At 49.7% G+C, this 57,671-nt stretch carries 55 protein-coding genes and 1 pseudogene (2 of these 56 running past the window's edge); 19 read left to right on the top strand and 37 right to left on the bottom strand.

Annotation, left to right across the window (positions count from 1 at the left end; genetic code table 11):
• The 5 genes from BLQ82_RS04020 to BLQ82_RS04000 all read right to left on the bottom strand — a co-directional run.
• On the bottom strand, positions 1 to 925 hold the 5' portion of the coding sequence (locus tag BLQ82_RS04020; RefSeq protein ID WP_167529893.1) for a beta-ketoacyl-ACP synthase III. The gene continues 68 nt to the left of window position 1, outside the view; 925 of the gene's 993 nt are visible here — the first part of the coding sequence; the start codon lies at positions 923 to 925; its stop codon lies beyond the left edge, outside the window.
• An 8-nt stretch (positions 926 to 933) separates the two neighbouring features.
• On the bottom strand, positions 934 to 1,923 hold the full coding sequence (gene plsX, locus BLQ82_RS04015) for a phosphate acyltransferase PlsX (RefSeq protein ID WP_074647731.1): 990 nt from the start codon (positions 1,921 to 1,923) through the stop codon (positions 934 to 936).
• The gene (gene fapR, locus BLQ82_RS04010) at positions 1,907 to 2,503 is read right to left on the bottom strand and encodes a transcription factor FapR (protein WP_062527906.1); all 597 of its coding nucleotides are present in this window, start codon (positions 2,501 to 2,503) and stop codon (positions 1,907 to 1,909) included. The genes plsX and fapR overlap by 17 nt, the downstream gene beginning before the upstream one ends.
• A gap of 337 nt (positions 2,504 to 2,840) precedes the next feature.
• Positions 2,841 to 3,014, bottom strand: coding sequence for a 50S ribosomal protein L32 (gene rpmF / locus BLQ82_RS04005; RefSeq protein ID WP_019911234.1), 174 nt, complete (start codon positions 3,012 to 3,014; stop codon positions 2,841 to 2,843).
• Between the two features lie 53 nt (positions 3,015 to 3,067).
• Positions 3,068 to 3,595 (bottom strand): YceD family protein, encoded by a 528-nt coding sequence (locus BLQ82_RS04000; RefSeq protein ID WP_341874774.1) that lies wholly within the window; start codon positions 3,593 to 3,595, stop codon positions 3,068 to 3,070.
• Between the two features lie 143 nt (positions 3,596 to 3,738).
• Here BLQ82_RS04000 and BLQ82_RS03995 point away from each other — a divergent pair, with 143 nt between their 5' ends.
• Complete coding sequence (locus tag BLQ82_RS03995; RefSeq protein WP_062527902.1) at positions 3,739 to 4,977, top strand: tRNA(Met) cytidine acetate ligase; 1,239 nt, start codon at positions 3,739 to 3,741, stop codon at positions 4,975 to 4,977.
• Here BLQ82_RS03995 and BLQ82_RS03990 read toward each other — a convergent pair.
• Positions 4,967 to 6,004: a SepM family pheromone-processing serine protease gene (locus BLQ82_RS03990; RefSeq protein ID WP_062527901.1), complete on the bottom strand. Its 1,038-nt coding sequence runs from the start codon at positions 6,002 to 6,004 to the stop codon at positions 4,967 to 4,969. The genes BLQ82_RS03995 and BLQ82_RS03990 overlap by 11 nt on opposite strands.
• A 156-nt stretch (positions 6,005 to 6,160) precedes the next feature.
• Between BLQ82_RS03990 and BLQ82_RS03985 the strand changes: the two genes are divergently transcribed.
• Complete coding sequence (locus tag BLQ82_RS03985) at positions 6,161 to 7,393, top strand: nucleoside recognition domain-containing protein (RefSeq protein ID WP_062527899.1); 1,233 nt, start codon at positions 6,161 to 6,163, stop codon at positions 7,391 to 7,393.
• Here the strand turns inward: BLQ82_RS03985 and coaD are convergent.
• The 9 genes from coaD to BLQ82_RS31230 form a co-directional block, all read right to left on the bottom strand.
• On the bottom strand, positions 7,362 to 7,883 hold the full coding sequence (gene coaD, locus BLQ82_RS03980; RefSeq protein ID WP_143013334.1) for a pantetheine-phosphate adenylyltransferase: 522 nt from the start codon (positions 7,881 to 7,883) through the stop codon (positions 7,362 to 7,364). The genes BLQ82_RS03985 and coaD overlap by 32 nt on opposite strands.
• Positions 7,867 to 8,475: a 16S rRNA (guanine(966)-N(2))-methyltransferase RsmD gene (gene rsmD, locus BLQ82_RS03975; RefSeq protein WP_062527894.1), complete on the bottom strand. Its 609-nt coding sequence runs from the start codon at positions 8,473 to 8,475 to the stop codon at positions 7,867 to 7,869. Before rsmD ends, coaD begins: the two co-directional genes overlap by 17 nt.
• 396 nt (positions 8,476 to 8,871) lie before the next feature.
• Positions 8,872 to 9,189, bottom strand: coding sequence for a hypothetical protein (locus BLQ82_RS03965; protein ID WP_062527890.1), 318 nt, complete (start codon positions 9,187 to 9,189; stop codon positions 8,872 to 8,874).
• A gap of 84 nt (positions 9,190 to 9,273) precedes the next feature.
• Positions 9,274 to 10,212 (bottom strand): cysteine synthase A, encoded by a 939-nt coding sequence (gene cysK / locus BLQ82_RS03960; protein WP_062527888.1) that lies wholly within the window; start codon positions 10,210 to 10,212, stop codon positions 9,274 to 9,276.
• Positions 10,213 to 10,285: 73 nt separating this feature from the next.
• Positions 10,286 to 11,998, bottom strand: a complete 1,713-nt coding sequence (locus tag BLQ82_RS03955) for an alpha/beta fold hydrolase (protein ID WP_062527886.1) — start codon at positions 11,996 to 11,998, stop codon at positions 10,286 to 10,288.
• 410 nt (positions 11,999 to 12,408) lie between these two features.
• A complete protein-coding gene (locus tag BLQ82_RS31775; RefSeq protein WP_157243863.1) occupies positions 12,409 to 12,546 on the bottom strand; it encodes a hypothetical protein in 138 nt (45 codons plus the stop codon).
• Between the two features lie 160 nt (positions 12,547 to 12,706).
• Positions 12,707 to 13,129, bottom strand: a complete 423-nt coding sequence (locus BLQ82_RS03945) for a hypothetical protein (RefSeq protein WP_062527882.1) — start codon at positions 13,127 to 13,129, stop codon at positions 12,707 to 12,709.
• Positions 13,130 to 13,255: 126 nt separating this feature from the next.
• Positions 13,256 to 13,534, bottom strand: a complete 279-nt coding sequence (locus BLQ82_RS03940) for a holin (protein ID WP_062527879.1) — start codon at positions 13,532 to 13,534, stop codon at positions 13,256 to 13,258.
• A gap of 69 nt (positions 13,535 to 13,603) precedes the next feature.
• Positions 13,604 to 13,762, bottom strand: coding sequence for a glucosaminidase domain-containing protein (locus tag BLQ82_RS31230; RefSeq protein ID WP_143013333.1), 159 nt, complete (start codon positions 13,760 to 13,762; stop codon positions 13,604 to 13,606).
• Positions 13,763 to 14,056: 294 nt separating this feature from the next.
• Here BLQ82_RS31230 and BLQ82_RS03935 point away from each other — a divergent pair, with 294 nt between their 5' ends.
• Positions 14,057 to 14,437: a PilZ domain-containing protein gene (locus BLQ82_RS03935; RefSeq protein ID WP_062527877.1), complete on the top strand. Its 381-nt coding sequence runs from the start codon at positions 14,057 to 14,059 to the stop codon at positions 14,435 to 14,437.
• A gap of 76 nt (positions 14,438 to 14,513) precedes the next feature.
• Here the strand turns inward: BLQ82_RS03935 and BLQ82_RS03930 are convergent, their stop codons facing one another.
• The 5 genes from BLQ82_RS03930 to BLQ82_RS03910 are packed head-to-tail and all read right to left on the bottom strand — an operon-like array spanning position 14,514 to position 18,041.
• Positions 14,514 to 15,248, bottom strand: coding sequence for a hypothetical protein (locus tag BLQ82_RS03930; protein WP_062527875.1), 735 nt, complete (start codon positions 15,246 to 15,248; stop codon positions 14,514 to 14,516).
• Complete coding sequence (locus BLQ82_RS03925) at positions 15,242 to 15,943, bottom strand: ABC transporter ATP-binding protein (RefSeq protein ID WP_062527874.1); 702 nt, start codon at positions 15,941 to 15,943, stop codon at positions 15,242 to 15,244. The genes BLQ82_RS03930 and BLQ82_RS03925 overlap by 7 nt, the downstream gene beginning before the upstream one ends.
• A gap of 13 nt (positions 15,944 to 15,956) precedes the next feature.
• Positions 15,957 to 16,331, bottom strand: coding sequence for a GntR family transcriptional regulator (locus tag BLQ82_RS03920; protein ID WP_062527871.1), 375 nt, complete (start codon positions 16,329 to 16,331; stop codon positions 15,957 to 15,959).
• On the bottom strand, positions 16,331 to 17,077 hold the full coding sequence (locus tag BLQ82_RS03915) for an ABC transporter permease (protein ID WP_062527870.1): 747 nt from the start codon (positions 17,075 to 17,077) through the stop codon (positions 16,331 to 16,333). Before BLQ82_RS03915 ends, BLQ82_RS03920 begins: the two co-directional genes overlap by 1 nt.
• Positions 17,070 to 18,041, bottom strand: coding sequence for an ABC transporter ATP-binding protein (locus BLQ82_RS03910; protein ID WP_062527868.1), 972 nt, complete (start codon positions 18,039 to 18,041; stop codon positions 17,070 to 17,072). The genes BLQ82_RS03915 and BLQ82_RS03910 overlap by 8 nt, the downstream gene beginning before the upstream one ends.
• A 267-nt stretch (positions 18,042 to 18,308) precedes the next feature.
• Here BLQ82_RS03910 and BLQ82_RS03905 point away from each other — a divergent pair, with 267 nt between their 5' ends.
• A complete protein-coding gene (locus BLQ82_RS03905) occupies positions 18,309 to 18,698 on the top strand; it encodes a hypothetical protein (protein ID WP_062527866.1) in 390 nt (129 codons plus the stop codon).
• A 204-nt stretch (positions 18,699 to 18,902) separates the two neighbouring features.
• Here BLQ82_RS03905 and BLQ82_RS03900 read toward each other — a convergent pair whose 3' ends face one another.
• Positions 18,903 to 19,865: a phosphotransferase gene (locus BLQ82_RS03900; protein ID WP_425287523.1), complete on the bottom strand. Its 963-nt coding sequence runs from the start codon at positions 19,863 to 19,865 to the stop codon at positions 18,903 to 18,905.
• Positions 19,866 to 19,988: 123 nt separating this feature from the next.
• On the opposite strand from BLQ82_RS03900, the gene BLQ82_RS03895 reads away from it, so the two are divergent.
• From BLQ82_RS03895 to BLQ82_RS03865, 7 genes and pseudogenes are all read left to right on the top strand, one after another.
• Positions 19,989 to 20,480, top strand: coding sequence for an RNA polymerase sigma factor (locus tag BLQ82_RS03895; protein ID WP_062527862.1), 492 nt, complete (start codon positions 19,989 to 19,991; stop codon positions 20,478 to 20,480).
• On the top strand, positions 20,477 to 21,178 hold the full coding sequence (locus tag BLQ82_RS03890) for a zf-HC2 domain-containing protein (RefSeq protein ID WP_062527860.1): 702 nt from the start codon (positions 20,477 to 20,479) through the stop codon (positions 21,176 to 21,178). The genes BLQ82_RS03895 and BLQ82_RS03890 overlap by 4 nt, the downstream gene beginning before the upstream one ends.
• An 84-nt stretch (positions 21,179 to 21,262) precedes the next feature.
• On the top strand, positions 21,263 to 22,129 hold the full coding sequence (locus tag BLQ82_RS03885; RefSeq protein ID WP_062527858.1) for a sulfurtransferase: 867 nt from the start codon (positions 21,263 to 21,265) through the stop codon (positions 22,127 to 22,129).
• 89 nt (positions 22,130 to 22,218) lie between these two features.
• Positions 22,219 to 22,501: pseudogene (locus tag BLQ82_RS03880) on the top strand (preprotein translocase subunit SecA); the annotation flags it as partial.
• Between the two features lie 746 nt (positions 22,502 to 23,247).
• Complete coding sequence (locus BLQ82_RS03875; RefSeq protein WP_062527857.1) at positions 23,248 to 24,894, top strand: AraC family transcriptional regulator; 1,647 nt, start codon at positions 23,248 to 23,250, stop codon at positions 24,892 to 24,894.
• Positions 24,895 to 25,014: 120 nt separating this feature from the next.
• Complete coding sequence (locus BLQ82_RS03870) at positions 25,015 to 25,974, top strand: ABC transporter substrate-binding protein (RefSeq protein ID WP_143013332.1); 960 nt, start codon at positions 25,015 to 25,017, stop codon at positions 25,972 to 25,974.
• 13 nt (positions 25,975 to 25,987) lie between these two features.
• A complete protein-coding gene (locus BLQ82_RS03865; RefSeq protein WP_062527855.1) occupies positions 25,988 to 26,743 on the top strand; it encodes a (2Fe-2S)-binding protein in 756 nt (251 codons plus the stop codon).
• Positions 26,744 to 27,082: 339 nt separating this feature from the next.
• Here BLQ82_RS03865 and BLQ82_RS03860 read toward each other — a convergent pair whose 3' ends face one another.
• From BLQ82_RS03860 to BLQ82_RS03850, 3 genes are all read right to left on the bottom strand, one after another.
• Entirely contained in the window at positions 27,083 to 27,805 is a 723-nt protein-coding gene (locus BLQ82_RS03860) for a sensor domain-containing protein (protein ID WP_062527853.1), read from the bottom strand.
• Positions 27,806 to 27,947: 142 nt separating this feature from the next.
• On the bottom strand, positions 27,948 to 29,021 hold the full coding sequence (locus tag BLQ82_RS03855; RefSeq protein ID WP_163704405.1) for an alpha/beta hydrolase: 1,074 nt from the start codon (positions 29,019 to 29,021) through the stop codon (positions 27,948 to 27,950).
• 728 nt (positions 29,022 to 29,749) lie between these two features.
• The gene (locus BLQ82_RS03850; RefSeq protein ID WP_062527850.1) at positions 29,750 to 30,664 is read right to left on the bottom strand and encodes a class I SAM-dependent methyltransferase; all 915 of its coding nucleotides are present in this window, start codon (positions 30,662 to 30,664) and stop codon (positions 29,750 to 29,752) included.
• 378 nt (positions 30,665 to 31,042) lie between these two features.
• Between BLQ82_RS03850 and BLQ82_RS03845 the strand changes: the two genes are divergently transcribed.
• Positions 31,043 to 32,026, top strand: coding sequence for a diaminopimelate dehydrogenase (locus BLQ82_RS03845; protein WP_062527848.1), 984 nt, complete (start codon positions 31,043 to 31,045; stop codon positions 32,024 to 32,026).
• Positions 32,027 to 32,182: 156 nt separating this feature from the next.
• On the opposite strand, the gene gdhA is transcribed toward BLQ82_RS03845, so the two are convergent.
• From gdhA to BLQ82_RS03830, 3 genes are all read right to left on the bottom strand, one after another.
• The gene (gene gdhA / locus BLQ82_RS03840) at positions 32,183 to 33,556 is read right to left on the bottom strand and encodes an NADP-specific glutamate dehydrogenase (RefSeq protein ID WP_062527846.1); all 1,374 of its coding nucleotides are present in this window, start codon (positions 33,554 to 33,556) and stop codon (positions 32,183 to 32,185) included.
• Positions 33,557 to 33,858: 302 nt separating this feature from the next.
• Complete coding sequence (locus BLQ82_RS03835; RefSeq protein WP_341874772.1) at positions 33,859 to 35,448, bottom strand: ABC transporter substrate-binding protein; 1,590 nt, start codon at positions 35,446 to 35,448, stop codon at positions 33,859 to 33,861.
• 264 nt (positions 35,449 to 35,712) lie between these two features.
• A complete protein-coding gene (locus tag BLQ82_RS03830) occupies positions 35,713 to 37,704 on the bottom strand; it encodes an AraC family transcriptional regulator (RefSeq protein ID WP_062521699.1) in 1,992 nt (663 codons plus the stop codon).
• Positions 37,705 to 37,963: 259 nt separating this feature from the next.
• On the opposite strand from BLQ82_RS03830, the gene BLQ82_RS03825 reads away from it, so the two are divergent.
• Together BLQ82_RS03825 and BLQ82_RS03820 are read left to right on the top strand one after the other, a co-directional pair.
• Positions 37,964 to 38,482 carry a DinB family protein gene (locus tag BLQ82_RS03825; RefSeq protein ID WP_062521697.1) on the top strand — a complete coding sequence of 173 codons (519 nt, stop codon included), beginning with the start codon at positions 37,964 to 37,966 and terminating at the stop codon, positions 38,480 to 38,482.
• A 116-nt stretch (positions 38,483 to 38,598) separates the two neighbouring features.
• The gene (locus BLQ82_RS03820) at positions 38,599 to 38,976 is read left to right on the top strand and encodes a PilZ domain-containing protein (protein ID WP_062521696.1); all 378 of its coding nucleotides are present in this window, start codon (positions 38,599 to 38,601) and stop codon (positions 38,974 to 38,976) included.
• A gap of 53 nt (positions 38,977 to 39,029) precedes the next feature.
• Here BLQ82_RS03820 and BLQ82_RS03815 read toward each other — a convergent pair whose 3' ends face one another.
• The 3 genes from BLQ82_RS03815 to BLQ82_RS03805 all read right to left on the bottom strand — a co-directional run bounded on the left by BLQ82_RS03815 (position 39,030) and on the right by BLQ82_RS03805 (position 41,595).
• Positions 39,030 to 39,671: a hypothetical protein gene (locus tag BLQ82_RS03815; protein ID WP_244280684.1), complete on the bottom strand. Its 642-nt coding sequence runs from the start codon at positions 39,669 to 39,671 to the stop codon at positions 39,030 to 39,032.
• Between the two features lie 90 nt (positions 39,672 to 39,761).
• A complete protein-coding gene (locus BLQ82_RS03810) occupies positions 39,762 to 40,496 on the bottom strand; it encodes a helix-turn-helix domain-containing protein (RefSeq protein ID WP_062521694.1) in 735 nt (244 codons plus the stop codon).
• Between the two features lie 319 nt (positions 40,497 to 40,815).
• Positions 40,816 to 41,595, bottom strand: a complete 780-nt coding sequence (locus tag BLQ82_RS03805; RefSeq protein ID WP_074647725.1) for a hypothetical protein — start codon at positions 41,593 to 41,595, stop codon at positions 40,816 to 40,818.
• Between the two features lie 119 nt (positions 41,596 to 41,714).
• Between BLQ82_RS03805 and BLQ82_RS03800 the strand changes: the two genes are divergently transcribed.
• Positions 41,715 to 42,086, top strand: a complete 372-nt coding sequence (locus tag BLQ82_RS03800) for a hypothetical protein (RefSeq protein WP_062521692.1) — start codon at positions 41,715 to 41,717, stop codon at positions 42,084 to 42,086.
• A 140-nt stretch (positions 42,087 to 42,226) separates the two neighbouring features.
• Here BLQ82_RS03800 and BLQ82_RS03795 read toward each other — a convergent pair whose 3' ends face one another.
• The 3 genes from BLQ82_RS03795 to BLQ82_RS03785 all read right to left on the bottom strand — a co-directional run bounded on the left by BLQ82_RS03795 (position 42,227) and on the right by BLQ82_RS03785 (position 44,827).
• Positions 42,227 to 42,766 (bottom strand): SMI1/KNR4 family protein, encoded by a 540-nt coding sequence (locus BLQ82_RS03795; protein WP_074647722.1) that lies wholly within the window; start codon positions 42,764 to 42,766, stop codon positions 42,227 to 42,229.
• 175 nt (positions 42,767 to 42,941) lie between these two features.
• Positions 42,942 to 43,904 carry an EamA family transporter gene (locus BLQ82_RS03790; RefSeq protein WP_062521688.1) on the bottom strand — a complete coding sequence of 321 codons (963 nt, stop codon included), beginning with the start codon at positions 43,902 to 43,904 and terminating at the stop codon, positions 42,942 to 42,944.
• 242 nt (positions 43,905 to 44,146) lie between these two features.
• Positions 44,147 to 44,827, bottom strand: a complete 681-nt coding sequence (locus tag BLQ82_RS03785) for a hypothetical protein (RefSeq protein ID WP_062521687.1) — start codon at positions 44,825 to 44,827, stop codon at positions 44,147 to 44,149.
• A gap of 284 nt (positions 44,828 to 45,111) precedes the next feature.
• Here BLQ82_RS03785 and BLQ82_RS03780 point away from each other — a divergent pair, with 284 nt between their 5' ends.
• Positions 45,112 to 46,164 carry a suppressor of fused domain protein gene (locus tag BLQ82_RS03780; protein WP_062521685.1) on the top strand — a complete coding sequence of 351 codons (1,053 nt, stop codon included), beginning with the start codon at positions 45,112 to 45,114 and terminating at the stop codon, positions 46,162 to 46,164.
• A 112-nt stretch (positions 46,165 to 46,276) separates the two neighbouring features.
• Here the strand turns inward: BLQ82_RS03780 and BLQ82_RS03775 are convergent, their stop codons facing one another.
• Complete coding sequence (locus BLQ82_RS03775) at positions 46,277 to 47,407, bottom strand: discoidin domain-containing protein (protein WP_143013331.1); 1,131 nt, start codon at positions 47,405 to 47,407, stop codon at positions 46,277 to 46,279.
• Between the two features lie 153 nt (positions 47,408 to 47,560).
• On the opposite strand from BLQ82_RS03775, the gene BLQ82_RS03770 reads away from it, so the two are divergent.
• The 3 genes from BLQ82_RS03770 to trpS all read left to right on the top strand — a co-directional run bounded on the left by BLQ82_RS03770 (position 47,561) and on the right by trpS (position 51,570).
• Entirely contained in the window at positions 47,561 to 48,496 is a 936-nt protein-coding gene (locus BLQ82_RS03770; RefSeq protein WP_062521681.1) for an aldo/keto reductase, read from the top strand.
• Between the two features lie 222 nt (positions 48,497 to 48,718).
• Positions 48,719 to 50,026 (top strand): DUF5050 domain-containing protein, encoded by a 1,308-nt coding sequence (locus tag BLQ82_RS03765; RefSeq protein ID WP_062521679.1) that lies wholly within the window; start codon positions 48,719 to 48,721, stop codon positions 50,024 to 50,026.
• 527 nt (positions 50,027 to 50,553) lie between these two features.
• Entirely contained in the window at positions 50,554 to 51,570 is a 1,017-nt protein-coding gene (gene trpS / locus BLQ82_RS03760; protein WP_062521677.1) for a tryptophan--tRNA ligase, read from the top strand.
• Positions 51,571 to 51,706: 136 nt separating this feature from the next.
• Here trpS and BLQ82_RS03755 read toward each other — a convergent pair whose 3' ends face one another.
• From BLQ82_RS03755 to BLQ82_RS03745, 3 genes are all read right to left on the bottom strand, one after another.
• Complete coding sequence (locus BLQ82_RS03755) at positions 51,707 to 55,093, bottom strand: GH36-type glycosyl hydrolase domain-containing protein (protein WP_062521675.1); 3,387 nt, start codon at positions 55,091 to 55,093, stop codon at positions 51,707 to 51,709.
• A gap of 80 nt (positions 55,094 to 55,173) precedes the next feature.
• Positions 55,174 to 57,339, bottom strand: a complete 2,166-nt coding sequence (bglX, locus tag BLQ82_RS03750; RefSeq protein WP_062521673.1) for a beta-glucosidase BglX — start codon at positions 57,337 to 57,339, stop codon at positions 55,174 to 55,176.
• Positions 57,340 to 57,485: 146 nt separating this feature from the next.
• Positions 57,486 to 57,671 carry the 3' portion of a LacI family DNA-binding transcriptional regulator gene (locus tag BLQ82_RS03745; protein WP_062521671.1) on the bottom strand. Its footprint extends 807 nt past the window's final position, so the window shows 186 of its 993 coding nt (coding positions 808-993); its start codon lies off the right edge, out of view — the gene reads right to left on this strand; its stop codon occupies positions 57,486 to 57,488.

The raw sequence follows: 57,671 nt of genomic DNA, 5'->3' as shown, positions 1-57,671 counted from the left end.
CTTCCTTGACCCGGCCTTCTTCCGCAGCTTCAACGAGCGCAAGCGGAATCGACGCCGCAGATGTATTTGCGTATTTGTCAACATTGATTACGCATTTCTCGGGCGGCAAATCCAGACGCTGCATCGCGGATTGAATGATACGGATATTCGCCTGATGCGGAACGAACAGATCAATGTTCTCTTTGCCGAGTCCCGCTTTGGTAAGAACGCGCTCTGTAGCCGTGCCCATAACCCGGACCGCGAATTTGAAAACCTCACGGCCGTTCATATAGAGGAAATGCTTCTTATCTTCAATGGTCTGATGGGAGGCCGGCAGACGTGAGCCCCCTGCTTCTATATTCAGCAGGCTGCCGCCAGAGCCTTCCGCGCCGAGATCGAAGGACTGAAAGCCTCTTCCTTCGGGAACCTCCCCAAGAATAACTGCACCGGCACCATCACCGAACAATACGCAGGTATTGCGGTCATTATAATCCGTAATGCGCGACAAGGTGTCCGCTCCGATAACCAGAGCATTGTTATACATACCGTTCTGGATAAAGCCGGATGCCGTTGCCAGACCGTATACGAACCCGGAGCAGGCTGCCGACAAGTCAAAGGCCGCTGCGCCTTTTGCTCCCAGCTTGTCCTGCAGAATGCACGCTGTTGATGGGACAGTGCTATCCGGTGTAACAGTCGCTACAATAATAAGATCCAAATCTTCTGCTCTCATGCCTGCTGAATCCAGCGCCTTGAGCGCGGCTTCATAAGCCAGATCCGAGGTGGCTTCATGCGGGGCGGCAATGTGCCGTTCCCGGATGCCTGTCCGGCTGACAATCCATTCATCGTTGGTTTCGACCATTTTCTCCAGATCACTGTTGGTTAAAATTTTTTCAGGCACATATTTTCCTGTTCCGATGATTCCTACCGGCCGCAATTGTTGTTTCATGTCTTCACTCACTTCCCGCTGATTTCCTTCGATATGCTGGCTACCAAATCCGCTTGCAAAGCAATCCGGGCCTGTCTGACCGCATTCTTCACCGCATTGCCGTCAGAAGAGCCATGGCCCTTCACTACCAGCCCGCTTAAGCCTAGCAACGGAGCTCCGCCATGCTCCTTGTAATCCATTTTACCCTTAAGGCCTCTGAGCTCCGGCATGAGGATTGCCGCGCCCAGCTTCGTCTTGAGCGACTTGCTGAATTGTTCCTTGAGCAGCGAGAACATCGCACCCGCTGTACCTTCCAGCGTCTTCAATAGTATGTTCCCGGCAAAGCCGTCGCAGACAAGCACATCGCAGCCGCCTGTGAGGACATCGCGCGCTTCCACATTGCCGACAAAATGAATGCCCTGCAGCGCTTCAAGCAGCGGGTAAGTTTCCTTCGTCAGCTCATTGCCTTTGCCCGGCTCTGTGCCCACATTCAGCAGGCCCACGCGCGGCTTCGCAATTCCATGAACCTGGCTGCGGTAGATGCTGCCCATTAGCGCATATTGCACCAGGTGCTGCGGCTTGGCATCCATGTTCGCGCCCAAATCCAGCGCCAGGACCCCCACCTCATCCAGCGTCGGAATCATGGGGGCAAGAGCAGGGCGTTCGATCCCCTGCATTCTTCCCACAACCAGCAGCCCCGTTGTCATTAGGGCTCCAGTGTTCCCGGACGAAATCATGGCATCCGCTTCGCCTTCGCGCACCATGCGCCCGGCAACCACCATCGACGAATCCTTTTTGCGGCGGACCGCCTTTACCGGCTCTTCATCCGAACCGATGACCTCCCCCGCGTGACGAATGGTCAAGTTGGCCGGCTTATTTATCAGCAGCGGCTCTAGTCTGGCTTCATCCCCGACGAGCACAATCTGCGTGTCACTCCACTCTGCAGCTGCGGACAAAGCACCCTCTACATTGCATTCAGGAGCGTTGTCCCCGCCCATTGCATCAATGGCGATCAGCACTGCGGTTTCCCCCTTCGCTGTATTCTTCAATTGCGGACCGGTACACTACGAAATGGCCCTGAAAAACCAATTCTTCTCCGACATAGGTAAATACGTCCACCTCGGCTTTGCCGTTCCGGCCTGCCAGCGAACGCACCTGGGCTTTGGCAATACATTTCTCGCCTAACCGTACCATGCGGACAAACCGGATATCGGCTGAAGCCGTCAGGGCAATCTCGGCATTGATGGTAGCAACCGCCAGTGAATTGGCTTGGGCGAACACATAATGTCCACGTGCGATCCCGTTTCTGGAGAATACATGCTCCTCACGAATTTCGAATATGGAAATCCCGCTGCGGTCCAGCTGCAGGTCTACAATATCGCCGACTACTTCATCTGCGGGCAAGGAACGCACCTGATCATAAGAGTGCTCTGCCATCTGCTTCATCCGCTCGCGCAGCTCGGGAATCCCCAGCTCCATCCGGTCCAGCCGGATCGTCTGTATGCTCACTTTGAGCTGCCGGGTCAGTTCCCGGTCAGTTACAAAGGGATTGCCATCTATTATCTGCAGCAGCTGCTGCTGACGCTCTTTCTTGGACATCCGCTCTATGGCGGCTCACCTCCTGGCACATGCCAAGCGGAAACGGCTTCAACGCCCATGAAAAGGACGGCATCCGTTTCTGCGATAAATATAAGGGGAGTTATAGAGTGAACCCTACACAGATCCTTATATTTTGAAAAAAGCATTCGGCCTTGGGAATGGCCGCTGTCGTCATAGCTATAAAGATTATAAATAATTAGAACCAGGTACTAATATGTAGTATAAAGCATGCCGCACCAAAAATAAAGCGTTGACTTCCAAGCAGGCCTGTGGAACTATCCTTCACGCAAAAAAATAGCACCTCACCAACAGATGAAGTGCTACTTTTGTAATCAAACTATTGTTTGATGATTTCTCTAGCTTTGTAAGTTCCGCAAACTTTGCATACGTGGTGAGCCAGTTTCAGTTCTCCGCATTGTTCGCATTTCACCATGCCCGGCACCACCAGTTTGAAGTGGGTGCGGCGTTTGTCACGGCGTGTTTTGGACGTTCTCCGTTGAGGTACTGCCATTTGTGTTACACCTCCTAATTCTGTTGTAACCCGTTATCACTCGGGATTTGTTCTTAGTCATCTTGCTTGGTAAAGAATCCTTTCAACGCAGCAAGTCGAGGATCGATCACTGTGTTGTCGCAACTGCAGGTGCCTTCGTTCAAATTTTGTCCGCATTTCTGACAAAGACCAAGACAGTCTGCCTTGCACAATACCGAATCCGGCAAGTGCAGTACGAAGTTTTCTTCCACAAACGGGACAAGATCCACAATCTCATCCTCGATGTAAATGAGTTCCTCATCTTCATCTTCGGGAAGAAGCGGCTGCTTAAGCCATTTGAAAGTCTCAGCAAAAGGAATGTTCAATTTACTGTTAACCTCACTTAGGCAACGTGCACATAACATATCCACATTCCCATTCAATTTCCCCACCACGTTCACACAATCGGTGTCCGCGGGCAGCGCTTTAAGGTCCACTGAGAGCGGCGCAACAGCAAGTATATCCTTTCGCCCTTTGACAAGTTCACTGACATCCAGCGTTTCCTGAATGTGCAGAGGCTCGTCGGCATTAGCTAATTTGCGAAAGTGAATCTTCATCATCATCACTCCAAACAAACAAAATTTATTATACCTATTATTACCGAACTTTGTCAACCATTTTCCCTTTATATTGTTTCAGGGTTCCGGACAATTTATGATATAGCTAAAAGGATTTCTAATTAGTCCAGAATCGGAGTGAAGCTACATTGACTACGGTCGGTATTATTGCAGAGTACAACCCTTTACATAACGGGCATGTCCACCACTTCGCAGAGGCCAAGAGGTTGTCCGGCGCGGACCGCTCGATTGTCATTATGAGCGGTCCGTTCACCCAGCGCGGCGAACCGGCGGCGGTGAGCAAGCAGGCCCGCACGGAGATGGCGCTGCATATGGGCGCCGACGTCGTGATTGAGCTGCCGGTGGCGTATGCCGTCCAGCCGGCGGAGTGGTTCGCCTTCGGAGCAGTAGCACTGCTGGAAGCGACCGGGGTCGTGGACAGCTTGTGCTTCGGCTCCGAAGCAGGGACGCTCAGCGCGCTGCAGCCGATGGCCGAATTTCTGGCCGATGAGAGCAGCGCGCTGCAGGGCGAGATCCGCCGCCGCATGGCGCTAGGGAAGAGCTTCCCCGCCGCATACAGCGCAGCTGCGGCGTCTGCCTGGGAAGCGTCTCTCCCGGAAGAGGAGAGACGCCCGGGTGCCGCCGGGCTGTTGCGCCAGCCGAACAACAGCCTCGGCCTGCACTATCTGATCGCGCTGCGGCGGCTCGGCAGCAAGATCAGACCCCTTACTGCGCCGCGGATCGGCGCAGGCTTTCACGACCCGCTGCAGAGCGGGTCGCCGATTGCCAGTGCCACGGCCATCCGCCGGCTGCTGTCAGAAGGCGGATCGCCTGCCGCGTACATGCCGGATTATAGCATGTCCATCCTGGAAAGAGAGCATGCGGCAGGCAGAGGCCCGCTGAATCTGGAAAGCTTCCGGATTCCACTCCGCCACCTGCTCGCCACCCGGACAGCCGCCGAGCTGCACAGCCTGCAGGATATGAACGAAGGCCTGGAAAACCGGCTGCTGCGGGTACTGCCCGGTCTCCCGCACTTTACGGTGTCGGGGCTGCTGGAAGCGCTGAAAAGCAAGCGCTATACCCGCACCAGGCTGCAGCGTCTGCTGATCCATGCTTTGCTGAATCACAGCAAACAAGAAATGGCGCCGGCCGCGCTTGCTCAGGGTCCCGGCTACATCAGGATCCTAGGCTTCCGGGAAAGCGGACGGCAGCTGCTGAAGCAGATGAAGCTCAGCGCCGCGTGGCCTGTCTTGACCAGTCCGGCACAGTTCTCTCATCCTATGCTGGAAAGAGATCTGCAGGCAGCAGCAGCCTATGCCGGTGCATTCGTCAACCCATCGCGTGCCGATCTTTATCGGGACTATTTGGAGCCGCCCGTCAGGATTTGACCGGCAGCTCCTGCATATATTTGAGCGCCTCGGCAAGGGTTGAGACCGGGACAAGCTTCATGTCTGTGCCTATTTGATCAGCCTTAGCCCTGGCTTCATCATAGTTTTTGACAGGCACGAAAAAAATCTCCGCCCCTTTCCGGTCTGCTGCGACAATCTTGTGTTTAACGCCGCCAATAGCACCTACGCTGCCATCGGCCTCAATAGTGCCTGTACCCGCAACGCGGTGCCCTTTGGTCAGGTCACCCGGAGTTAATTGATTATAAATTTCCATGGTGAACATCAGCCCCGCGGAAGGCCCGCCGACATCCGTATCCACAAAGCTTACCGTCTTCCCTTCCACTTCGGGCTTTACCTTCTGCACGGCTCCAATCACAACCCCGAGACCCGGCTTCACCGCTCCCGTCTCCTGATTTTTGACCTCAACCAGCTTAACCTTTTCCTTCACTTCCTTGCCTTCCCGCTGCAGCAGAACATCTACCGGGTCACCTATCTTCCGGCGGGACAAAAGAGCGGATAAAGCATCCGGATCAGGGATAGTCTGCCCCTCTACACTGATTATTTTGTCGCCTGGTCTGAACTGCTCCCGGTTACCCGTTGCAGGTACCGAGAATACATACAAATAGTCCACAACATCTTTATAAGGGATATTAGCAGCATGATAAGCAGCCTGTACGGCAAAGGACTGTGAGCTGTTCATATAGTATACTTGCTCGGCTGCATACTCCTGTTCCGTCTTATCTCCCAGCCGCGTTTCCTTCCGGACCACCTCCGAATTCGAATTGAATACAGAGGCAATGAGAAGCGCAACATTCGCATAGCTGGCAGAAACGGTAGTCATCATAAAAGTGCCTTTTTCATCCCTGTCTGCGTTCTGAACGTGAATCATCGGCGCAACCTCGGAGGCGCTTCCCGGCTGATAAACGATATAAGGTGTATTCATAAATACAGCAACATAGAGAATTACTACAAATGTGAATAAGTAGGCTGTGGCACGGTATCCTACCCGGCGTTTCTGTTGCCTCACTGCTTTTCCCTTCTTTCCCACAGCACTTGGCTATCCATTGGAATGATCTTGTAAAAGCTGCCCTTAGGGCCAAGGCATGACGGTTGTCTTCTCCGCATAAATTGATGATAACAGTCCTTAGCCCATGTCCTAAGCTATGAAGAGGTGAAGCTCAAAATGAATAACATTAAAATACACCGGATAACCTCAGGTGCTGCTCCATTTGTCGGCGGAACTGCAGCCATCCTGCTGGCGGCCGCAATCGTGTCTGCGCCGGAGTCCTCCTTCGCAGCCTCATTGCAAGGCCTCAAGCTCTGGTGGACTCTTGTTTTTCCGGCCCTGCTGCCTTTTCTGATACTCTCTGAAATGCTTGCGGCCTCGGGAGTAGTCCACAGCCTTGGCGTGCTGCTGGAGCCGCTGATGAAACGGATCTTCCGTCTGCCCGGCACCAGCGGCTGGACGCTGGTCCTTGGAATGACTGCCGGCTTTCCCGCCGGTGCAGGCGCCGTTATGCAGCTGCACAAGCAGGGCGGCATTACGGATCAGGAAGCCGGAAGACTGGCTTCACTTGCTCATTATGCCAGCCCGGTCACCCTGCTGATCGTCGTGGGTGCAGCTTTTCTGCATAGCCCGGCGTCAGGCTATGCGCTTTTGGCCATCCACTGGCTTGCCGGGCTGTCCGCCGGTTATACTTCTGCTCTCATCGGGGGACGCTCCGGGAATAAGGGGATGGTTATTCTTGCTGAGGCGAACCGCAAAAAAACCTCCCTGCCAAGACGCGTCTACCGGGCAGCTGTGGAGGCCCGTGAACAGGACGGGCGCAGCTTCGGCAGACTGCTCGGAGAGTCTGTAGGTTCTGCCGTCCAGAACCTGATGATCGTCGGTGGTTATATGATCATTTTTGCCGTTGTCATCAACATAACGGCTTCCATGTTCCCGCAGCTTCCCCAGGCACTGGCAGCCAGCGTGCTGGAGATTCATCTCGGGGCTCATGCGCTTAGCGCCGGAACATCGGGGCTTCCTTCCATGAGTTCTGCAGATCTCCTAAGAGCGGCCTTGCTGTCGGCTGCCCTCGGCTGGAGCGGTATATGCGGGCAGCTTCAGGCGCTGACTCTGCTTAAACAAGCCGGCGTACGTTTTTTGCCCTATGCTGCCAACCGGCTGCTGCACGGAATCTATGCCTTCTTGTTCACTCTCTTGTTATGGAAGCCGCTGTTGAATCTTCAAACAGCTGTATTGCCTGCTGCCGCAGTACCGAAAGATCAACTGCTGCCAGGTATTGCTGCCCCCGTAACGGTCTGGAGCTATATGCCACAGGTACTGGGCTTGCAATCCCTGATTCTTTTCTTATTATTATCCCTATCTGCGGGGGTTTATGTTATGGCTTCACTCCGCCGTCCATCCGCTTGAATTTGAGCTTCATTGCCTGTTCTACTTCAGGTGTCACAAAATCGGAGACGTTCCCGCCGAAATGCGCAATCTCCTTCACTACACTTGAACTAAGATAGGAGTACTTCGGATTGGTCATCATAAAGATGGTTTCCGCATCGGGGTCCAGATTATGGTTAATGGAGGCATTCTGCAGTTCATATTCAAAATCGGTCACTGTCCGGATACCGCGGACGATGACCTGGGCATCCTGTTGCCGGACATAGTTGACCAGCAGATCACGGAAGCTGTCTACCTCCACATTGGGAATGTCCTGGGTGGCTTGCCGAAGCAAATCAGTCCGCTCTTCAACGGAGAATAACGGATTTTTACTTAAGTTGTTAAGAACGGCAACAATCAGTCTGTCGAACTGTTTCGCTGCGCGTTGAATAATATCCATATGTCCCATCGTCACCGGATCAAAAGTACCCGGATAGATGGCGACACGTTCTTTTCTAATCTGCAGACTCATCATTACCCTCCTTGGCATTCCCTGTATCTTCTTGGGGAGAAGCCTCATACTTATAAATAGACACTGCCGTCTCGCCGTATACAGCCTGCCGTGTTCTTCGGAATCCCGGAATAACCTCCGGATATTCATAGCTGGATTCATGCTCCAGCACAACCACAGCGTCCTGACGGAGCAGACCCTTTTGCACCATGGCCAGCATCAGCTCATTCCCGTGCTTAAGCCTGTATGGAGGATCAAGGAAAACCAGATCAAAGGAACGCCCCCTTTTCTCCAGGGCACTAAGCGCTCTTCCGGCATCATTGCGGTATACCTCTGCCTGCGCTTCGACCTTGGCTGCCTTCAGATTCGCACGCACCGTATCAATGCTCTTTTGCTCCATGTCCACAAAAACGGCCTGATCCATCCCCCTGCTTAAGGCTTCAATCCCAAGCCCTCCTGTTCCGGCGAACAAATCCAGTGCGGCTCCCCCGTCAAAATAAGGGCCGATCATGCTGAACATCGCTTCCTTGACCTTATCAGTAGTTGGTCTTGTCCCGGTGCCCGGAACACTCTTCAGAGGCCTCCCCTTTGCACTTCCCGATACAACTCTCACCGCTCACTCACCTGCTCTTATGTCTCTGTTTGTTATGCCGTTCAAGGCACAAGTCCAAGCCTATCGTACCACAATTGTCTATCGAAATAAAAAAATGTCTGTCTGTGTCAAAATAAAGACTAACAGATTTTTTCCAGCTTCGCGTGTATAAGTTTGGGCATTCAGGGACATCATGTAACTATCGACATCACAAAATGTCGTAGACAACCGCGGAGCAGGCTTACGTTTCCCCATAAGCTCTTCGTCCGGTTTCTCCTCTCCCATGAAAGAGGCTCCCGAAAGGGAGCCTCGATTTTTATGTGCAAAGCCTTCATTTATACAGGTTTGCATCATATGGCATAAGAAATGCCACCCTCCCAATCCAGAAAGGTGGCAAAAAAGGTGAAAAATCACTTATTATATAATTCGTTTAATCTGAGCTTCCTGCTCAATGGACCGAGCGGAGAGCAGTTCAATAATCCGATGCTGATTCTCCAGAATGGATTCAATTCTGATCACACGTTCGTTCGTTTCCAGCACAGCACGTTTAATCAGTTCTTGGTCCTGCTTCATATTCTGCTGCTCTATTTCAATCCGGTCTAAGCGTACATTGACGGTTTCCAATTCTTCCTTAACAGAGGATACCCCATCTTTAACGGAGGAGACCTCATCCTTAATGGGGATTAGTTCTTCCCGAATAACATTCCGCAACAATTGCACCAGATCATTGTCCATGTGCCCCGCTCCTTAAAACTTAATATATAGATTGTACCAGAATCAAAATTCATATTCTACACGAAAAAATGGAAGAATACATCATCACTCTTCCATTTCAAAAAGCTGTGTCGACAAGTAACGTTCCCCTGTATCCGGCAGGATGACTACAATATTTTTACCCTGATTTCCGGGACGTTTGGCAATTTGGGAAGCGGCGTAGACCGCAGCACCGGAGGAGATTCCCACCAGCAGACCTTCAGTTCTGGCCAGGCTGCGTGCAGTTTCAAATGCATGGCTGTTCTCCACCTGGACAATCTCATCCACAACCCCGAAATTAAAGTTGTCCGGCACAAAATTGGCTCCAATTCCCTGTATCTGGTGTCCGCCCGGTTTACCTCCTGATAAAACCGGAGAGTCCGCCGGCTCAACGGCAACGACCTGCACTTCAGAATTTCTGGCTTTCAGCACTTCGCCCACTCCAGTGATTGTACCTCCAGTTCCTACACCCGCCACAAATATATCCACTGCCCCTCCGGTATCCCTCCAGATTTCCTCTGCTGTAGTGTCACGGTGGATTTGCGGATTGGCCGGGTTGCTGAATTGCTGCAGGATGAACGAATGGGGGATTGCTGCGGCCAGTTCCTCAGCTTTTTGAACCGCACCCAGCATTCCTTCCGCTCCCGGAGTCAGCACCAGTTCAGCTCCGAGCGCTCTGAGCAGCTTGCGGCGTTCCACGCTGAACGTCTCCGGCAGCACGATGATCAGCCTGTACCCGAGTGCTGCAGCGGCAAAAGCCAGACCAATGCCGGTATTTCCGCTGGTCGGTTCGATCAGCACCGAATCCTTGCGGATCAGCCCTTTGGCTTCGGCGTCTTGTATCATGGCATAGCCGATACGATCCTTAACGCTTCCTGCCGGATTGAAGTATTCCAGCTTCCCGATTAACCTGGCCTCCACCTGATGACTCTTCGCGTAATTCGCCAGCTCCAGCAGCGGCGTGTTTCCAATCAATTCTGTCAGATTCTTAGAAATATTAGGCATTGCTACCCCTCCAGGCAATAATAGTCATAAGTAACTTTGTACAAAAATCGTGTATACCAGTAATTCTGGGGGTTCATAGCTGCCCCAAAATCCATTGTCCCATATCGCTAAGCACCTGCCCGTCAACCATTCCAGGAGTATTATATTCCGCCGCAGTTCCCGCATCCTTGCCTTCATAATTCACGAAGAAATGATTGAGACCGGGGTAAAGCTTAAATGAAGCGGCGGAATCCCCCTTCAAGACTTCTTTCCATAAAGAAAAGTCCGTTGTGGGATTGACCTGAAAATCATCTCCCCCTTGCAGCACAAATACCGGTTTGGTCAGCTTGCGGGCCAGTTCAGCTGTATTATGCATATCCATCTCTTTGAAATAATAAGCAGGCATTTTAAAAACACTGGGTGCCGTCTTAGCTTGTTCAAGCGTCATTGCAGCCAGTGCCTTCGCCTTGGTGAGTTCGGCGTTGACTGCTGCAGCTGCCTGCGCTTTGACCGGGTCAGCATCCGGGAGAGAATTGATGACCGCCATGTTCTGATCGTACATAATTTCCCACAGATTCCGCGGTGAGCCTGCCAGCAGGATCAATCCGGCGAAATTCCCGCCTTCGGAGTCGATTCTCGGCGCCAGCATTCCACCAAGGCTGTGACCTGCCAGATAGACCCGGGCGGAATCCATCCGCTGGTCTGCTTTGAGCAGATTAGCAGCGGCAACCGCATCATCCACCACTTCATCCTTAACATTTATTGTAGCTGCTGCTGCTCCCGTAAACTGCTCCGGATACGAGTAACTCCGTTTATCATACCGGAGTACTGCGATGCCCTGTTTGGCCAGACTGTAGGCGATATCCCTAAACGGTTTGTAGCCAAGCACCGTTTCATCACGGTCTGAAGCTCCCGAACCTTGGACGAGCACAACCGATGGTACGGGATGAGACGAATTTGCGGGGAGGGTAAGCAGCCCCTTCAGCGGGTGTGATGTTCCTGCACCAACGGTAACTTCCTCCTCTGTCACTCCCTCCGGAAGCTTGAGTTCCGGTGCAGCGGGGGAAGGGGCATGAGGAGAGAACCAGAGGCCAGTAATTTTGCCATTGCTGTTGACGGTTATGGTGATGGCGAGGTCCCCTTTGGCAAAAGAGGCTGTGCTTGTAATTGTAATCCGCCCAGCATCTTGGCGGCTGGATATGGAAGTCAGCTTGTTGTACGCTCCGTAGGGTTCCGCTAGTCCTTCCCATACCTGCTGGAGCTTCATCACTGGCATGGCTGTTTTTGCGGTTTTATCGAAATGCCGCTGCCACAACTGTTCATATTTACCGGAGGCCAGCAGGCCTGTGACAGTATCGGCATAATTTTGCGGCGAATTAACTGCCGCCTGACCAGCTGCGGAATCAAAGGAACTGATCAAACCCATAACATTAAACAAAGAAATGGGTACATATATAAGATTCCCGCGAAGTATAACTTTCCCGTTAATCGCAAGCTTGTCCTTCCCGTTCACTACCGCTTCATTTGTCCCAAGCTTAATGGCAAGCTGCTGTCCATTGCGGCTTAATTGAAGTTTTTTCTCTTTTTGTATGTAGATAACTTCCAAACCGAGCGCTTTACCCGCCTTGCGGATAGGCACCATTAACATATCGCCGGTTATCCATGGAGCCTCATTGGCAGGAAATTGAAGCACTTCATTGTTCACACTGAAAATCACCTTAGATTCTGCTCCGTTCGCAGCAGGTGCCGGCCAGATTGATAAACCCAGCAGCAGGCAGGCCAAGAGCAACGTTAATTTTTTGCTCATGTTATTATCCCCTTTCTGTTATCACATCCTTTTGGTATACGGATCACATGGGATATAGTTACAATTATTTCTTCGAATCATATAGAGTGAACTTAAGATCTTTACATTAGGGACTTCGTCGGGACTCCGGAGAATGTTTGGACTTCCGGCCGCTGTTGTCTGCAGATTTCTTGATTTGTACCGCTGTTCGCGGTGGAAATCCGCAGACAAAGGCGGACGCTTTCGCTCCTCCAGTTCCAAACTTCCCCTCCATCCCTTTTCCCTTTTGTTCGTTTTTCAAGTTCACTCTATATAGCTTTTTCTTTTCCTGCAGCTTAGCTTTTCCCGTCCCCTGCAATGGCTTGTCCATGACAACCTGCAAAAAACGCGATCCCCGGCATTTCTGCCCAAAGACCGCGTTATTTTAGTAACTAGATGAAACAGGCACTCAAAATAATAACCAGCAAAATGTAAAGCACCAGAATTGCACCTGTAGAAGTGAACGGACTTACAACAGGACAATGATTAGCGCCACCCACATTACCGCCATAACCGCAATCTGCACCCATGAGATTACCTCCTTCACAAATGATCACTACACAACAGAATATGTATCCTTGCCTCTTATAGATTGGGCGAAAAGGTTTATATTTAGGCCATCGCTTCTGAATATCCAGTGCAAAAAGCATCCTGTCTCCCTTAGCGAAGGTTTGGCAGGATGCTGTGGCATTAATCGGAAACCAGAATTCCGTCAAAGCTCTCTGGACCGACACGAATCGCCCCCAGAAGATTGGATGAGACAAAAGCGGTATAAGTCAATTGTGGAGTAATTGGCGGCTGAAAGTCAGCAGCGGAAAAAGTAATGACCTGTGGTGCCAGAATGCTTAAATTGAATGTAGAGGTTGCAGAGTATACTACAGGGTCCGTAGACAAAGTTCCTCTTACTATTCTAATCGTAATACCTACCAGAGCCAGGGGAAGCTGTATAGAAATAGTTCCCTTAAGCAGCACACGCGGATTTGTCGTAGCCCCTTCAGTGATCAGGCCAATCTGACCGAACAGCTGCGGGGTGTTGATGACCAGAATCGGAATCGCAATGGAATTGGCGGTACTGGCATTCTGCGAGGTTCTTGCATCCAAATAAGTTCCCATATGAGCACCTCCTTTCCTTCTCTATTGTATTAATGAAATCTATGAATTGCCTGGTCTTCTGGCCTGCGGACACTGCCTAAAATAGATTGCCGGCCTTCTGCCGGTAGTTGGATTTACCATAGCCTTTCAGTCCTTGGTAGTGCCTTCCCTTTTATTGAACGCCAGCTCGAACAGTCCGGTAGCCGACAATCCTGCAAGTCCCCCTGCCCACAGACGTAAAACCAGATTCATATCTGTAAAAGGGTACGCTACAGCACCTACAAACAGGCCGATAACGAGTCCAACAGCCGGAACCAGATTACGCGGAAGGTTTACGGTGGTCTTGACGAGTTGAACCAGGGCCAGGACAAAAACCGCCAGTACCGAAGCAAAAGCCAGCACATTATTCAGCGCCTCATTCACCATGTTCATCACACCTCCTTTTCAGGTGCAAAGAGACCCGCCCGGTACAACATAGTAATTGTTCTGTAAAAATCATAGCTGCCGCAGGCTTGTGTATCCAGCACTCCCGCTGCTGCCCCAGCCGGATTCAAGTGCCGCCGGTGCGATGGACAGGGAAGCCGCAATATTACTCTGCTGCATATTAGCAACTGCAAAAGATGCGATTATAGCAATAAATTCACTCTCTGTCACTCCTCACATCCTTTCTCTATATTGAATTCGCGTTCTCTTATTCTGCCTGTGCTGTCCCCTATGCCAACAGCTGCACTAACAGCAAAAAACCTTTCTTCATATCTGGATGATTAGTACTCCAGTCCTATGAGAAAGGTTTATTTTGTATTCCAGAATCTGCAGCCGCCGGAAGGTTATACAGAATTGTAATTTATATACACAGAAACAGCTTTCTTTATTTTAAAAATAGCACTTTAGTAGATTGCCCTGATCAGTGCAGTTCGATATAATAGCAAAAAAACAGCGGAGGTTGAAATGGACGACTCCAGTAGAAAAGAACCATTCCGATATGTAATGAACCAGCCTATAGAATGCTGGCTGGAACTTCCTGCGGGCAATTCCGGTCCGGGTGCCGGAAAATTAACAGAAGGCGTGCTGCTTGACCTTAGCCGTTCAGGCTGCAAGGTGCGCACCTCGCTGAACCTCCGCTTTACCGCCGGGGATACGAAGCTGATTATTCATTTCCAGCTGGCAGAAGACAAACTGCAGTTCGAAGGCAGTGTGCGCTGGGGCTGGATGTTTGGACTGGGCCAGTTCCAGTATGGAATCCGCCTGGATTTGCAGGAGGCCGAAGAAGAGCAATTGGTCCGGGAGCTTGAGCTCTGGACGAACACGCGTAGAGCTCAAGGATTATAATACACCCGTCATTATAGATGCCCTCTTAGGAGGACGTCTTTTTGTGATGCGCCCGTCCTTCGTTTCAGCAGCAGAGTCAGGTTTCAATTCTCTTTTGAATCAGCAGTGTCATTACATAAATCAGCACGGCTCCAATGACGGCTTCGAAGAGGAGCGGCCAGAGAAATTCAGTTGAAGTACCGTATATTCTCAACCCGCTGCTTACGGCCGAGGGATCATAAACCTCAAAGCGGAATACGTTATCCAGAGCAGACATATAGCTACCCCAGAACTGCCGCTCCATAAAGGATAGTCCGTTCTCCACGACCATAAAAACAGCGATGGCAATCCAAATGGTGCCTTTTACGCGAAGGCTTTTAGCCAGAGTGACGGCAAACATCAGGAGAATAAGTTCAAATCCGGCAGTCCACAGGAGATTAAGCACACTCCAGGATGCCACGGGCCAGAAATTCACCGGAAGAAAATCTGAGGAATACACCAGAATATAAATGCCAAAATGAACCGCAGCAATGGCCACAACAGACAGCAGCAGAACCCAGAAGAGCAGCAGCGGTGAGAGCACACTCTGAACCGTAGGGACCGGCAGCAGCCGTCTGGCATAAGACTGTAAGTAACGGAAATAGCTGAAAAAAGCTATGAGCAGCAGAGCAAAGCTGAAACCGGCATACGTAATGATATGGAACGTGATCAGCTCGGACCCCATTGAACTGTTAGTAAACCATATGCCAGCCTGGACAAGCAGCATAATTACAAAAAACGCCAGAAGCCGCTCCCGTTTGCTTTTCAAATCATATTTCATCAGTTTCAGCATTCCGCATACACCTCTCTGAACAGCTCATCAATACTTTTGCCGCGCTGAAGCCGAAGTTCCTCCACTTCACTATGCAGCACAAGCTCACCTTCCTTGATAAACATCACTTCGTCAAAAATCCGTTCGATGTCAGTCACGAGGTGCGTGGAGAGCAGGATGGTGCTGTCTTCCTCATAGAACTCCATCAGCGCGTTAAGAATGTTGGTCCGGGCAACGGGGTCAACACCTCCGATAGGCTCATCCATAACATATAATTTGGCCCGGCGCGAGAGTGCCAAGGTCAGCTGCAGGCGTTCCCCCATCCCTTTAGATAACGTACGGACTTTGTCCCGCTCGCTAAGCTTCATGAATTCCAGCATCCGTTTCGCTTTGCCGGGATCGAAGTCTGGGTAGAAATCCTGCTGGAATCTGAGAGCATCCTCCACCTTCATCCATGATTCGGTTAACGGGCGGTCCGGCATAAATGACACCAGTGACTTGCTCGCTTCCCCCACCGGGACGCCCAGCACGGAAATTCCCCCTGAGGTCGGCTGGGCCAGCCCGGCAATCAGTTTCATCAGCGTAGTTTTGCCGCTGCCGTTGCTGCCGAGAAGTCCGACGATTTTACCGGCACTCAGTCCGAAGGAGACCCCGCGCAGCGCATGCTTGGAGCCATATTTTTTGGTCACATTTTGTACTTGAAGTATCCTGTCCACCGCGATAATCCCCCTATGGTTTTGTTCTTATTTCAATATTCTCAGCTACAGCCGCCAGAATCTCCTCACTCTGAAAGCCCAGCTCCTGCATGCCGCGGATAAAACGGTCCAGGACATCCTGTGCCATCTCTTTTTTAATGGTCAGAATCGTCTCTTCATTGCCGGTTACATACCTGCCCATCCCGCGCCGGGTTTCCACGATGGTCTCACGCTCCAGTTCCTGAAAGGTTCTTTGCACCGTATTCGGATTAATCTGCAGTTCAGCGGCCAATTCACGTACGGAGGGGATTTTGTCGCCCGGCTTCAGCTTGCCCGTCACGATCTCCCCTTTCATATAATTCATGATCTGGAGGTAAATCGGCTGATTATTGTCAAATTCTATGGTCATCAAGCAACGTCCCTTCGTCTGAACACCATAAATCCCGCCAGAAGAAACAGTAAGAAATATACAGCCAGCATGAGGATAGAGAACCCCAGAGTCATCCCCGGAAGCGGTGCCCCGCCACCTTCATAGGCAGCCAGATTCAAGTTGGGAAACAAGACATATTTATAGAAGTCCCGGAAAATGACCAGATTGCTGATCGTTAAGCCAAACATCGAAATCCCTATGGTTACCCCGGTAGAAGTCGTCAATATCCCAATCATAAAAGCCATTGTTGCGAACATCACCATATAGACGCTGTTATAAAGCACCGATGTGAGCACATCGCCAATTCCCAGGCTGGCTCCGCCATTTCCGAACCACAGCATACCGGAGGCATATACCGCAACCGCTGTTACAACAGTAAGGCTGAGTGCATACAGCAGGACGGTCACAAATTTGGAGGCAAGAATAGCCGTACGGCTGCGGGCCCGGATCAGCAGGAACTTAATTGTTCCTTGGCTGTACTCCTTGGTGACAATCCCCGCTGTCCCGATAATGACCAGAATACTAAGGATCTGGCCGATGCCTGTCGGCAGCAGCATCTCTGCTGCAAATTGCGGCCCGGAAGCAAACATATCCCCCGCAACCGAATGCACCATATATCCTATTGCAAGCGGCATTACAATCAAAAGCCCATAAGCGATGAAGAAGGTGCGTTTCTTCGATAATTTAAGCCATTCATTCAGCACCAGACGGTTAAACTTATGCAATGCGGTTCCCTCCTGTCCATTTCAGGAATTCTTCTTCCAGACTTTGCTTGTTATCCATAATGCGGTAGACCCTGACTCCCGCTTCACTGAAGGCAGCTATGAGTTCCGGCACTTGATCGTCCGGCATACTTACAAGAATTTCGGAGTTAGCTTCATCCGTGCGGATGATCTGCACTTCAGACTGTTTATGGATCACAACCAGGGCAGCTTCAAGCTTCCCTACCCTGATCGCCAGAGGGATCGCTCCTCCGGCTTGCGCTTCTTCTCCGAGCGGTGTGACGGCGATCAGCTTGCCGTTCTGAATGACTACTGCACGGTGGCATATCTGTTCAATCTCAGCAAGCATATGGCTGGAAATCAGGATGGAGATGCCTTCCACCTCTGCGATTCTCCGCATATAATCACGCATTTCCCGGATTCCCGCAGGGTCAAGCCCGTTCGTAGGCTCATCCAGAATCAGCAGCTTGGGCGAATGCAGCAGCGCCTGGGCAATTCCAAGCCGCTGGCGCATCCCCAGGGAGTAGGCTTTTACCTTTTTGCCCATCGCTTCCTGCAGGCCAACCAGCCGTACAACTTCATCCATCCTGTCATCCGTAATTCCGTCACTCATCCGCTGGTATTGCTTCAGGTTGTCGTAGCCTGTCATGTGTGAATAGAACTCAGGATTCTCGATAATGGCGCCAATATTGGCTATAGCCTTGTTGAAGTCGTTACGGATACTGTGCCCCTCAATAAGCACATCGCCTTCCGTCATACGAATTAAGCCGGTCATCATGCGGATGGTTGTCGTTTTCCCGGCGCCATTGGGTCCCAGCAGCCCGACAATTTCCCCCTTGCAAATATCAAAGGACAGTTCGTTCACAATGGCCTTCCCTTTAATGATCTTGCTTACGCCTTGCATTTGCAGTACGATCGGCGTCTTCCCGTTACCTGCAGCTTCTGGTTGATATTTGGTCTGATTCATAGCATCCTCCTGGATTGAAATCAATAATGGTCAGTCAAAATGTGGAGCGAGTGTTATATCGTATTGGTGTGTTAGTTAAATAGTACACTGAAACATAAATATTGTAAAGTCAAATTTCCCGCGCTCGCTAACCCAGTGCAAAACTGTCTTCCAGAAAGACATCTTTTATCGTGTGAGCTGCCTTTTCTATTAAATAAAGACGGTAATCCAATACACTCTATCAAATTTGCATATACTATCTTATCCAAAAGAGAAGGAGGTGCCATTATGGCTATCTATACAATCGGTGCAGTTTCCAATCTCGACCCGACACTCGCATTGATCTCTACGTTCGTCCAGCTGCGTATTACAAACACAACCGCAGCAAGACTGGAACCCATCGTAGTTAATGCTTACAGCATTACTGATGCTGGTCCGGAAGGATTGGTTGAAACGTTGTATTTCACAACAACGTTTGCGATTGCAGCTCCGAGGGGTGTAGTTACTCTTGTTATTCCTACTACTGTAGCGAATTACACGATTACCGTTTCATCCCCCGGTGCAGCCGGGTTTGTAAGTGATATTTCCCTTTACGCTGCCGGCAGGGACGTTAACGGTTTTACTGTGCCTGAACAGACCTTCCCGTTTGGCGACTGGAAAGAAATCACCACCGTGTAAAAGGTCTTGCCGGGGGCTGGCCCAAAGCCATAAGTTGGCTGATTGGGTCAGCCCTTGTTGTTTTTGAATAGGATCTGCGTTAGAGCTTGGGGGGACGCTCCGCGAACGGAGCGCAGGACTCCAGAAGAGGTTGGACAGGTCGGATCAGCTCACACTGCCGGCTGATGGGTTGGGTGCAAAGGTACAGTTGAGCAAGAATTAGCGTCAGCAATTCCCCTCTTGCTCTTCCCTCAGAATCTCCAGAATTGGTGACGTTCGTCTGGACAGCTGAAATACATCTCCAGACAGCAGCTTCACCTGTTCTTGCAGCACATGTGCTTCATCTGTGCCCTCCAGATAACGGGTGACAAAATGGAGGAAAACATCAACTTTTCTAAGCAGCATCAGCAGCGGGACCGCATTGATTTCGGCTTCGGAGAGCCGGACCCGGCGGCTGAAACCCCGGCAGAAATCCCGGACCGCTGTCTCTTCCTCCGCATGCCCCAGCAGTCCCGACAGAACAACTGCAGGCTCCATAGCCCGCACATCGTGAGTGCAGAATTCAAAATCCAGCAGCGCGGCTACTTGCCGGTGATCTGAGGAATCGAGCAGCAAATTCGAGGCGTTCAAATCGCCGTGCACCAGTTGATGCGGAAGCTCCTTGAGTCCGGCCAGAGAATCAGCGATTTGGTTATATGCTGCGTACAGCAGCTTCAGCTCTTGGACAAGACCGGCAAAAGGGCGGGGCGGATTCATACAGAGCTCCCGAATCTTTGTATCACTGCACAGCGGATAAGCCTGCGGCAGCTCATAATAAGGCCTGTACACCGGAGCAAGACTGGGATTTATGTCTGCCAGCACAGCGGACAAGATGCCTGCGGCCTCTCCGAAGGATTCGAAATAGCCAGTTTCCTCCTCAGCAGGCGTATCTCCTTCAATATACTTGAACAAGCAGGCAAACTTGCCTTTCCCCTCCTCCAACCGAACCATAGTTCCTCCGTTTGAGGTCAGGACAGGCTCTGGTATGCTGAACGGTAAAGACAACACGCCCAGCTTTTGCAGCACGGCATGCTCGAATTCAATTTTGCTTCTATCCCTATGCGTGTCATAGATGCGCAGCACGGCGTGGCGAGCGTTATTTTCCACAAAATAGGTTGTATTATTCCAGCCGCCGCTCCGCTTCCGCAGCGTTCCATTCCACTCCGGCCACTCCTGGCTTACAATAGTATCCGTAGGCTTATGCCCCTCTCTTATTTGTTTTTGTAACGAATCTCCCGCTAACGGGTCTTATATATGTAAGGTGGTGAACACGTGGCCGATGTAGAGCAAATCTACGAGCAATATTTTCAGGATGTCTACTTATTTGCGTTGTCTCTAAGCAGAGACCAACAGATAGCCGAGGAGATTACGCAAGAAACCTTTGTAAAAGCAGTTAAAAATATTGACCAGTTCAAAGGCAATTGTAAAATCAGTGTCTGGCTGTGTCAAATTGCAAAAAACACCTACTTCAAGTATATGGACAAACAAAAACGCTTTGATCTGGGCAACCCGCAGGAAAAAACGCAGGGAAACAGCCTCTCGATGGAACAAAAGCTGATTGACAAAACAGAAGCCCTGCGAATCCATAAGCTGCTGCACAGCCTGAAAGAGCCTTATAAGGAAGTCTTTACATTGAGGGTATTCGGAGAGCTGTCCTTTGAACATATCAGTGAGGTCTTTGGCAGAACAGAAAGCTGGGCCAGAGTTACATTTCACCGCGCAAGAAACATCATACAAGACTTATTAATGGAGGAAAACCGATGAACAAACTGTCCTGCGAAATCGTCAGGGATTTGCTGCCGCTATACTATGATGAAGTGTGCAGTGCAGATACCAGAAAATCCATCGAGGCCCATTTGGTGACCTGCGAGCATTGTACTGCCGCCCTGCACAAGCTGCAGCAGAGCAGCAGCCTGCCTTTTGAGGTCATCGAAAAGAACAAACAGGAAAGCACCGCGCTGGCAAGCTTCAAAGGGTATTGGCACCGTTCCAGAGCTGCAGCATTTGCCAAAGGCCTGTTTCTTGCTACAACCATTTGTGGCGTTATCGTGTTAGGGTATGTTGGCTTATTCCGCTGGAATATTACAGAAGTCCCCTCCAGTGTTATTGAAATCACCGATGTAAGCCGGCTCAAGAACGGGAAGATCGCATATCATGTCAAGCTGACCGATGGATATCAGGTGAATCAGATCCGTGGTAAATCGGAAGGTGACGGCAACTTCTATATCACTCCGATGCGGCCTGTCATCAAAACCAAAAAGTCTACCGAGATTGGGCTTGGCAACGGGTACGAATTGATCAACCTCGAACAATTAAATGCCAACCATACAGACCCTTCCGCTCAGATTAAAGCCATCTATTACGGCCCCAAGGATGACAAACCCATTCTGATCTGGAAGCAAGGTATGGAACTGGCGCCAGCCACGTCTGCCGTCGAAGCACAATTTGTGGATCGGGATTAGAAGATTTGGAGCCTATCTTGAGGATCCTCAGATTTTTCCGCTATAATAAACTTCATATTGATATAAGCAAAGGAAGGGATACGAATGGACGCTACCGTAACCAAACGCTGGCTGCTGGCAAGGCTCTATGAGCCGGAGCAGACGATTGTGGATTGCCGGTTTACGCTGGGTAAACCCGAGGCTGGCAGAGAGAGCTATGAACAGGAGCATATTCCTGGTGCCGTTTATCTTGATCTGGAGCATGATTTGTCAAGCCCGGCGGGAGAACACGGCGGACGCCACCCGCTGCCTGATCCCCAAGTGCTTGCTGCCCGCCTGGCGAAGCTCGGAATCGGGAACGATTCCCGGATTGTTGCTTATGACGACGAGTGCGGCATGAATGCCGCACGTCTGTGGTGGCTGCTGCGTTACCTGGGGCATGAGAATGTATTCATTCTGGAAGGCGGCTTCAGCGCCTGGAAAGCTGAGAAGTTCCCGGTCACGGATCATCAGCCGGTACGGGTGCCGAGCACTTTTGAGCCAAAGGTACAGCCGCAGATGCTGGCAAATGTCGATGAGGTTCGTCAGGTGTCGGAGCAAACGGTCGCTGCTACTTCCTCCTCCCCTTCTGCCCTGCCGGTCCTGATCGACTCCCGCGCGGGTGAGCGCTATCAGGGCAAGGAAGAGACGCTGGACAAAAAAGCCGGACATATCCCCGGTGCGGTCAATTACTTCTGGAAAAACACACAGAATGAAGATGGAAGCTATAAAAGTGCCGAACAGCTTGTCGAGCACTTCGCAGGACTGGACAAGGACCGTGAGATCATCGTCTATTGCGGCTCCGGCGTAACCGCCTGCCCGAACATACTGGCACTGGAAAAGGCCGGGTACAGGAAGGTACGGCTGTATGCCGGGAGCTGGAGTGACTGGATTTCGTATAGTGAGAATCTGGTGGCGACGGGGGAAAAATAGCATTCGCCAATCCCTATAGAGGTGTAACCTTGTAAATGTGCCGCTTGGAGCCGAAGGGCTTCGGGCGGTTTTTTGCCGTGCCTGCGAACTTCGAAGATATTTATGCGCTGCAGATCGTGCAAATCCCTCCGAACCGGCCAAACATCCGGATCGATCACCCGCACCGGATTACACCCATAAAGAAGCTAAACTCAAGGCTTCGTACAAGAAATCACGTCCGTCCATAGGGCGGGACGTCCAATTCTCATTGGCACGTCAAGCGTCGAGGAGTCTGCCATGCTGGCAGAGGCGCTAGCGGCTGCCGGCGTAGCTTTCAATGTTCTGAATGCTAAAAATGACGCAGAAGAAGCCGAAATGATCTCCAAAGCGGGATGAGGCTCTTGAAGAGCCCTGCTTCCACCAGGACTTATATTATCAGTGATCAATACATCCAGAATAAGCGCAGCTCATGGACCGGAACGACTGTATTTGCTTATTGGATTCGCATGATTATGAGACCGGTATTCAAGCTGTCAAAATATTGATGCAGCGTAGCTTTTTGAAGAATAATAACGTTGCCGCCTATTTCCTGCACGAAATAACGGCTGAACCTGAACTATTCTCAGAAGATTTGGAAACAAGTCGATATGGCCGGCTAAGAGCGAGCGCCCGATTCATCCTACTCTGAAAATGTTTTCCGAAGCGAAACGTTGACTCTGTGTTGACTTCGGGGCACAAAAATACATCGCTGATGCTTATAAGCCGTTTGGCGATGTATTCAATAATTACGAACATTCCCTTCACAGCTAACCCAGTCACTCCAGCCTCTTATCCCTGCAGTCGCCGAACGCACAGCTTCGTACCATCGTTAAATCTCTTTTCAAGGCTTAATTAGAGCTTTTAGTTAGTTACGGATTAAAAAATAGTATATTATACGAATAGCATATAAGTGTCCCGTTTTTGTTTCGAATTTCAATGGAAAGTAGTGTACAGCATGAATCTCTCATCGGTAAACAGCAGATATTCTGCTCAGAGAATCGTTCGCTTCAACCGGAAAAAAGGATACCTTATCCCAGTGGCTCGCGGCCTCAGATGCAAGTATTTGCGTGTTGCAGCATATCGGAAGGTGGTGGCGATGAATGATCAGTAAGGATGGCATACCGCCTGCGGGAACATTCGGACAGATTGACCAAATGTGGTTCAGGCTTCGAAGCATCACACAGAACAACAATCCCAAGGGAGAGTGGTCACTTCGGCTGCAATTTCTTGAATCGCATTTGCTCCTGATTCCAATATTTGGCCGTGGTTGGATAACGGTAGATGGAAAATATGCTGAACTCAGAGCGGGATTTGTTTTTGTTTGCCTGCCAGGGCAGTTGATCGAAGCCCGTCTAGAGGGTTCAGGAGACCAGAGGTTATACATTCTCCGGTTTGATGTATTTGGTCGGCGTGATCTGTCTGAAGATCAGGAACAGGCAAGCTCATCGGAGCTTCATATCCCCTTCCCCATGGAAGGAGAAGCAGCGATTGCATCAACTATTACTTACAGCAAACACTGTGAGGCCATCGCCGCTTCCATGGGAAACATAAACCCCTTGCAGCGGTTGCATGCCCAGAGCGGATTCTATGAGCTGCTGTATAGTCTGCTGAGCGATGCCAGCCAGTTGCAGCTGAGCGATACAGACGCTGTGATGGAGCGGGTCAAGACATATATAGAGCAACACTACCGCGAAGAGCTCTCCATCCGTCTGCTGGCAGGCGAGGCAGGCACCAGCGAAAGGCATTTCATCAGACTGTTCAAGCAGAAATACGGTATCAGCGCGATTGAATACCTGACCGAATACCGGATCAGACAAGCAAGGAGCCTTATGCTGCCGCAAACGAATTATGAATTAAAGGATATCGCCGCTTACGTCGGTTATAAGGACATCCCATATTTCCGGCGCAAATTCAAGCAAATTACCGGTGTTGCTCCGGCAACATTCATGCGAAATGCCAAGCTGAAAATTGTTGCTTACCACGGCAGCCTGATTGGGGCACTGCTTACTCTGAATATTATTCCCTGCGCAGCTCCGGCTGACCATCCTTGGACTGAATATTACCGCCGTAAATATGAGCCTGGTGCGGTACTTCCTCTTGCCCAGGATGACGATACCAGAATACAGCAGCTCGCCCACCTCCATCCTGATTTTATTCTGGGGCTGGAGCAATCGCTAAGTCCGGACATACAGCAGCAGCTTCAAGAGCTTGCACCCACTTATCTCGTGTCCTGGCTCCGAATGGATTGGCGGACGCAATTAAGATTCATCGGAAAATGCCTCAACAGGGCAAAGGAAACGGCAGCATGGTTAGAAAAATATGAGCGCAAAGCCGAGGCTGTCCGGGCGGACTTAGATCATGAACTCGCCAAGGACAAGCTTCTTATTGCCCGAATATCCGGTCAAAAGATTACCGTGTTGTCTAATCGAAGCTTGGGTGAAGTGCTCTACGATGATCTGCATCTGCTCCCGGCGTCCGTTGTTAACCGCAAGCTTAGCCATCAGACATTGACGCTGGAAGAGCTGAGGTCTGCGGATGCGGACAGGCTCCTGTTGATTGTGGATGAGGATGTCCACTCGCAGGCCGTTTGGTCTGATCTCCGAGACAAGGAGTCGTGGAAGCATCCTGATCCCGCCGGATATTCGCGTATTGACCATCTCCCTCCCTTCCCGTGGACAGAGTATACATCGTTCACTCAGGAGCTGATTCTCGATCTGGCGTTGTCTCTTTGGCGTAATCGAACATAAAATATTGGCGAGATTGTCAATAGTCGGATCTGAAAGATTGTTTTATACTCCTAACAGTGATATTGATTCTCACTCGCAAGTGAGATTTAAGGTATCGAAAATCAGGAGGTTACATAATAAATGATACAGATAAGAACAGGAATGGCGTTCTGTATGGCTATTGTGCTGGTATTAGTAATGGCAGCTTGCTCAAATAACAGTGGACAGGCCAAGATTGCCGCCACAGCTGAAGCGGACATTCGTGTAGTAAAAAGTGAAAAAGGCGAGATTAAGATCCCTGCCAATCCAACCAAAGTCATCGGACTCTCCGTAGTCTATCCGGAGTTTCTGCAAGCATTGGGCGTTACACCCATAGCAGTACAGAACTATCATACGGATCTACCAACCTATCTGCGAGAACCGCTCAAGGATACACTTAAAATGGGCATTGCAGAAACCCCAAATTTTGAAATGATATTGGCCTCTGAACCAGATCTTATCCTTGCTCCCGTCTGGTGGTCTGACAAGGACTATGATCAGTTATCCGGGATCGCACCGACGGTTCTGCTGCCACAGCGCGATGACTGGCGTGATGAACTGAAGGATATAGGCGAGGTCCTGGGCAAGAAGGACATTGCAGAGAAGGTCATTCAAGATCTGGAAGCCCAGGAGGTTGAAGCCAAGCGGAAGCTTGATGATCTGGTTGGCAACGAAACCGTGTTGTATATGATGGTTATGCCTAACAGCCTCATCCTCTATGGGGATCAGATCGATCGCGGAAAGTTTATTCATACCACGCTTGGGCTGGAGATGATTCCGAACTTCCCCAAAGATCCGTCATTAACCATATCACTTGAGAAATTGCCCGAGTATAATCCCGACCACCTCATTATTCAGCTGAATAATGAGGACAATGCTGAGGTTAAGCAAACCTATGAAGATATGCTGGATAGTCCTCTGTGGAAGAACATGAATGCAGTCAAGAAGAATCAGGTGTATATGATGGCGGGCAAGGATTGGTTTAACGTGGGCATGTCTCCGCTGGCGAACCGCTATGCGATTGATTCGGTTCTCCAAGCCTTTGAGGGTAAATTGGAATAAAGGGGATTTAAGGATGTGCGAAACCGAAAAAATGCAATTGGGAGAACGTTTTTTCATCTATTCGGAGGCTGCGGAGAATGCAGTGGTTACTTTTTCGCTTACCGAATTAAGCCTTCCTGCAAATGCTGAGCACTTGCTCAAAACTTATGCTTCCATGCTCGGAACAGATGACAAGCGTTTAGCAGCCGCCATCTTTTGCAGCTGGTACGCCGGAATTTGCGGGGCAAAATATGCACTGCTCACGGCTGCACACCCGATGGCTCATGCCTTGTGCCTGAGCAACATGTCTGTACAGCTCATCCGTACCGAGGGGTTCCCCGTATTCTCTTTCCATGTCCATGAAAATCGGGACGGCCTCTGCCACAAACATGTTTCCGGGAAAGTATTATTAGATGAGCTTGGTTTGTTCTATAAGAATGATGTTAGACCGATTATTCTTGCTCTTGCCAAAGCCGCACAGACTAAAGCAGTGATGCTATGGAAGCATATATATAATCAGCTATATACCTATATGGAAGAGGAAGCCCGGAACGCAGCAGGTGACAGCACCCGCAACCTTATCATCGAGCAATTCAAAGCTATGACCTGGGAACTCGAACCGGAGGTATTCGGACTTCCCGGTAATCCGTTCCGCATCATGCCCAAATTCAGAACGGACCGCAACCCTCCACACAACACTATATCTATTAAGGCGACCTGCTGTCTGGCCTATCAGCTCAGAGCGGATCATGGATACTGCAGTAGCTGTCCTATACTACCTCCGGAGTAAACGGAGAACAACGAATTCATAAGGGTGCAGATACAGATGCTGGTTGATATGGACAAGGTGCGCCAGGTTTCCGCAGAGACCGGGCATGTCCCGGGAGCTGGAGTGACTGGATTAGTTATGAGGAGAATCCGGTGGCGGCGGGGGAAGAGTAAAATCTGCGAGGGATTTAGATAAGTAGTTTTGTGGACTGAACCGGGGATGAGTAATATCCCGATTCAGTCCTCTTTGTTTTTTTTGCAAACAAGCTGCAAACTATCAATGTCAGATAAATTTTCCAGAGCTGCCGCCATTCCACTAATCTTTACCCTGTGAATTCTATTCCACGCTCAATACGTTTCATTAAATTGAATACTGCTGTCCTTCATCGTAGGATACGAACAGCATTCTACGTTGTACATCCATAAGCTTGCGAATTACCCAATTTGCGATCAAGGCAACTACAAATCCTGCTACGACATAAGAAATATATTGCTGAGATAATGTCCAGTCGATTTGGAACAAGGCAAACACACTATTCTCCAGAATATTCAAATCCATTGTTTGCAGAAAAATCTGATGGAGCGCAGGCAGTGTAATCAGGCCGAGTGCAGCCGCTACCACAGTTATCGTAATTGAAAAGAAAACAATGCTGGATACGAACCTGGCCATTATCAGCATGATGTTACGGGCAAACTTCCCGGCATGAAACCCTAACTTCATTCGTTGCAGGAAGCCCGCTCCCTCCACCTGCATATTCGATCGGTGTTCTTCACCGGGTCCAGGAATATCCAGCAACGATCTTACTAGCTCTTGCTCAAATTGTACGATGTAATCGATTCCCTTAGCTACTGCAAAAAATAAGGGGATTCCGATGAAAACAGGTGTTAACCCAATGGACAACGCCAGCCCTGTCACCATAAATACGAAATATACAATGGTTAGCGGCAAAGATATTATAAAATACATAATGCTCCGGAATACCTTGGGATTTGTTCCACCTTTGCGGGGTTTAGATTGTGATTGTGCTGGAATCTGCACCGATTCTAGCGCTCCAACCGGCATAGGATACACTTTATTGTTCATATTGTCCTTCCTCTCACGTTTTTCACTTAATCAGCATTATACTTGGTAAAGAGAAGGTTCAAAACAGTCTTCGGACTGGAGCCATACCAGACCAAAGGCTAGGATTTGTTTCGGTATTTGTCACGCTATCATATTTTATTGCCTAACGATCATTATCTATGTCATACAACTGGGTCAACCCTTGATATGTAACTTCAACACGTAAGTCTTCCTGTTTCAAAAAGGTCACTTTCCCTGATGGATCCACCTGACCAACCTCGGGATTCAGCACCTTGTATGAGGCTTCGGAGGAGACAGAATAATCCATTCCATTGTCCATGGTTGCTACCGGATTGAGGCGGAGATAAGATTCTCCCATCCCTGAAATTGACAAATAGTCGCTTACTTCCAGCTTGACCGCTTGACCGGGTGCTTTCCCGGCGAACATGATCAGTGGACTATGTACTCGTCTGGACCAGGAGATCTCGTTATGCTCACCAATAGGATCCATCTGAAAAAATAAATCCTGCCCATATTTAAATCCCTTCGACAAAAGTAAATCTACCAGTGGATCGATTACCATTTCTTCCTTAGCTCCCATGTCCAGCCAAATCTTCACATCCGGCTTTCCGGTTTCTTGCGCCCAAGCTTCATACGCTTGCCCGTTAGCTACCCATGTGGAGGCGGACAGCGCACCGATCATCGAGAAAGTCTCGGGATGGTGATAGCCCATCCAGAACGCCTGCACTCCGCCAAATGACGATCCCATGATCATCCGGTGGTCCCTGTCTGGGATCGTTCTGTATGTTGAATCCGCAAAGGGAATGACGGTTTCAATAAAATAGCGGGTAAATTTCTCCGCACCTGTCCCATCCGTAGGAATAGAATCATTGGGGAAAGGGACATACTCTTTCCCCCGGTCTGAGTCTTCGCCTGCATCGACTGCAATTACAATGACCTTCTCCATCTTGCCGTCTTTAACAAGCTGGTCTACCTTCTTGTCAACCAGCCACTCTTTATTAAAAGAACTGGTGCCGGTATTAAACACACTCCGCCCGTCGTTCATATACACTACAGGATAACGTTCTTCGCCGGTTTCATAACCAGGCGGCAGGTAAACAAAGATTCTCCGTTCCCCGAGCTTCTCTATGCTCACTGTACCTTTGGTTTCATCTGGAGCAGCATTTCCCTCCAGGGTTGGCGAAGGCTGAACAGCGGTTGGCTCCTGTTCTTTCATACAACCTGTGAGCGCTATCATTAATAATGCTATAAATCCCCAGCAACTGCACTTGTAAATCCAATTCTTGATCATCTAATCGCCTCCGCTTAATAGTTTAAAACGCTTTCATCAATTACAGAGTCTTCAATCCAATTTCATATCTCTTATTTTAGCGCAAACGATTTCATCTGCCTATTGTTTATCTTCACTCTGCTAACGCTCAGCGTCCGGTATACTTACCTGAAAGAGTTCAAGAGTAATCTCTGAAAGCAGTTTTAATGGTGATGCCAGTAGGAGCGGCTGGTAACCTCTCTTATTGAAAAGACACAGATTCCAAAATCTTATCCGTTTCAGCCTTTGACTCATCATTCTTTGACCTCAACAAAAAAACCCGCAAGAATATACAAAAGCCCGCGAGGACGCGGGCTCTTTGTGTTGGCCGTTGGACAGCGGTATCATTTCCCTGTTTCCGGCCGTTTCCTCTGTAATCATGCTGCTGACACTTTGGCGCTTATGCCCAAAATCCCGGACCAGTGAGCCAATCGTTCTATGATGGCAGGATTTGGATTTTCAGCCTTATCGAATGTAATGCTGGTGTTATACCCTTCATCCAGCCTTCTGTGGATTGGGTTAAGACCATCCTGGCGGCAGTGGGACTGATGATCAGCTCACCTTATCCGGAAGCTGCCGTGCAGAACGCCATCTACGATGATAATCGGGTCAAAGTCTTCTTCTGCTCGGCAGGCCTATCTTTTAACCGCTAAGCAATAATTCACATTATCGAACGCCGTGATCGGGTGGGCGGGCTGGCTGTCATTGTAGGCCTTAAACAGCTGAGCGGTAATCTGGTCTGGTGTCAAATGCTGATAGATCAAGAAGTTAACGTCTTCCAGCATGTGCTCCAGCTCCTTATAGGAATAGCTTGCCTGCATCGGCTCACCAGCGCGCGCGGCCAACATCACCTGCTTTTGTGTACGTTCTTCGGCGTAAGGAGTGAATGTATGCTCATCGGGATAATCAAAAACAATACTGCTGCCGCTAGGAAGCAGCTTCGTAAGGGTTGACAAGAAATGCTTAAATACATCTTTGGACAAGTAGTAGGTGATGCCCAAAAAGCTGCTGAAGCTAATTACACTCGGGTCAAAAGCATGGTAGTCAAGCAATCGTCTCTCCCAGTCCTGTTCGCTGAAATCTAATGAAATATAATGCAGATTGGACGGCTTAGCAGGGTTCAGAGCCAAGACGCGTCTGTGTTTGTCATCAGCTGTGGCTGGATGATCGAATTCAAAAATTTGCAGCTTTGTTGCCCATTCCGGCTGCCGGTAAGCAAAGGTATCATACCCAGCCGCAAATATCAAATATTGCCTTGCACCATGCATAACGGCGACCTCAAGGGCCTGTTCCGCAAATGCAGCCCTGCCAAGCGGTGACGGTGAGAGCTGGTAGTCAACGACTCTCCGCAGTGCCTGCTCCTGTGTACCTACAAATTCCGGCTGGAAGAACGCAATCCCTTGCGACATGCTGCCGGCAATCCCCTCGTATTCCTCCTTGGTCAACAATTGTCTGGCAAGCGAATCGTCAAAAACTTTGATCTGGTTATGCTGCGCATGATATGCCCTGGAGAACGCGCTGACGAGTGCAGTAACACTTTTATTTTTCATTATCCTTCACCTCATTTCAGTTGTACCATTCGGCTTGCATTTGAAACAATACTTGATTTTTATGTTATTTTATGGTATAATATAAGGTATAAATTTATAAAATTCACAATTTCGCCACATTGTAGGCGTTTTTTTATGTCTTTTAGAATGTCAACAGCAAAAAAGCGTAAGCAACCCTAGGGCTGCTTACGCTTTTTTGCTGTCAGAACATCCGGCTTCCAGTCGGTCTAATCCTCATGGGGACAGAGTAAACGGTCATGCTGGATTACAGCCCGCCACCCCTCCATTGTTTACATTTCGTGTAATGTCTATATACTTATAATTTAAGACAGTGACTTATTACATTCCGGAGATCAGCTCCGGCGAAGGAGGATCATTTTGAACACAATAATTAAAGTAGGCATTTCAGGGTATGGCAATTTGGGCAAAGGGGTACACCAGGCGATTGCACAAAATCCGGACATGGAGCTTGTGGCGATATTCACGCGCAGAGACCCGCAGCAGCTGGAAACTCCCCCTGGCATTCACTTTGAGCATATTTCTGCGGCAGGTCAATACATAGGCCGTATTGACGTAATGATCCTGTGTGGCGGTTCAGCAACCGACCTGCCGGAACAGACTCCTCAGCTGGCAGAAATGTTCAATACGGTTGACAGCTTTGATACGCATGCCAAAATTCCGGAATTTTTCCAATCTGTTCATCAGGCTGCTCTTGCAGGCGGACGCTTAAGTGTAATCTCAACAGGCTGGGACCCAGGCCTGTTCTCCATGAACCGGCTGCTGATGGAAGCGGTGCTGCCCGAAGGGCAGGAATATACTTTCTGGGGACCCGGTGTCAGCCAAGGCCACTCCGATGCGATTCGCCGCGTGCCGGGTGTGAAGGCTGGCGTTCAATACACCGTGCCGGTACAAACAGTAATTGACGGCATCCGGGCCGGAGACACTCCGAAGCTGGAAACCCGCCAGAAACACCGCAGAGAGTGTTTTGTTGTAGCGCAGGAAGACGCCGACCGGGAGCAAATCCGGGAAGCTATTGTGAACATGCCGAATTACTTCGCCGACTATGATACGACGGTAACCTTCATCACCCAAGAACAGCTGGATGCTGAGCATTCCGGTATGCCCCATGGCGGGTTTGTGATCCGCAGCGGTGCATCCGGCAATGGAAACAAACAAATCGCTGAATTCGGTCTGAAGCTGGAGAGCAATCCTGAGTTTACGGCCAGCGTTCTGGTTGCTTATGCTAGAGCAGCATTCCGATTAAGCCAGGAAGGTCAGCAGGGCGCTAAGACGGTATTCGATATTCCGCTCGGGTATTTATCACCCAAACCGGCAGAAGAGCTTCGCCGCGAGCTGCTGTAGGCTTTTGATGGTTTACATGCTTTTGATGAACAGGTCAAGCCCTCTTTTTGAGAACACCTGATAAACACAAATGACCCGCAGGAGTGACACTTCGATTGAGTAGAAGTGATACACCTGCGGGTCGTATTTTTGCAAATGGCTATGTACCTATAGGGCTTAGACGATTCCCTGAGCCAGCATGGCATCGGCAACTCGTAAGAATCCGGCAATATTCGCACCGGCAAGAAGGTTGCCGGGAACCTCATATTCTTCCGCGGCCTCTACTGCACTGCGGTATATATTTTTCATGATATGCTGGAGCTTCTCGTCAACCTCTTCAAACGTCCAGGCAATACGCATGCTGTTTTGGCTCATCTCCAGCGCTGAGACAGCCACTCCCCCCGCGTTAGCAGCTTTGGCCGGTGCAAACAACACAGCATTGTCAAGGAACAGCTGGATGGCTTGAAGTGTAGACGGCATGTTAGCTCCTTCACCGATCGCCTTAACTCCGTTATGGATCAGTTTCCGGGCAGCGTCTTCGTCCAGCTCATTCTGAGTGGCACAAGGAAGTGCGATATCGCAGGGCAGGTTCCAAATACCGGCGCAGCCTTCAAAATACTCCGCATGAGGATGTATCTTGACGTATTCGCTGATTCGGAGCTGCTGGATTTCCTTCAGCCTTTTTACCGTTTCCAGATTAATGCCCAGCGGGTCATGAATATATCCGCCCGAATCGCTGCAGGCTACAACAATCGCTCCCATCTGCTGTGCTTTCTCGATGGCATATATAGACACATTGCCTGAACCGGATACGACAACCCGGCTGTCCCGGAATCCAAGACCTTTTGCTGCCAGCATCTCTTGAACAAAATAGACGCAGCCGTAGCCCGTAGCCTCTTTCCGTGCCAAGCTTCCTCCGTACTGGAGACCTTTTCCGGTAAGCACACCCGCTTCATGCCCTCCGCGTATACGTTTGTATTGTCCAAACATGTATCCGATCTCGCGCGCACCGACACCGATATCGCCAGCAGGAACGTCGGCATCCGGGCCGATATGCCGGTAAAGCTCCGTCATGAAGCTTTGGGTAAAACGCATGATTTCCTGATCCGATTTACCCTTGGGATCGAAATCCGAGCCGCCTTTGCCGCCGCCGATGGACAAGCCGGTGAGTGCGTTTTTGAAGATCTGCTCGAAGCCCAGAAATTTAATGATCCCGGAATACACTGAGGGATGGAAACGGATGCCTCCTTTGTAGGGACCAATAGCGCTGTTGAACTGAATGCGAAACCCCCGGTTGACCTGTATGCTGCCGGAATCGTCCACCCATGGCACGCGGAAGGTTACGCTGCGTTCCGGCTCGACCAGACGTTCAAGAATACCATGCTCCCTGTAGCTGGGATGTCTGGCCAATACAGGAACGAGTGTATCCAGAATTTCTTTGACAGCTTGATGGAATTCCCGTTCATGAGGATCCCGGGTGATCACCTGATTATAAATCCCTTGCACATACTCAGCAGCCGCTGCTGATGATCCTGAAATAACAATTGACACTTCTTAACACTTCCTTTAACTAAGTTTTGACATGCTAATCATATTATTCACAAATATATAGAAAAATTTAATAAGAATTTTAAAGAGAATATTATAGAACCTTACATGATTTTGCCAATCAAATATTTTTTAACAGGCAATTAAATAATTCTATAAATCTAACACCCGATGTAAAGAAAGGAGTCTGGAAGGCTGATTCTCATTCAACATTCCAGAAAAGTTAATAGCAAAAAGCCCGCGTCCAGCGCGGGCTTTCTAGTTGAGCCAGTATAAGCACAAATCGTATTCCAATGCTGCCCGTGTTATTGAGCCGATTTGGCCAGGAATTCGTCGATTTGACGTTGAACCTCTGCGATGATTTTATCGATGCCTGCGGCCTTTACCTGCTTTTGAAGTGTTGCCAGCCCCTTGTCTACATCCTTGACTGAGCCGTATTCCAGCGGAATGCCGTATTGGAGCATCACATTGCCAACGTTCGCGACTTCTGTCTTCACCTTGCTGTTATCGAACACGAAGGTCTCCAGTGGATAGTGATACACTTCCCCTTCCCATTTATCGGTCAACGCGTTTGCTTCTTCCGGGAAGGAATCGTTGTCCCGGTTTAGTGGCGAGTTAAAGCCCCAGTTGGAAAATCCGGTGTAATTCGCGTTCTTTTCCGCGTTCGTGTACTTGTCGTCTCCGACCGGATTGTAATGAACAGCAGGGATGCCGTTCATGATCAGATCGTGCAGCTCCTTGTCGTTCTGAAGCAGATCGACCATCATCAGTGCCCGCTCGGGATTCTTGGAGGTAGAGTGAATAGCGATCCCGTTCTGCGTAGAGACAGCCACCGACTTCTTTTTGTCCGGTGTAACGTCAGCCAGTGCCAACTCATATGGCGAATTCTTTTCCCGCATGTCGGTTATCAATGCGCCAAGCGTGCCCAGATTGTGCGAAATCGACGCCGTCTTGCCTCCCCGGAACTCCTGCTGGTGGTCCAGCTTGCTGTTCAGCGCGCTCTTCGACCAGGCATTGTGATCGGCAAGGTCTTTATAATAGTAGACCAGTTCCTTAAATTCCGGCGTCTCGTACACATTGAATACTTTACCGGAGGGATCGGTCAGCTTGAAGCCTATCGGCAGATCGAAGTCGAGCATATTCCATTCGTTCTGCTGCTTCAGCAGGACACGGTCGAGATTGTGGAACTTCCAGTCTCCGGTCTCCGGTGTGAACGGAATGACACCCTTTTCCTTCTCGGCGATGGTTTTAAGATAGGCTGCGTAGGCTTCCGGACTGTTAATCTCCGGCAGGCTGTATTTCGTGCGAAGGTCCTCCCGGTAAAGTATCAGCTTCTCGACCGTTTCCCCGCGGTTCTGGGGCACCATATAGAGCTTGCCGTTCACCTTCGCCTGCCCCCAGCTTACTTCCGGCATCGCTTTCCAGGTCATCGGAGCGTACTTCTGCAGCATGTCTTCGGTCAGCTCCAAGAAACCGCCTTTGATGGCCTGATCGTTATAGCCTGCCCAGTTGGCGGCATAGATGAGGTCAAAATCCTCGTTGGCCGCGAATTTAAGCGGATATTTCTGCGCCCAATCCGACCAGTCGAGAAACTCGCTTTCCAGGGTGGCATTGATCTTCTCCTTCAGCTTCTTGTTGATTTCTCCGAACACTGTATCGTAGTCAACCGGCTTTGGCCCCACAAAAATCATCTTCAGCGTAACGGGCTGGGATGTATCCATTGTACCGGAATCTCCGGCTGCCTGCTTACTGTCTCCCGCCGCCTGAGTTGTGGCTGCCGAAGCCTCCGGCTCTGACTTGCTCCCAACGGCGCTGCCGTTATTGTTCCCGCACGCACTGAGCAGCGACAGCATAAGAATACCGGACAATAGTGTAAAATCTCTTTTCTTGTTCAACCGATTATCCCCCCAACGTTATATGTAATCGCTTTCAAGTATAGTATAAAGAAAATTTGCTGCACTTCTAATATAGTTCGTCAACGATTATACATACTTTTGCAACGACTTTTTTTACGGTGCAGGCTGACAATCACGTAATCTACGACTTGTCCGAAAGTTAGCATGAGTACATCCATGTGGCCACTTGAGGGGTATACAGGCAAAAAGCCCGCGCTGGACGCGGGCTTTGCCCTCTGGCTAAACCTATACCTGCAAAAGAATTCAAACCCCCAGGAAACTCTCTACAATGAACTTCAACTGTGCTTCTAGTGAAATCGGATCATTATAATAGGAGCCCTTCTCATCAATGAAGTAGACCTGTTTATTTTTCACCGCCGGGAGCGATTTCCAAACGCTGCTTCTATAGACGGCATTCGCATCTCCGTCATCCCATCCCCAATTGCTTGTGAAGATGTAATCTCCTGCATACTCAGGCAGCAACTCAAGCGATAAATTTCCGCCGAATCCCTCGCCGTCAATCAGTGTCTTCTGGATAATATCCGGGGCCTTTAGCCCAAAATCTCCGTAGAGGATCTCGCCGCCTCTTCCGCCCTTGTCTCCCCAGGCATAGATGCCTTTTGCATAAGGCTGAAGAATCGATACGGTTTTATCGCCGACAACCTTGGTGATTTGGGGCTTAACCTCAGCAATTTTGGCATTCCACTCCTCAATCCACTGCTGTGCCGCGTCTTCCTTGCCAGTGATTTTTCCAAATTCCAATAATAATTCCTGTGGAGTGCCTGCCCCATACTTAAGTCTGACTACTGGAGCGATTTGCGCCAGCTGCTCATATTGAGACTCTTCGATGTAATCAAAGGTGATGATCAGATCCGGGTCAAGCTCCAGAATAGCTTCTGCATTCGGCTCTGTGCCAATGTTGATGATATTGTCCAGGCGGCCTTCATGGAACGGATTTTTTAATGAAGCGTCAGCTGCAGCAACCGGTTTGACATCCAACACGAGCAGATTACCAATCGCACTTCCAGTCAGATCAATAATCCGCTCTGGATTCATCGGAATCGTTACTTCACCTTTGCTGTCCACATAGGTCTTCGTGGCTGCAGCAGCATTCCCTGTGTTAGAGCTTTCTTTGACTGCGCCTGCTTCCTGATTGATTGTACTCGCTGCCTGGGTGCTATTGCCGTCTGTACCGCGGTTTGCCGGATTCGGCGTATTGGAGCATGCACCAATCAACAATGTAAAACATAACATTAACGCCGCTGCGGCAATCGACGCCGGCTTCGTTCCTCTTTTCACTGGTAATCCCCCTCTTCGGCGTAAATGATAATAATTCTCATTGCTTTTGATACTATAGCACTGGGAATTATCCGCTACAAGGGCAGATTTCGGATGATACACAGGCGATTCTCGTACAGATCCTTCTCCCCCAAATTGCAATTTGAATTGTGCCGGAGGCAGTCCGTAATGCTTTTTAAAATTCCGGCTGAAGGTATGCGCATCAAGATACCCTACCCGCTCAGCCAGCTCCTGCAGGGGATAATTACTGTGCAATAAAAAGTTCGCGGCAGCCTCCATACGGATTTGTGTTAATACACGAATCGGGCTTTCATTCATCCGGCTCTTGAACAGCTTGCTTAAATAACTGACACTGCAGTCAAACAGCTCGGCCAAAGTTTCAAGCGTGACCGGCTCCATATAGTGCTCCTGCATATAACGAAGCACCTGGGCCAGCAAATCAGGCGGGACCGGTGCAAGTCCTTGATGCTGCATCTGCCATAACAGCTCATGAATGAATTGAAGGAACAGCGTCCTTGCATGTAAAGAATGCAGCGGATCGAATGTCATCCAGTCCTCATACATTTGCTCCAGCCTGCCCAGCAGCGGCAAAGGATACAGCGGATCGAAGCTATATTGGCACTTAAACGGATCATCCTGTTCAAGCTGCTGCAGCAGTTTGCTGGACGAGGGCAGCAGCAGAACCGCCTTGTACAGGACAAGAAAATATTCAAATGATTCCTCTGCCTTAATATGAAGAACGGCACCACGGCCGCCATGCATAATCTGGTTCCTTCCCAATGTGAGCCGCATATCATCCATCTGCACACTGGCATGTCCCTGCTGAGCGTATACAAAAGCGCTGGACGGCAGCCGGTAGAGTGGGATTTCAGATCCCGGCTCCAGCCTACTGCTGCGGATATCCAGCACTTTAATTGACGCATGGTTCCATAGCTTAATATGATCGTTCAGTGTCATCTCAGCACTCCGTTTATCAGTTATTACTCCAAGTATAATTGATAAACGTTCTCATTCACAAGAGTCATCCGCAAATCCTCCGGACGGACTTCGAATAAGCTGTTTCTGCTGGAGTGCATTATGGTAATATAGAATCAATTATGGTTTAGGAGGCGTTTCAAATGAAAACTACAGTGAACTTAGGGCAAACATATAAGGGGCTTGGCGCATAATTGCCCTTAAACTGCGCGCTTCCCCATCCGAAAGGGGAAAAAACGTTGTGAAGCAATATATCATGCAGCAGTTCGAATATCATGTATGGGCAAACCGCAAGGTTTGCGGATATTTACAGGAGCTGACTGAAGAGGTATACCAAAAGAACATTGTTAGTGTATTTCCGACCATCTATGATGCTATGGTTCATATTTATGTGATCGATCATGGCTGGCTGTCATTCTTCAGAGCCGGTGGTGTTACTGACATGTCGGCTGAATATTTATCGCAGTTAAAAGACAATATTGATTCCTTAGTGGCAGCAACAAAAGGAAAACGCATAGAAGAGCTGTGGCAAATGATGGATAATCTGGCGGAACAGTTCCGGATATTCATTCGTGAGCTGGAGGACATCGAAGTCATTTATCCGTCCGGGGCTTTTCAAGGCAGATGCCTGGATTATATCCAGCACATGGTTAACCACGGAACTTACCACCGGGGAAATGTAACAGCCATGCTCCGGCAAATGGGGCATCCTGGAACGCCTACAGACTATGGCTTTTACCTGTACACGTTAAGTCAGTAATTCGTTTGGATCTGAAAGGTCTGGAACATCATTGTTCCAGGCTTTTTTAGCTCTTCATTAATCCCCCTTTTCTGTCGATAAATTTAGAATACACATGGAAAAGTATGGAGGAGCATATGAACAATAACCGCAGAACCGAACCTTTTCGATATACCCTTAAAGAACCTGCCACCTTTGATCTTCATATCCTTACTATTAACGGAATTCCGGTTCCTCCGAAACCCGTCAGTGCCGTACTGTATGACATTAGCCGTTCGGGATGCCATTTGGCGTTTCCACTAAATGTTAATCCTGAAACTAACCTGGTACGTGTCGGCATGGAGATGGTCCTTTCCTCAGAGTCTATGTACATAGAAGGAACGTTGAAATGGAACAGAGAGCAGGATGGCACTTTTCATTACGGTACCCAATTGGATATTCCTGAAGAAGACCGTGATCGTCTGCCAAGTGTACTGCGCAGGTTAGCCGGGGAAGGAAAGATACTGGTTCGTTGAACATCAGCAAAAAAAAGGAGCATTCCTCATTGGGAGTACTCCTTTTTTCATTTTTATTTAAACGATAGTGATTCCAAGATCTTATCCGTTTCAGCCTTCGACTTATCATCTACGTAGGTAAGAATAAGGTTGAATGCATACCCGTCAATAATCGTGCTGTAATATTCTTGGTTGACTACCCCAGCTCCAGCATCGATTGAAGCCTTCATCAGGTCCATATCTTTACCGCCGACTTTAACCGTCTTGATATCTTCGAATTTATACGGAAGCTTGCTGTCTACCATCAGCTTTTTCGAAGATTCCAGATAGTCCTTGCCAGTTTTAATACCTTGGAGCATACTTACTTTCTCGGCAACAGCGATAGCAGAAGGCCCGTTTTTACCTGAGTCTAACGGAAATTCCGAAGCCATCAGCAGGTTAAGGGTTTTAGTCTTCGCCAGATCAAGCATTTTTTTCTTGGCTTTATTGTCTCCGGCAACAACTTCCTGACCTGCCTCCATAAGCTTCATCATTTGGTCTGCGTTCTGATATACCCATTCTTTGGGGAACTTAAGGGACAAACCGAAATAGTCATTCGTATAAGAACCACTTTCAGTCACACCTAAGCTGACCTCTTTGTCTTTTCCTCCGCATGCTGTAACTAACATCAACATTAACAGCATTGCCATTGATAACAAACCAATTCTCTTCTTCATAATACCCTCCTGATGATTCTCTCTTTGTAAACACCAGAAAAGTTTAACATGTAATGTTATCATTTCCACCTATATAAAACTATAGGGAAGCTACAACAAAAACATCCGGGTTGCCACTGAAACCGCTTCTGAACTGGACTGAACCCCTAATTTTTCAAAAATGATTTTTTTATGGTGGTTGACTGTACACTCTTTTATTTTTAATTTGGAGGCAATCGCTTTTCCTGTCAGTCCTTGAGAAATCAGTTCAAGAACTAGTAATTGCCGCTCGCTCAGCGGCTTGGAAAGCTGGTCAGCAGCCTGGTTAGCGAGTTGGCCTTGGTAACTGATCATCATATCAGCCGGAATCAGCTTGGCGATAGCTATCAGCTCACTTTTCATATCCGCATTAATCGTTGAAACATCAAGGTAACCTAACGTTTCATTCCCAACATTTAATGGGACCGAAAAACAATGCCAATTTTGAAAAAATGGGCTTTCATGGTCTTCAGGCGGTAAATATACAGGACAGCCTTTTGCAATGGCCTCTGATATCGCATTAACACCACAACTATTTTCTGAAAAATACATTCCCAAACGAATTGGAGACCGGCTTACAACGGCATCCAGATTACGGCTGTAATCCATCGCAAGCAGAACCCCCTCCTGATCTGTAAGCAGAAATAAAAATGTACCGGAAAGATGACCCTTAATATTGAATATACAGTCCTTGAAAACTTCAATTAACAGTTGATTCGGAGCGCTTTTTTGGTTAGATTGCTGCATATCCGATAACAAGTAGTCTTCTTTATCAAGCCGGCTAGATGTATCGATGGTTGTACTCATTACTATGTATTTCTCCTTCCATTAAAACTGACCCACATTCTGGTGAATTTTCTATACTTATCGGATCAAATCATGGAAAAATTGAATTTTATGAATGTTGCTTTGTACATCTATAACTTTGAACATGCGACTTTTGGCATATCCAGCTTCTCCGGCAGACTCCTTTAGTCTCCAACCGGGAATTATCCGCCCGCATATCGGGTCATTAAGTCCATGAAATAAGTTCCAGAAATCCCGGATTTCTATTAGACATTACTTTTAGACTATTTTTTCTCAACCACTGAACTGTCATCGCAAAAAGCGTATGCCCCGGTTGTCTTCACAGCAGCACCACGGAATTGACCGCCCCCCGTGCGCATTGCACCAGTGTTTCATACAACCGGGCGGACAGTATATTATACTCCTGCTCCCGTTGATGCGAGTAGGCCGAATACGGGGGACTGTCATTCCAGGAGCCCATGCCCCCGAATACCCAGGATTTGTAGACCGCGTTCAGCAGAGAACGCGCCTGATCCTTGTAGACAGCCGGTAAATGGAACGGCAGCTGAGCTGCGGGAGCTTTTCCCTTCAACATCTCCCTGGCAGGCTCAAAAAAATTGTTCGTCCAGAAACTCTCCTCAATCCCATCAGCCAATTCCCCAATCTCACGGAGCGCTTCTTCCAAATGCGCTGATAAATCAGCCAAAGGAAGGAACTCGCGGGAACCTTTCTGTCCGTCAGCAATCTTCTGTTCGGTATAGGTAACTTTCCATTTCGTATGCGAGCGGTACTGATCCATCCGCCACTCAGCCTTCCAGAGGGATTCCCCGCAGGCTCCTAGTGAGGTAACTCCATCCGGTGCTCCATTGCCGCTAAATCCGCTGCTTTTCCAGGCGATTGCTGAAGCCTTACCGTTTAACATCAGACGCTGACAGCCGTTGGATTTCAGTTCTGCAAGCCACTCCGTCCAGTTCCAGCTCTGCCCGCCTCCTTCCGCGATGAAGCGCACATCTAAAAAACTGGTATGCTCCAATTCACTATTGGAGGTATCCGTGCCACTAATCAGATTTCCATTGCCCAATGCTGTTATTAATAACAGCTGATGCAGCTCTCCATTCATATATCTTTCCCCTTTTTTCGCCGCAGCCAACACGTTCTAAATATAGGCTTTGTAGTAGACCTTCATCCAAAACTTTCATCACAACAAACATATAATACTAGCAAAAGGAGGAATAACCAATGAAAAAGGAAGTTCAAATCTCCCAGACCTATCCCCGCCTGACTGTATATAGTGAAGAAAATTATCGGGGCCGGAGCAGAATCTATACGGGTAATCTGGGGATCCGCAACACCGATTCCATTCTGGACGGCATTGAAAGCCTGCGTTTTTTCTCTACCAGCAGCAACGCCACACTGGTCCTCTTCACCCGCACTCGCTTCCGGGGCAGCTTCCGGATTCTGCGCGGCAACCGAAATATCCGTGATCTGGATGATTATATCAACGGCAACGACGTCGAGTCGATCATTTCGACCAATCAGCGCCTGACGTTAACCCAAGTCCGCAACATCCGGGACACAGGGAACCTGCCTGCCGGGTACCGCTTGATCTGAAACTTTTGGCGGATACTGCATAATACCAAAGGCACCGGAGCCGGGCTCTGGTGTTTTTTAACGATCAGGCCTCTGAATTGGTTATGCGCAGCATCGAGCAGCACATCAGCTTTTGCAGGATACCAATAATTTCCTATATACTACAGCTGTATTTCTCCACGTTCCGTACACAGCCGGTTGAATGAATCAGCCGCAAGCGTGCACTCCTCATAATCCAAATTGCCGGAATGCGCTACAAGAATGGGATATTCTCCGCCTTCCTGGGGTTTCCTCATATCAAAAATGTAGTGATTCCCGCTGCCATTCATGGCAAAGGAAACACTGCCGGGCATATACTCAGCGAATTCATACGCCAGATTCATTTCTCTCAGGGTTCTGGTGCTAAAAAATTGAAAATATCTCTCGCCATTCTGAAACTCTCCGCCATTCGAAAAGCTTAGGAAATCCAGATAGCTCTGGGGAAAATCCAACTGCGGGAACGACCAGCCGGATGGTTCAAGCGGTTTATACTGGCTATAAAAAGGTGAATTCTTGTGGAAGGGATTACGCTGCCTGTCTCTGATTTCTTTCATTTCCTGTTCTGTTAAGCTGCGGTTCCAGGTTTCTATGAAGCTGGCGATTTCATCAGAGTCTGCCCCTGGCATTCTGGCGAACTCATATTCAAAGATGGTGTTCCACATCTTAATGCCTCCTTTAGACGTTCTATTAAACGTTTTTAACCCGTTTGTGTTTAGTATTAATAGAAACATACTTAATCAGCATATCACTTTCATTCCAGCATAAACAGCGCGCACCAGACTAATCAGGTACGCGCTGTTTATGCTGTATATGAGCAATACTTTTCCTAGAGTAAGGCTACGCCTGAGAAGCTTCAGTGTCTGCCATCCGCCACCGGAGCTTATACAGCTCGGGCAGCATTACGCCCAGCAGCACCAGGACAACCCCGACCCACTGCAGCCCGCTGACCTGCTCATGCAATACGAATGAGGACAGCAGTACGGCAACCGGCAGCTCAGCGGCACCGAGAATGCCCGCCATACCCCCGCCGATATGCGGGACCCCAATCGCAAACAAAACCGGGGGAATAAATGCTCCGAACAACCCCAGCAAGAACCCAAACAGCAGCAGCTGCCCCCACAAAAGGCCGTTAAAGAGGAAGTACGGCGGGAAGAGAATGCATAACAGCAGCAGGCCGCCGGTAACCATCCAGGCACTCCGGTATGCCGGATGCGCGGAAGGAACGGCTTTGCCGCTGAAGATAATGAACATGGAATAGCTGACCGCAGACAACAGCCCCAGCGACAGCCCAAGAACATTGAAATGCGACGCGCCTTTGTCTATGATTCCTGCCGCGAGCAGGGTTCCGCCAAAGAGCAGCAGCAAGGTCAGCAGCGTCACCTTGTCGGGGCGCTGGCGTTTGCTGATGGCCTGAATCAGCACGCTGATCCAGGTGAACTGGAACAGCAGAATGATGGCCAGAGAAGCCGGAATGTAACGCAGTGACTGGTAATAGACCAAGCCTGTTACCACCGTTGGCGCTCCCGCCAGCATAAGCAGAATTCTCTGCTTCCAGGTAAGAGCCGGTGATGCCTGCCGGGCAGCAGCTGGCGAGACGCCTTGGCTGCGTTGTTGGCGCGTCTGTCTAATTTTTGTATATAAAGCCAGCAGCCAGGCCAGAATACAGCCGGTCAACAGCTGCGTTCCGACCACTTCCCCAAGCTGATAGCCCTCTCCGTATGCCAAGACGACGATTGTGGACAGGATGCCATAGCTCATGGCGCCTACTAATACAGATAACAAATATTTCAAGTCTTTCATTCATTTATGCCTCCTGAATCTGTTAAATAGGCCGTTACACGCAAATAATCCTAACTCCGGGGACGAGGACCTTAGAACACGATCCTTGTCATCGTAGTTAGGAAGAATAGGCTTCCTGTAGAAACCCTCGCCCTGTTGATGCCTGATGGCTGCGAGGTTATACGAGAACAGTATGTAATTGTACGCATGACGACTGTTCATATGTTACATGGCAAGTAAGCTGCTGTCAACCTTTTATTTCTTTAAATTTGTGTATTTTGATTTAGAAGCTCTAATAGCTTCCCCAGCTCGTTAAAAGCCTGCAGCTCATCGCGCACCGGATTTATTGCTGCAATCAGGCCCTCTGTCACCGGACCACCGTTAAACAAATGACGGACAGGCTCAAGCGGCAATGGCTGAAGCCCGCTGAAATAGTCATTCGCCCATTCTATGTAGTCTTCTGGCGTCTCATTAAGGTAGCCCAGCAGGAAATCAGTTCCCCCGCTCTCCGCTTCCTTATTGTCCAGTTCTCCCCATTCCCCGCACATCCATACCGGCTTCCCGTTCTCCTGCCACAGACAAAAGGTTACTTCCTCTGCTTCAAGTGTATCACCGCTGCTGTGCAGAACTGATTGCAGATTGTCTGGCAATCCCTCATACATCCCAGGCCAAACCTCATATTCATCCCGCGCGTGCGGACTGAGTGGAGATTCATGGTCAAAACCTTTCAGCACGCAGCCATCCGCCGTAAACAGCACGTAGAGATGATCTCCAGCTCCATTCTCGACAATGCCAAGCTGCACCCCCGGCCGAAAGTCAGGGTCGTAACGATGCACGCGCAGCCACTCCTCCCCGCAGCAAATAATATCCAGCACCGCCAGCAGAATCATCTGTCTGCGCAGAGTTTCCGGTTCAGGCAGCTTCATAAGTGTCCAAGGCTTCATTATATCTTCTCCCCGTTCATAGTTACGTTTCCTAATCATATACGATTGCTATAATTGAACTTGCTGATCTTAGCTCGCGATTATACAAGTCATACACTAAGCACTTCCTGTCTATGCCTAATCAATGGGTCGCAACCGCCAGCTTTTGCCCATCCTTGGAAGGGTAAGGCCGCTGATTGTGCTTCCAAAGACTGGAGCGGGGTAATGCGCTGGGCCCATCCATTTGAGTCTGCGAATCTAACATGATAAACTAGTTCCCGACCACATTCTGGGAGGGAAATCATATGAGCGAAGAAGAATTGAATGCAGACGGCTGGGCGGCCATAGATGAAGCCCTGGAGCTGCTCTATGGAGAACAGGAGCAGAAGCATTACGGAACCGCTATACCCTACATGCTTGGTGGACCCGATCCGCTGAATGGAATCAGCGTATATGAAGTACGGGAACCCCTTCCGCATTGGCATTTTGTTACCTATGGATTCTCGGAGCTCTATGAAAAAGAGTCGGAAGATCCTGAGCACAGCGGCTACGGCTTTGAGCTGACCTTCCGGCTGTTCAAGCCCGCTACCGAGACTGAGCCTCCAGCCTGGGCGCTGAATCTGCTGCAGAACCTGGGCCGTTATGTGTTTAACAGCGGCAATGTGTTCCGTTCCGGAGATTACATGGATGCCAATGGCCCCATTGCCCTTGAAGCGGATACGCTGCTGACCGCGCTGGCTTTTATTGCAGACCCGCTGCTGCCGGCAATAGGCACTCCTAACGGCCGGGTAGAGTTCATACAACTGGTGGGCATTACTAACGACGAACTGCTGGCTATGCAGGTCTGGAACACCCTTGGCGTTCTGGCAGAAATGACGGAACATCTGCCGCTCTATATGACCGATCTGCAGCGGGATTCCCTGCTGAAACTGCCGGCAATCGCTGAGGCTGTACGGCTGGGCAGTGAGAGCGAAGGTTCCAACACGGGGGCCTTGTATGTGGACCAGTTAGCTTGGGAGAACCCGGCAGACGGTTCTGTCCATACCTTGCAGCTGGGAGCCAAGCAAGCCGAAATCGCCGGAAAACTGCTGCGGGGCAGACTGCTTAAGGGGCGCACTCTAACCTTGGCCGGTCCAGAGATCTCCGTCAGCTTTGAGACTGGCGACACTCCCGGCTTCGAAATCCGCGGAGAACTGATCATCCTTAAGCTGGATGAGGCTGCCGGGACAGCACTTTCAGAAATTTTCCGGCCGTCAGCGGGATTGTATTCACTTCCCGGCTGGCCGGAGCTCGCAGTACGGATCGTCCCTACGCATATCACTGACAATGAAGGAACAATCGTCAAGACGATTGGCTGAGCAGGTTGATAGGGCTCTTTAGTATAATGGACCGATTCTTGGCTTACAATTAAGCTAAGTTTATTAGTAAATTTGATCTCTGCTCTCCCTCACCCGGGAGAGCTTCTTGTTGTTAAGGTGAGACGGCAAATTCCGAGACACAAGTGTCGCTATACTTAGAGCCTGGAGTAACTTCTAATATAGTGAACGTAATGCTGGTTGTTGCTTTAACTTTTGGCAGCTCTAATGCAGTTTCCTTCGTAAAATCAGCAATGAAGGAGCTTCCATCAGAGAAGGTTAATTTTGCTTTGCGCACACTGTTGTTTTCGAGGTAGGCGGATACAGACTTACCATACCCCGGCAAAACTTTTAAGCTGCCGACTTTAGTCTTTTTGGGGAAGCTAACGGTAAAGCTTTGTCCGATTCCGCTCCCCTTCACCCCTTCGCACCAGCAAGTGGCCGTATCGCCGTCAATGATTTGACTTGCAGTATAGGAGCCCGCCTTCGATTTAGGCAAGGTGGAGGATGCCGTAATTTTTGACACTTCCATTTTGTCGGCAAAATGATAGGCCTCCGACCATGAATCCTTGATTTCTGTTACCTTATAGGTGTGCAAATTCACCTTATATTCGGTCAAAAAGATCCCCCTTACATGTATACTCACATAAACAATCCAACTTTTTTGGCTTTCATTGTCTGCAGCGGGGAAATCGAATTGCACCAGATTGGATTCTTTGCATTTGCAGTATTGGGATACAACAGCTAAGGCATCCTCAGGCTCGTGAACCCGGTTCCCGTAAGGATCACGGATAAAAATCCGCTGCTGAGCAAAAATCTTGTTCATTTCGGAGGGAAGCACTCCCATTCGAAGATTGATTGTGCCGGATTTGAATTCGATGATCCCCTCGCCATGAGCGGTCTTTGGATTTTCATCATGGCCGCTATAGTCCAGATATGTATACTTGAATTTCACGGGTTTCTGTTCTTCCACTGTAATAGGCCCCACCGATTGAAAGCTGTAGTTTTCAAAGTCATCCCAGACTGAATACTCCAAAGCAGCCTTGCCCGTATTCTTGTCAAAGGTAAGATCGAGCGTACCGTCGAGATCCTCGGACTCAACAAATGCTTTGTCCACCCACTCACCCCCGTAAGACGAACCTAATGAACCGGCAGTTGGAGATGCCGCATACAAATTGAAGGTAAAAAGGGAATACAACGCCGCTACGGTAAACAATACTTTGATCATTTGTTTTCGAATTTCCATCGCCATCCTCGTTTCTTTTTTTCATGAAATAGTATTCGACAAACTGCAGCGATTACCTTCCGGTTCTTGCCAGGCCTTAATCCTGAATTGGTTATACTATAGAAATAGGTTATACTATATAAGTAACTATCTAAAAAGGAGATGAAGCAATTCATGGTCGAAAAAAAACGGCTGGGCCGCACTGATCTTATGGTTACTCATATCGGACTCGGCGCCAATGCGGTCGGCGGGCATAATCTGTTCCCGAATTTGAATGACGAAACGGGCAAACAGGTCGTGCGTACCGCTTTGGAGCATGGCATCAATTTTCTGGATACAGCCTTCATTTACGGACCGGAGCGCTCCGAGCAGCTGATCGGTGAAGTGCTTAAAGAAGTCGGAAACCGCAGTGAAGTAATCATCGCCACCAAAGGTGCACACCGTTTTGAAAACAGTAAAACCGTGTTCGATAACAGCCCTTCTTTTCTTGAAGCTTCTGTGGATGCCAGTCTGAAACGCCTGCAAACCGATTATATCGACTTGTATTATATCCACTTCCCGGACGAAACGACTCCTAAAGACGAGGCTGTAGGTGCCCTGCAGCGCCTGAAGGATGCCGGTAAAATCCGGGCCATCGGTGTATCGAACTTCTCTCCCGCGCAGCTGCGGGAAGCGAATAAAGACGGATACGTCGATGTCATTCAGTCTGAATACAATCTGTTGAAACGCCAAGCGGAGCAGGACCTGCTTCCTTACGCCAGCGAGCATGGAATTTCTTTCATTCCCTACTTTCCTCTAGCCTCCGGACTTTTGAGCGGGAAATATGACAAGCATTCCACTTTCCACGATGGACGGGCGAAGAATCCTCTATTTACAGGCGAAGCCTACATCCGTAATATAGAAAAAATTGACCGGCTGCGCGAAATTGCCAATGCCAGGAACACACAAATCACCGATCTGGTGCTCGCCTGGTATCTCACCAGGGATGCCATTGACGCACTCATTCCCGGAGCCAAAAAACCGGAGCAGATCGTCGCCAATCTTAAGGCATTGGAAGTCCAGCTTAGTTCCGCTGAGATTGATCAGATTGATCTGATTTTTAAAAGTTAACCTGATAATGAATTGCCCCTTGGGCCGTGATTCACGGCTTTTGGGGCTTTTTTGGTATTTGCATAATTATGCATGCCTTTCGGCTCTTTCTAAATGCTCAAGTCCATTGATTTTAGCGTCAAATAATGGTTCTTCCGCTTCATATATTTTCCACTCCCAAATCCGATATCTTTATTAGGTATTGTTTTAGTTCCACCATATCATCTATAGAGGAGTCGTCAAATGAAGAAGATTCAAAGGTTAATCACAAGAATAGGGCTTACGCTGCTTGCAGGTGTATTGATTGGCGGCGGTGTTCTAGGGTCAGGAAAGATGACTCCACAAGCTTCGGCAGCTGCTGCCGGGAATGGGTATGTTTTTTACAACTCGGAAGATGTTTTATACCGTGTACCGACCACCGGCGGGACTCCGCAGAAAATTGCCGAAAAATTCGAGGGGTCTTATGCGGATGCAACAAGCAAGTATCTATATTTCTTTGATAATAACGATTCAACCAAGCTGCAGCGCGTGTCTCTGACAGAGCCGGATGCGCTGATCAGCAGCTTTGCCGGCAATAAAAATATTATTTTTTATGAGATAGTGGGTGACTTCATCTACTTCATGGACGATAAAGGTGTAATCTACCGCTCGCTAGCTAATGCGGCAGACGACAGCCAAATCAAACAAATCGCCAATAATGCAGACACGGAATTCCCGGGCTTCTCTGTGAAGAATGGGCGTATTTACTATAATGTGTTGAAGAACGGGACGAACACCTGGGCAGCCTCGAAGTCCCGGGACGGCAGCGGAAACGTGCAATTTATTGCTCAAGGTGCCATTCCAGCTTCTACTTTTATCCGGTCAGGTCCTTCCGGAATCTCTGTAATGGTCGACACCAAGCCGGCAGAAACGTATTACTCATACAATGCAATGGTTCTTTACACCCTACCGTTAAATGGAGGAAATCCCAAAGCGGCCAATGCCAAAAACCCGCTGGATGTGAACGCGACAATGTCAGGTTCTTGGTCCAATGACTATTATGTGTATAACAAAGGTGTCACCGTAGACGATGATGATAATTACGTTTATTCCAAGAGCAAAGGTTATGCCATGACTAAAAACGGCGTATCGTTTCAACTTAGCCAAAACGGGGTTGTCAGCCTTGCGGATATGGGCGGAAACAAGCTGGCCTACGTCGGCAGCAATGGGAAGGGATATATCAGTACAATAGCCAATAATAAAGTAACCAGCACAAAACCCGTTGCCCTGAGTAATGTGACGGACGTATACAATGTCAACAATGGCACAGCCGCCGGACAAATTGTGTTTTATGCAACTGGCGGGGTTTATGCGGTAAATACGGATTTATCCGTAACCAAATTGAACGGTGTAACTTGGGATAACAGTGCAATCTATAATAATATAGATGGCATCTACTATTTTAACGAAGAGGATAACAAGTGCCTTTATAAGATGAGCGCCGACGGCAAAACGAAGCTGAAGCTCTCTGATGGACCTGTGACTGAGATTTATACCATTATCAACAACTAAAATCATCCAACTACCACACTACTCTGTCAGCCGGAGCTTCGAATGAAGCTTCGGCTTTTTCCATCCCGGCTTGACGGACCCTGATTCATAAGGTAATATTCCCCATATAGCAGAACAACACTGAAAAAGGGTAAGTAGACATATTCCCCGTGGACTTCAGAGAGCCGGCGGCCAGCTGTGAACCGGTGTCCAGGATATGCTCGAATGGCCTTTGGAGTTGCTTTTCCGAACCATCCCTGGAGGGTGCAGTAGGGAAATGCCGGGAATCCCGCCGTTATCACGGGAACGGTCTCGAGATGATGGGTTACAACATCTCCGCACCGTAATGAGAAGACTGGAAAGTCTGCACCTTGTGCGGCTGAACGGTCATTTAAGGTGGCACAACGACAACTTCGTCCTTATCGGGCGGGGTTATTTTGTTTTTAAGGGGGTGATGGCCATGGAGGATGGCTGGTGGTGGCGGTTCACGGCTCAATTTCACAAGCTTCTCAAGAATGTTAACAACGATTTTAGGAGGATGTTCACTTATGACAGAACGTGTATTGACAGGAGACCGGGTGACCGGAAAGCTCCACCTTGGCCATTATGCCGGCAGTCTGCAGAACCGGGTGCTTTTACAGGAGCAGTATGAATCGTTTGTATTCCTGGCTGATGTCCAGGCGCTGACGACCCACTTTGCACAACAGGACCTGATCCGCAGCCACATCCGCGAAATGACCCTTGATTATTTATCCGCAGGGATTGACCCCGAGAAGTCCACAATTTTTATTCAATCGATGATTCCCGAAATCGCTGAGCTGACGATATATTTCTCGATGTTCGTATCCGTCAATTCGCTGCGCCACAACCCCACCATTAAGGCAGAAGCCAAAGGACGGGGACTGGACGAACTGTATTACGGGTTTCTGGGGTATCCGGTCAGCCAGGCGGCAGACATCACCTTCTGCAAGGCAACGATTATTCCCGTGGGTGAGGATCAGCTGCCGCATCTGGAGCTGGCCCGCAGAATCGTGCGCCGTTTCAACGAGCTGTACCAGCCTATACTGGTAGAGCCTCAGGCAATGATCAGCAATACCCCAAGACTTGCAGGTACAGATGGAAATGCAAAGATGAGTAAAAGTCTGGGCAATGCCATCGCGCTTGACTCTACTGCGGAGGATATCGCCTATAAAATAAAAAGAGCGGTCACCGACCCCGCCCGTGTGCATAAAAATGATCCGGGGCACCCGGAGATTTGCCCTATATATGCTTATCACAGCGCCTTCCAGCCGCACCACCTTCCAGAGATACGCGAAGGCTGTGAACGTGGAACCATGGGCTGCTCAGCCTGTAAGGAACGGATCACCATGGCATTGGAGCAGCTGATTTCACCGATGCGGGAACGCCGGGCCTATTATGCCGTACGGCCGCATCTGGTGAACGAAATACTGATTACCGGAACACAGCGCGCCCAGGGGATCGCCAAAGAGACGATGAAGGAAGTCCGTGAAGCGATGAAGCTCGATTATTTCAGCCACTCTGTAATGGAAAGAGGTGTCCTCTGATGCTGACTCTGCCGGAGCTCTTATTCTTAAGAAGAAAATAAAATAAAAAGCGGCCAGTGAGCGCCTGGCATCCTATGGGATGCCCGCATCACTGACCGCTTTTTTTGTAATTGTGTTGCTTATGGTTTATCTATGCTTACATATAAATGTCTACAACCGTGTCTTCTGTGCTGCGCAGACGGTCAAAGTCAGCCCGCTTGATCCGCAGTCCGCCCAAGCGGTACGGATTGTTCAGCCGTTCTGCCTGAACCTCCTGGCCGTTCACCTTGACGGATCGGAGTCCGCCTTGGGAGCAATGGTAGACAAATGCCGTTGGTGCCCCGGCGTAATCGAAGTCCAGACGGGTACCGTCCAGTTCGTCCGGCAATACCGGATCGATGATTAGATCCCCGCTGTCTTCGCGGATGCCCAGTACATTTGCGATCAGCTGGTTCATGTAAATCCCCGGACCGCTGGAATAAATTCTCCAGCCGCCTTTGACCGGAACGGAACCGTCACGCAGCTCGGCAAAGCGCTCCTGCGCCTCATACCGGTTGGCGAATTTACCGTCCGAGCTGCTGAAATAAGCATTGCTCTGCCGCAGCTCCGCATTCGGCACCGCATCACGGATGCCGATCGGGTTAATGACGGCCAGCCCTTTCCATACCTGATCCCGTTTGCCGATCTTGGCCATCGCCTCTACAAAGCGGATATGGGCATGCACATATTGCAGACCAATCTCGCGGCCGAAATTCGCCGCCTGCTCCGCACGTTTGAAGTGCAGGCTGACACCTCCGGCATACTGTGCCGGATGATTCATCAGACGCACTCCGTCCGGACAGAGGAACTGCTCCTGGATCAGCTTATAGTGCTCTTCCATCTGCTCCGGAGTCAGCAGCTCGCCAATCATGCTGCGGGTCATGGGCAGCAGACGGTACTGGATGCCGGTCTCCTTATCTTCAGGATGCAGCAGCAGCTTGGCATCGGCCGGATCTTCGAAGTACAGGAAGCCGGGAATCACATCGGTACCCAGCATATAACGGTTGAAGTCTCCCTTGATGCCTTCCGCCAGTTGACGCAGTTCTCCAGACCATGCAGCGTCCACATTCTGAAGAACGTTTGACAGCCCAAGCACGGTCTGATACGTCAAGGCCACCGTCCAGCTGCTGACCATGTATTGCTTAAGCTGGGCATTGGCCGGCTGCAGCGTATCGTCCCAGTCCCCGTCGCCGTAGGAGGACAGATAGGTATCATGCAGGAAGTTAGTTTTGATATAATTCAGCTCTTTGAGCGCATGTTCACGCAGCGAAGCAGTTTGTTCCGTAAAATCGAAACTGTGCCTGCGGGTATACGGAAGCTGCACATCCAGAACGGCGTAATCTTGTGTGGCCCGCAGATAATCGCCCAACACTTTCAGCGGCCAAACGATGATATCCCCGTGGCTCTCCTCCTGCTGGACATGCGTATACTTGTCGAACATGAACCATTGCGGCCAGCTGCCGTCATCCTCATACTGATGGGCAAATACCGTCAGCAGGATTTCCCGCACCTGCTCATATTTGTGGGTGGCCAGGAAATATTCCACAGGACCCTGACAGACGTCGCGGGTTCCCCATGCAGCACCGCCGTACTGTTCCAGACCATGAGGCACAGAATAGTGAACGAGCATATTATGGGTATACCACCAGGCCAGCGCGTTCACCTTGAACAGCTCCCCTTCTCCGCCGCCGGGCTGCGTCAGCTTGAAGCCATTCATCACTCCGGCAAAAAATTCGCGGTACCGTGCAACCTCTGTTTCAAAAGATGCCGGGCTAAGCGGACGTTCCTTGCCATCCAGCAGACCCTGCAGCGCCAGAGTCCATTCCTTGCTCTCCTCCAGCTCCATAACCACAAGTGATGCGCTGCCCTGAGCGGGACCATCCACCAGGAAGGACTCATCTCCCAGGCGGTACACCGCACCGTTCAAATGCATCCGGTAGGACAGCTCAGGGTATACTTCCGCACTTGTCCCCGACTTCGCCGCGCGGAAGGTCAATGTTCCCTCTGCGGCATCTTGTGACACTTCATAAGGAACCTCATATTCCGCTACATTCATAGTAATCTGGTTCGTGATCAGGAAGCGGTAAGCGATGCCGCTAACAGAACGGACATGCAGTCTAATCTCAGGTTCATCCATGGTAGTGTAATTGGTAATCACCAGGGTATCCGAGGCTGTTTTGTAATACCAGCGCACATAATTGAAGCCGATCTCGTACAGGGAAGGCATGGTCAGCAGATGATATTGATCCTCCGTATACACATAAATGCGCTGTCCCGAAGTTTTGAAGATATTCAATGCACTACGGGCATTGGACATCATTTTATTAAAATTGGTATTGCCGATGACCACTTGTGAATTGAAGATACCATACATGTAGGAGGTTGTGGTTATGACTTCCGGGTTCAGACGCGCATTATCCCCGCTCATCAGAATATGGCCGTGCGGACGCTCCACAAGCAGCTCTTTATCCTTCAGCACGACATGCTCATAGCCCCCGGTGAAGAAGGCCAGAAGCTTGCCCCCGTCCCGTTCCTCTTGGAACTTGTGCGGGAACAGTGAATCCAGCTCGGCTTCGGTCAGCGGCAATGTCTGCAGCGGAGCACCAATCCGGGGATTTACGGATACACGGTTCAGCCATTGCCCCTCAGCAGAGACACTGCCCAGAGACTGGACCTGCTGCCAAGCCTCCTGCACAGAAGCTTCATACTCCATTTCCGTAATTGCAGCCGGGTGATCCTCCCGGAACAGTCCGTAGAAAGTGAACCGGGCCTGCCCTTCCAGCTGAACCTGCGGAGACTGCAGCGCAGTGAAGGCAAATTCATACTGGTATACTTCATTTGCAAGCTTGGCCTGGGACAAGGCTTCCGGCTCATTGGTCTCTTTGTAGGAAAGGCCGAAAAACTGGAAGCCATCGGTGGAATAACCCGCAGCGCCGCTCAGCAGTCCCTGCTGAAGATACGGAAACTTTCCGTCCTGCGGCTGGTTCTGGCGGGAACATACCACATATCCTTTAGCTTTATCTTCAAAAACGGTGTGGTCAATATATTGGGACAGATAGGCCTCATTACTGGTAACAGCGCCGGGGGAGGCTATCCCTACATCCTGGGTATAGATCACATCCAAAGGCACTCCGGCCCCGTCGATGGCGACATCCCAGAACCATACCCCGTTATCCGCCATTGAAAAAACAACCTGATACCGGATCGCATTCTCCAGGCCTGTTCCAGCCTGATCCGCTGCAATCTCACCCTGCCACAGCAGGCGGCCGCCATCCTGGCGGAACCTGCTGGCAGATTTTACGCCGAGCAGCGGAAACGCCTGGATTCCATCGGCCAGATGAAGCCTTGCATATAGATTGCCCGGGGCTCCATCTACGCTGCTGGCCAACAGCTGATTGATCATCATTTTGCCGCCGAAAGCCTGATACAGGTCACCGCTCTCCAAAAATGTAAAGGTTAAGTCTCCCTTTTGAATCGACAGCTTGGTATTTGGTGCAGTTGTCAATTTCTATTCACTTCCTTATCTGCTGCGGTAATAAACCGCTGTTATATTTGAAGTTCACAGTCCTATCTTTGTCACGGTTATTATACTAAGCGGAAAGCGGCTGACTGGGTGTCACGGCTATTGGCACCGACATATACGGTGAACATACCGGGATCACTGCTGAATGTCAGATCACTGTGGTGATAGCGGAGCTGGGACTCTTCAATTTGGAAGACAACCTCCCTGCTCTCTCCAGGATGCAGCTGCACCTGCCTGAAGTCCTTAAGCTCCTTGACGGGGCGTACGGTCTCGCCGGACATATCACGGATGTACAGCTGAACTGTCTCGGTTCCCGCCATGTTTCCGGTGTTCGTTACAGTTACTCTGGCTTCAAGCGGACGGTCCGCTGACATACGGTCTGAAGACAGAGAGAAACCTTCAAAGGCAAAGGTGGTATAGCTTAAGCCAAAACCGAAGGGCAGCAGCGGTTCGTTGGGAATATCGGTATATTGTGAAATATAGCGGTTGTCCGTGTGTTCAGCAGGTTTTGGACGGCCCGTATTGTAAGCATTGTAGTATACAGGAATCTGACCTACAGAATACGGGAAAGACATGGATAACCGTCCGGATGGATTCACCTTGCCATATAAAATATCCGCCAGTGCCGCCCCGCCTTCACTCCCCGGGAACCAGGCCTCCAGCACCGCATCCGCCTCATCATACACGCCATGCAGATCAAGCGGACGCCCGTTGAACAGAACGGCCACAACCGGCTTACCCAGCTTCTTCATCTCACGGACCAGCTCAAGCTGCGCTGCCGGGAGCCGGATATCACTGCGGCTGCCGCCTTCTCCGCTCATTTCGGACGCTTCACCAAGCGCCAGCACAATGATCTCTGCTGCCGAAGCAGCCTTCACTGCCTCTGCCAGTCCTGCTTCAGTAATTGTGTCAATGCTGCAGCCTTCCGAAATCACCACTTTGCCGGGATCACCGCTGACTTTTTGCATGGATTCGCCAAGCTGCACCGCAGTCTCTTGGGAACCCTGCCAGGACCACCAGCCGAGAATATCGCCGCTGGCAGCGAACGGGCCAATCAGTGCAACCTGCTGGTCAGCCTGAAGCGGCAGAACACCATCATTCTTGAGCAGTACGCTTGATTTCTCAGCCAGTCTCTGAGAGACTTTCCGGTGTTCTTGACTGTACACGATTTGCTGCTCCAGCTCAGGATCTGCCCCGCGCATCGGGTTCTCGAACAAGCCCAGCTTTTCTTTCAGTACCAGAATCCGCAGTACAGCTTCATCGATCAGCGCTTCATCCACCAGCCCCTCAGCCACAAGCTCAGGCAAATGGTTCACGTAGCTGGTGGTCATCATATCAATGTCGACACCGCTGTATATCGCTTTGAAGGCAGCTTCTTTTTCATCTTCCGCTGCGCCATGGGCAATGATCTCCTTGATTGCTGCCCAGTCGGAGATCACGACACCGTCGAAGCCCCATTCATCACGCAGTATGCCGCGCATTAGGCTGCGGTTGCCGGTAGCCGGAATCCCATTCACGGTATTAAACGAGGTCATTACCATTTCAACGCCTGCGTCGACCGCTGCTTTGTAGGCGGGCAAATAATATTCCCGCAGCTGGCGCTCCGAGAGATCAACCGTGTTGTACTCACGGCCGCCTTCAGCCAGTCCGTACGCCGCAAAGTGCTTCACACAGGCCGCTACACGGGATACATCTTCCTTAAGATTATCCCCTTGAAACCCTTGGACAAACGCCTTCGCAAATACAGCATTCAAATAGGGATCTTCTCCGGTGGATTCCATAACACGGCCCCAGCGGGCATCGCGGACCAAATCAACCATCGGGGCAAAGGTCACATGAAGCCCGGATACCGCTGACTCACGCGCTGCAATCTCGGCGCTTTGTTCAGCAAGCTCAGGGTCCCATGAGCAACCAACCGCCAGCGGAATCGGAAAAATCGTCTTGAAGCCATGCACAATATCAGCCATGAACAGCAGCGGAATACCGAGTCTGTTGCTGGCCAGATGTTCTTTCTGCACAGCCATCATTTTTTCGGCACCTGCGATCCCTAGTACTGAGCCAACTGCACGTTTGGTGTCATATTCAATGCCCAGCTCTTCCATGGGTCCCGTAATCTCCGATTCATCCCCCGGCTTGTCATAAAAAGGGGCTGCCAGCTGCAGCAGCTGGGCGATCTTCTCTTCGAGAGTCATATGTTTCACATATTTGTGGTACAGATGTTCAGTCATGGGTTGTTCCCCTCCAATGAAACGAAACGTTTCTCTTACTATATCTCTTTTGTAATATGGCTTAATATCTTATATCATTCTAATAAATCATAAACGTTTCACTTTGTTTCGATAACCCGCTGCTATTTGCGGGAAACCTGGCAATATTATTTCTGGGGCAGGACCGACTGGCGTTCCACCAGCTCAATCTTAAGCTTATAGAAATCGTTCACGGTGTCTCCATTGAGCATTTGAAACAGCAGATGCCCCGCCAGAGAACCGGATTCGTACATCGGCTGCCGGATCGTGGTCAGCGGAGGCTGGATGTATTCAGCCAGCTGGATATCGTCAAA

This window comes from Paenibacillus jilunlii, assembly GCF_900102965.1.
GTDB classification, from domain to species: Bacteria; Bacillota; Bacilli; order Paenibacillales; family Paenibacillaceae; genus Paenibacillus_AQ; species Paenibacillus_AQ jilunlii.
The sequence above is the reverse complement of the archived record's forward strand: the minus strand, read 5'-3'. Positions and strand labels throughout refer to the sequence as shown.

What these genes read in the sequence shown, in the direction of transcription:
- fapR (WP_062527906.1), bottom strand. Translation starts at nt 2,503, where the DNA reads ATGTCCAAGAAAGAGCGTCAGCAGCAGCTGCTGCAGATAATAGATGGC.
- rpmF (WP_019911234.1), bottom strand. Translation starts at nt 3,014, where the DNA reads ATGGCAGTACCTCAACGGAGAACGTCCAAAACACGCCGTGACAAACGC.
- BLQ82_RS04000 (WP_341874774.1), bottom strand. Translation starts at nt 3,595, where the DNA reads ATGATGATGAAGATTCACTTTCGCAAATTAGCTAATGCCGACGAGCCT.
- BLQ82_RS03985 (WP_062527899.1), top strand. Translation starts at nt 6,161, where the DNA reads ATGAATAACATTAAAATACACCGGATAACCTCAGGTGCTGCTCCATTT.
- coaD (WP_143013334.1), bottom strand. Translation starts at nt 7,883, where the DNA reads ATGAGTCTGCAGATTAGAAAAGAACGTGTCGCCATCTATCCGGGTACT.
- BLQ82_RS03965 (WP_062527890.1), bottom strand. Translation starts at nt 9,189, where the DNA reads ATGGACAATGATCTGGTGCAATTGTTGCGGAATGTTATTCGGGAAGAA.
- cysK (WP_062527888.1), bottom strand. Translation starts at nt 10,212, where the DNA reads ATGCCTAATATTTCTAAGAATCTGACAGAATTGATTGGAAACACGCCG.
- BLQ82_RS03955 (WP_062527886.1), bottom strand. Translation starts at nt 11,998, where the DNA reads ATGAGCAAAAAATTAACGTTGCTCTTGGCCTGCCTGCTGCTGGGTTTA.
- BLQ82_RS31775 (WP_157243863.1), bottom strand. Translation starts at nt 12,546, where the DNA reads ATGGGTGCAGATTGCGGTTATGGCGGTAATGTGGGTGGCGCTAATCAT.
- BLQ82_RS03945 (WP_062527882.1), bottom strand. Translation starts at nt 13,129, where the DNA reads ATGGGAACTTATTTGGATGCAAGAACCTCGCAGAATGCCAGTACCGCC.
- BLQ82_RS03940 (WP_062527879.1), bottom strand. Translation starts at nt 13,534, where the DNA reads ATGGTGAATGAGGCGCTGAATAATGTGCTGGCTTTTGCTTCGGTACTG.
- BLQ82_RS03935 (WP_062527877.1), top strand. Translation starts at nt 14,057, where the DNA reads ATGGACGACTCCAGTAGAAAAGAACCATTCCGATATGTAATGAACCAG.
- BLQ82_RS03930 (WP_062527875.1), bottom strand. Translation starts at nt 15,248, where the DNA reads ATGCTGAAACTGATGAAATATGATTTGAAAAGCAAACGGGAGCGGCTT.
- BLQ82_RS03920 (WP_062527871.1), bottom strand. Translation starts at nt 16,331, where the DNA reads ATGACCATAGAATTTGACAATAATCAGCCGATTTACCTCCAGATCATG.
- BLQ82_RS03910 (WP_062527868.1), bottom strand. Translation starts at nt 18,041, where the DNA reads ATGAATCAGACCAAATATCAACCAGAAGCTGCAGGTAACGGGAAGACG.
- BLQ82_RS03905 (WP_062527866.1), top strand. Translation starts at nt 18,309, where the DNA reads ATGGCTATCTATACAATCGGTGCAGTTTCCAATCTCGACCCGACACTC.
- BLQ82_RS03890 (WP_062527860.1), top strand. Translation starts at nt 20,477, where the DNA reads ATGAACAAACTGTCCTGCGAAATCGTCAGGGATTTGCTGCCGCTATAC.
- BLQ82_RS03885 (WP_062527858.1), top strand. Translation starts at nt 21,263, where the DNA reads ATGGACGCTACCGTAACCAAACGCTGGCTGCTGGCAAGGCTCTATGAG.
- BLQ82_RS03875 (WP_062527857.1), top strand. Translation starts at nt 23,248, where the DNA reads ATGATCAGTAAGGATGGCATACCGCCTGCGGGAACATTCGGACAGATT.
- BLQ82_RS03870 (WP_143013332.1), top strand. Translation starts at nt 25,015, where the DNA reads ATGATACAGATAAGAACAGGAATGGCGTTCTGTATGGCTATTGTGCTG.
- BLQ82_RS03865 (WP_062527855.1), top strand. Translation starts at nt 25,988, where the DNA reads ATGTGCGAAACCGAAAAAATGCAATTGGGAGAACGTTTTTTCATCTAT.
- BLQ82_RS03860 (WP_062527853.1), bottom strand. Translation starts at nt 27,805, where the DNA reads ATGAACAATAAAGTGTATCCTATGCCGGTTGGAGCGCTAGAATCGGTG.
- BLQ82_RS03855 (WP_163704405.1), bottom strand. Translation starts at nt 29,021, where the DNA reads ATGAAAGAACAGGAGCCAACCGCTGTTCAGCCTTCGCCAACCCTGGAG.
- BLQ82_RS03850 (WP_062527850.1), bottom strand. Translation starts at nt 30,664, where the DNA reads ATGAAAAATAAAAGTGTTACTGCACTCGTCAGCGCGTTCTCCAGGGCA.
- BLQ82_RS03830 (WP_062521699.1), bottom strand. Translation starts at nt 37,704, where the DNA reads ATGACACTGAACGATCATATTAAGCTATGGAACCATGCGTCAATTAAA.
- BLQ82_RS03820 (WP_062521696.1), top strand. Translation starts at nt 38,599, where the DNA reads ATGAACAATAACCGCAGAACCGAACCTTTTCGATATACCCTTAAAGAA.
- BLQ82_RS03815 (WP_244280684.1), bottom strand. Translation starts at nt 39,671, where the DNA reads ATGAAGAAGAGAATTGGTTTGTTATCAATGGCAATGCTGTTAATGTTG.
- BLQ82_RS03810 (WP_062521694.1), bottom strand. Translation starts at nt 40,496, where the DNA reads ATGAGTACAACCATCGATACATCTAGCCGGCTTGATAAAGAAGACTAC.
- BLQ82_RS03805 (WP_074647725.1), bottom strand. Translation starts at nt 41,595, where the DNA reads ATGAATGGAGAGCTGCATCAGCTGTTATTAATAACAGCATTGGGCAAT.
- BLQ82_RS03800 (WP_062521692.1), top strand. Translation starts at nt 41,715, where the DNA reads ATGAAAAAGGAAGTTCAAATCTCCCAGACCTATCCCCGCCTGACTGTA.
- BLQ82_RS03795 (WP_074647722.1), bottom strand. Translation starts at nt 42,766, where the DNA reads ATGTGGAACACCATCTTTGAATATGAGTTCGCCAGAATGCCAGGGGCA.
- BLQ82_RS03790 (WP_062521688.1), bottom strand. Translation starts at nt 43,904, where the DNA reads ATGAAAGACTTGAAATATTTGTTATCTGTATTAGTAGGCGCCATGAGC.
- BLQ82_RS03785 (WP_062521687.1), bottom strand. Translation starts at nt 44,827, where the DNA reads ATGAAGCCTTGGACACTTATGAAGCTGCCTGAACCGGAAACTCTGCGC.
- BLQ82_RS03780 (WP_062521685.1), top strand. Translation starts at nt 45,112, where the DNA reads ATGAGCGAAGAAGAATTGAATGCAGACGGCTGGGCGGCCATAGATGAA.
- BLQ82_RS03775 (WP_143013331.1), bottom strand. Translation starts at nt 47,407, where the DNA reads ATGGAAATTCGAAAACAAATGATCAAAGTATTGTTTACCGTAGCGGCG.
- BLQ82_RS03770 (WP_062521681.1), top strand. Translation starts at nt 47,561, where the DNA reads ATGGTCGAAAAAAAACGGCTGGGCCGCACTGATCTTATGGTTACTCAT.
- BLQ82_RS03765 (WP_062521679.1), top strand. Translation starts at nt 48,719, where the DNA reads ATGAAGAAGATTCAAAGGTTAATCACAAGAATAGGGCTTACGCTGCTT.
- trpS (WP_062521677.1), top strand. Translation starts at nt 50,554, where the DNA reads ATGACAGAACGTGTATTGACAGGAGACCGGGTGACCGGAAAGCTCCAC.
- bglX (WP_062521673.1), bottom strand. Translation starts at nt 57,339, where the DNA reads ATGACTGAACATCTGTACCACAAATATGTGAAACATATGACTCTCGAA.